The 55,355-nt window shown below is 69.8% G+C and carries 56 protein-coding genes and 1 pseudogene (2 of these 57 running past the window's edge); 32 read left to right on the top strand and 25 right to left on the bottom strand.

All coding sequences use genetic code 11. The features are described from left to right. From ACGGCP_RS22075 to ACGGCP_RS22055, 5 genes are all read left to right on the top strand, one after another. Positions 1-727: the 3' portion of a hypothetical protein gene (locus ACGGCP_RS22075; protein ID WP_392969163.1), read on the top strand. It extends 140 nt beyond the left edge of the window; 727 of the gene's 867 nt are visible here — the last part of the coding sequence; its start codon lies beyond the left edge, outside the window; the stop codon is at positions 725-727. Between the two features lie 511 nt (positions 728-1,238). Then, on the top strand, positions 1,239-1,676 hold the full coding sequence (locus tag ACGGCP_RS22070) for a hypothetical protein (protein WP_392969160.1): 438 nt from the start codon (positions 1,239-1,241) through the stop codon (positions 1,674-1,676). Between the two features lie 33 nt (positions 1,677-1,709). Next, on the top strand, positions 1,710-2,300 hold the full coding sequence (locus ACGGCP_RS22065) for a DUF1707 domain-containing protein (protein WP_392969157.1): 591 nt from the start codon (positions 1,710-1,712) through the stop codon (positions 2,298-2,300). Between the two features lie 229 nt (positions 2,301-2,529). Then, complete coding sequence (locus tag ACGGCP_RS22060; RefSeq protein ID WP_392969154.1) at positions 2,530-5,574, top strand: S8 family serine peptidase; 3,045 nt, start codon at positions 2,530-2,532, stop codon at positions 5,572-5,574. Between the two features lie 287 nt (positions 5,575-5,861). After that, positions 5,862-6,926, top strand: a complete 1,065-nt coding sequence (locus ACGGCP_RS22055) for an arabinan endo-1,5-alpha-L-arabinosidase (protein ID WP_392969151.1) — start codon at positions 5,862-5,864, stop codon at positions 6,924-6,926. 373 nt (positions 6,927-7,299) lie between these two features. Here the strand turns inward: ACGGCP_RS22055 and ACGGCP_RS22050 are convergent, their stop codons facing one another. The 3 genes from ACGGCP_RS22050 to ACGGCP_RS22040 form a co-directional block, all read right to left on the bottom strand. Next, the gene (locus tag ACGGCP_RS22050) at positions 7,300-9,174 is read right to left on the bottom strand and encodes a hypothetical protein (protein ID WP_392969148.1); all 1,875 of its coding nucleotides are present in this window, start codon (positions 9,172-9,174) and stop codon (positions 7,300-7,302) included. A 5-nt stretch (positions 9,175-9,179) separates the two neighbouring features. After that, positions 9,180-9,497, bottom strand: a complete 318-nt coding sequence (locus ACGGCP_RS22045; protein WP_392969145.1) for a hypothetical protein — start codon at positions 9,495-9,497, stop codon at positions 9,180-9,182. 297 nt (positions 9,498-9,794) lie between these two features. Next, on the bottom strand, positions 9,795-10,517 hold the full coding sequence (locus ACGGCP_RS22040) for a winged-helix domain-containing protein (RefSeq protein WP_392969143.1): 723 nt from the start codon (positions 10,515-10,517) through the stop codon (positions 9,795-9,797). A 452-nt stretch (positions 10,518-10,969) separates the two neighbouring features. Here ACGGCP_RS22040 and ACGGCP_RS22035 point away from each other — a divergent pair, with 452 nt between their 5' ends. The 4 genes from ACGGCP_RS22035 to ACGGCP_RS22020 all read left to right on the top strand — a co-directional run bounded on the left by ACGGCP_RS22035 (position 10,970) and on the right by ACGGCP_RS22020 (position 14,507). Then, positions 10,970-12,025: a hypothetical protein gene (locus tag ACGGCP_RS22035; RefSeq protein ID WP_392969140.1), complete on the top strand. Its 1,056-nt coding sequence runs from the start codon at positions 10,970-10,972 to the stop codon at positions 12,023-12,025. Positions 12,026-12,082: 57 nt separating this feature from the next. Beyond that, the gene (locus tag ACGGCP_RS22030; RefSeq protein ID WP_392969137.1) at positions 12,083-12,805 is read left to right on the top strand and encodes a DUF2993 domain-containing protein; all 723 of its coding nucleotides are present in this window, start codon (positions 12,083-12,085) and stop codon (positions 12,803-12,805) included. Positions 12,806-13,314: 509 nt separating this feature from the next. Continuing rightward, positions 13,315-14,166, top strand: a complete 852-nt coding sequence (locus tag ACGGCP_RS22025; RefSeq protein WP_392969134.1) for a sulfurtransferase — start codon at positions 13,315-13,317, stop codon at positions 14,164-14,166. A gap of 29 nt (positions 14,167-14,195) precedes the next feature. Beyond that, a complete protein-coding gene (locus ACGGCP_RS22020) occupies positions 14,196-14,507 on the top strand; it encodes a DUF1416 domain-containing protein (RefSeq protein ID WP_392969131.1) in 312 nt (103 codons plus the stop codon). A 133-nt stretch (positions 14,508-14,640) separates the two neighbouring features. On the opposite strand, the gene ACGGCP_RS22015 is transcribed toward ACGGCP_RS22020, so the two are convergent. After that, positions 14,641-15,084 carry a carboxymuconolactone decarboxylase family protein gene (locus ACGGCP_RS22015; protein ID WP_392969564.1) on the bottom strand — a complete coding sequence of 148 codons (444 nt, stop codon included), beginning with the start codon at positions 15,082-15,084 and terminating at the stop codon, positions 14,641-14,643. A 69-nt stretch (positions 15,085-15,153) separates the two neighbouring features. Then, positions 15,154-16,077 (bottom strand): RNA polymerase sigma factor SigJ, encoded by a 924-nt coding sequence (gene sigJ / locus ACGGCP_RS22010; protein ID WP_392969128.1) that lies wholly within the window; start codon positions 16,075-16,077, stop codon positions 15,154-15,156. A gap of 90 nt (positions 16,078-16,167) precedes the next feature. Here sigJ and ACGGCP_RS22005 point away from each other — a divergent pair, with 90 nt between their 5' ends. Both ACGGCP_RS22005 and ACGGCP_RS22000 read left to right on the top strand, forming a co-directional pair. Continuing rightward, positions 16,168-16,815 carry a hypothetical protein gene (locus ACGGCP_RS22005; protein ID WP_392969125.1) on the top strand — a complete coding sequence of 216 codons (648 nt, stop codon included), beginning with the start codon at positions 16,168-16,170 and terminating at the stop codon, positions 16,813-16,815. 174 nt (positions 16,816-16,989) lie between these two features. Beyond that, positions 16,990-17,289 (top strand): hypothetical protein, encoded by a 300-nt coding sequence (locus tag ACGGCP_RS22000; RefSeq protein WP_392969122.1) that lies wholly within the window; start codon positions 16,990-16,992, stop codon positions 17,287-17,289. 7 nt (positions 17,290-17,296) lie between these two features. Here the strand turns inward: ACGGCP_RS22000 and ACGGCP_RS21995 are convergent, their stop codons facing one another. Continuing rightward, positions 17,297-18,382: an NADH-quinone oxidoreductase subunit D gene (locus ACGGCP_RS21995; RefSeq protein ID WP_392969561.1), complete on the bottom strand. Its 1,086-nt coding sequence runs from the start codon at positions 18,380-18,382 to the stop codon at positions 17,297-17,299. 189 nt (positions 18,383-18,571) lie between these two features. On the opposite strand from ACGGCP_RS21995, the gene ACGGCP_RS21990 reads away from it, so the two are divergent. The 8 genes from ACGGCP_RS21990 (at position 18,572) to ACGGCP_RS21955 (ending at position 22,929) form a co-directional block, all read left to right on the top strand. Then, entirely contained in the window at positions 18,572-19,012 is a 441-nt protein-coding gene (locus ACGGCP_RS21990; RefSeq protein ID WP_392969119.1) for a DUF1707 domain-containing protein, read from the top strand. A 24-nt stretch (positions 19,013-19,036) separates the two neighbouring features. Then, positions 19,037-19,570 (top strand): SUKH-4 family immunity protein, encoded by a 534-nt coding sequence (locus ACGGCP_RS21985; protein ID WP_392969116.1) that lies wholly within the window; start codon positions 19,037-19,039, stop codon positions 19,568-19,570. 184 nt (positions 19,571-19,754) lie between these two features. Beyond that, positions 19,755-20,153: a YbaB/EbfC family nucleoid-associated protein gene (locus ACGGCP_RS21980; RefSeq protein WP_392969113.1), complete on the top strand. Its 399-nt coding sequence runs from the start codon at positions 19,755-19,757 to the stop codon at positions 20,151-20,153. Between the two features lies 1 nt (position 20,154). Further along, entirely contained in the window at positions 20,155-20,469 is a 315-nt protein-coding gene (locus ACGGCP_RS21975; RefSeq protein ID WP_392969110.1) for a type VII secretion target, read from the top strand. Between the two features lie 11 nt (positions 20,470-20,480). Then, on the top strand, positions 20,481-21,194 hold the full coding sequence (locus ACGGCP_RS21970; protein ID WP_392969107.1) for a hypothetical protein: 714 nt from the start codon (positions 20,481-20,483) through the stop codon (positions 21,192-21,194). 14 nt (positions 21,195-21,208) lie between these two features. After that, complete coding sequence (locus ACGGCP_RS21965) at positions 21,209-21,913, top strand: hypothetical protein (RefSeq protein WP_392969104.1); 705 nt, start codon at positions 21,209-21,211, stop codon at positions 21,911-21,913. A gap of 14 nt (positions 21,914-21,927) precedes the next feature. Further along, positions 21,928-22,413 carry a hypothetical protein gene (locus tag ACGGCP_RS21960; protein WP_392969101.1) on the top strand — a complete coding sequence of 162 codons (486 nt, stop codon included), beginning with the start codon at positions 21,928-21,930 and terminating at the stop codon, positions 22,411-22,413. 138 nt (positions 22,414-22,551) lie between these two features. Further along, on the top strand, positions 22,552-22,929 hold the full coding sequence (locus ACGGCP_RS21955; protein ID WP_392969098.1) for a hypothetical protein: 378 nt from the start codon (positions 22,552-22,554) through the stop codon (positions 22,927-22,929). Positions 22,930-22,951: 22 nt separating this feature from the next. Here the strand turns inward: ACGGCP_RS21955 and ACGGCP_RS21950 are convergent, their stop codons facing one another. The 8 genes from ACGGCP_RS21950 to ACGGCP_RS21915 all read right to left on the bottom strand — a co-directional run bounded on the left by ACGGCP_RS21950 (position 22,952) and on the right by ACGGCP_RS21915 (position 28,081). Beyond that, positions 22,952-23,821, bottom strand: coding sequence for a hypothetical protein (locus ACGGCP_RS21950; RefSeq protein WP_392969095.1), 870 nt, complete (start codon positions 23,819-23,821; stop codon positions 22,952-22,954). Between the two features lie 139 nt (positions 23,822-23,960). After that, positions 23,961-24,482, bottom strand: coding sequence for an SUKH-4 family immunity protein (locus tag ACGGCP_RS21945; protein ID WP_392969092.1), 522 nt, complete (start codon positions 24,480-24,482; stop codon positions 23,961-23,963). A 43-nt stretch (positions 24,483-24,525) separates the two neighbouring features. After that, positions 24,526-25,053 (bottom strand): hypothetical protein, encoded by a 528-nt coding sequence (locus tag ACGGCP_RS21940; RefSeq protein WP_392969089.1) that lies wholly within the window; start codon positions 25,051-25,053, stop codon positions 24,526-24,528. Between the two features lie 14 nt (positions 25,054-25,067). After that, positions 25,068-25,613, bottom strand: a complete 546-nt coding sequence (locus ACGGCP_RS21935; protein ID WP_392969086.1) for a hypothetical protein — start codon at positions 25,611-25,613, stop codon at positions 25,068-25,070. Beyond that, positions 25,606-26,094: a hypothetical protein gene (locus ACGGCP_RS21930; RefSeq protein ID WP_392969558.1), complete on the bottom strand. Its 489-nt coding sequence runs from the start codon at positions 26,092-26,094 to the stop codon at positions 25,606-25,608. Before ACGGCP_RS21930 ends, ACGGCP_RS21935 begins: the two co-directional genes overlap by 8 nt. A gap of 87 nt (positions 26,095-26,181) precedes the next feature. After that, positions 26,182-26,505, bottom strand: coding sequence for a hypothetical protein (locus ACGGCP_RS21925; protein WP_392969084.1), 324 nt, complete (start codon positions 26,503-26,505; stop codon positions 26,182-26,184). A 1-nt stretch (position 26,506) separates the two neighbouring features. Continuing rightward, positions 26,507-26,911, bottom strand: coding sequence for a YbaB/EbfC family nucleoid-associated protein (locus ACGGCP_RS21920; RefSeq protein WP_392969081.1), 405 nt, complete (start codon positions 26,909-26,911; stop codon positions 26,507-26,509). A gap of 219 nt (positions 26,912-27,130) precedes the next feature. Next, positions 27,131-28,081, bottom strand: a complete 951-nt coding sequence (locus ACGGCP_RS21915; protein ID WP_392969078.1) for a family 43 glycosylhydrolase — start codon at positions 28,079-28,081, stop codon at positions 27,131-27,133. A 186-nt stretch (positions 28,082-28,267) separates the two neighbouring features. On the opposite strand from ACGGCP_RS21915, the gene ACGGCP_RS21910 reads away from it, so the two are divergent. The 3 genes from ACGGCP_RS21910 to ACGGCP_RS21900 are packed head-to-tail and all read left to right on the top strand — an operon-like array spanning position 28,268 to position 30,539. Next, entirely contained in the window at positions 28,268-29,011 is a 744-nt protein-coding gene (locus ACGGCP_RS21910; protein ID WP_392969075.1) for a LamB/YcsF family protein, read from the top strand. Beyond that, positions 29,008-29,655 carry an allophanate hydrolase subunit 1 gene (locus tag ACGGCP_RS21905; protein ID WP_392969072.1) on the top strand — a complete coding sequence of 216 codons (648 nt, stop codon included), beginning with the start codon at positions 29,008-29,010 and terminating at the stop codon, positions 29,653-29,655. Before ACGGCP_RS21910 ends, ACGGCP_RS21905 begins: the two co-directional genes overlap by 4 nt. Continuing rightward, positions 29,652-30,539, top strand: coding sequence for a biotin-dependent carboxyltransferase family protein (locus tag ACGGCP_RS21900; RefSeq protein WP_392969069.1), 888 nt, complete (start codon positions 29,652-29,654; stop codon positions 30,537-30,539). Before ACGGCP_RS21905 ends, ACGGCP_RS21900 begins: the two co-directional genes overlap by 4 nt. A gap of 675 nt (positions 30,540-31,214) precedes the next feature. Here ACGGCP_RS21900 and ACGGCP_RS21895 read toward each other — a convergent pair. Both ACGGCP_RS21895 and ACGGCP_RS21890 read right to left on the bottom strand, forming a co-directional pair. Continuing rightward, on the bottom strand, positions 31,215-32,375 hold the full coding sequence (locus ACGGCP_RS21895) for a trans-sulfuration enzyme family protein (RefSeq protein WP_392969066.1): 1,161 nt from the start codon (positions 32,373-32,375) through the stop codon (positions 31,215-31,217). A 77-nt stretch (positions 32,376-32,452) separates the two neighbouring features. Beyond that, a complete protein-coding gene (locus ACGGCP_RS21890; protein WP_392969064.1) occupies positions 32,453-34,504 on the bottom strand; it encodes a cytochrome c oxidase assembly protein in 2,052 nt (683 codons plus the stop codon). 238 nt (positions 34,505-34,742) lie between these two features. Here ACGGCP_RS21890 and ACGGCP_RS21885 point away from each other — a divergent pair, with 238 nt between their 5' ends. After that, positions 34,743-35,900 carry a DUF5925 domain-containing protein gene (locus ACGGCP_RS21885; protein ID WP_392969061.1) on the top strand — a complete coding sequence of 386 codons (1,158 nt, stop codon included), beginning with the start codon at positions 34,743-34,745 and terminating at the stop codon, positions 35,898-35,900. A gap of 134 nt (positions 35,901-36,034) precedes the next feature. Here the strand turns inward: ACGGCP_RS21885 and ACGGCP_RS21880 are convergent, their stop codons facing one another. Then, positions 36,035-36,430 (bottom strand): carboxymuconolactone decarboxylase family protein, encoded by a 396-nt coding sequence (locus ACGGCP_RS21880; protein ID WP_392969058.1) that lies wholly within the window; start codon positions 36,428-36,430, stop codon positions 36,035-36,037. Positions 36,431-36,668: 238 nt separating this feature from the next. On the opposite strand from ACGGCP_RS21880, the gene ACGGCP_RS21875 reads away from it, so the two are divergent. Together ACGGCP_RS21875 and ACGGCP_RS21870 are read left to right on the top strand one after the other, a co-directional pair. Further along, positions 36,669-37,994: a collagen-binding domain-containing protein gene (locus ACGGCP_RS21875; RefSeq protein WP_392969055.1), complete on the top strand. Its 1,326-nt coding sequence runs from the start codon at positions 36,669-36,671 to the stop codon at positions 37,992-37,994. A 349-nt stretch (positions 37,995-38,343) separates the two neighbouring features. After that, positions 38,344-39,009: a YoaK family protein gene (locus ACGGCP_RS21870; protein WP_392969052.1), complete on the top strand. Its 666-nt coding sequence runs from the start codon at positions 38,344-38,346 to the stop codon at positions 39,007-39,009. A gap of 4 nt (positions 39,010-39,013) precedes the next feature. Here ACGGCP_RS21870 and ACGGCP_RS21865 read toward each other — a convergent pair. Further along, positions 39,014-40,020, bottom strand: a pseudogene (locus ACGGCP_RS21865) (TIGR01777 family oxidoreductase). A gap of 167 nt (positions 40,021-40,187) precedes the next feature. Between ACGGCP_RS21865 and ACGGCP_RS21860 the strand changes: the two are divergent. Both ACGGCP_RS21860 and ACGGCP_RS21855 read left to right on the top strand, forming a co-directional pair. Further along, on the top strand, positions 40,188-41,081 hold the full coding sequence (locus ACGGCP_RS21860; RefSeq protein WP_392969049.1) for a transglycosylase SLT domain-containing protein: 894 nt from the start codon (positions 40,188-40,190) through the stop codon (positions 41,079-41,081). A 471-nt stretch (positions 41,082-41,552) separates the two neighbouring features. Next, positions 41,553-42,215: a pentapeptide repeat-containing protein gene (locus ACGGCP_RS21855; protein ID WP_392969046.1), complete on the top strand. Its 663-nt coding sequence runs from the start codon at positions 41,553-41,555 to the stop codon at positions 42,213-42,215. Between the two features lie 196 nt (positions 42,216-42,411). On the opposite strand, the gene ACGGCP_RS21850 is transcribed toward ACGGCP_RS21855, so the two are convergent. Together ACGGCP_RS21850 and ACGGCP_RS21845 are read right to left on the bottom strand one after the other, a co-directional pair. After that, the gene (locus ACGGCP_RS21850) at positions 42,412-42,738 is read right to left on the bottom strand and encodes a hypothetical protein (protein WP_392969043.1); all 327 of its coding nucleotides are present in this window, start codon (positions 42,736-42,738) and stop codon (positions 42,412-42,414) included. A gap of 126 nt (positions 42,739-42,864) precedes the next feature. Beyond that, positions 42,865-43,644: a hypothetical protein gene (locus tag ACGGCP_RS21845; RefSeq protein WP_392969040.1), complete on the bottom strand. Its 780-nt coding sequence runs from the start codon at positions 43,642-43,644 to the stop codon at positions 42,865-42,867. Positions 43,645-43,894: 250 nt separating this feature from the next. On the opposite strand from ACGGCP_RS21845, the gene ACGGCP_RS21840 reads away from it, so the two are divergent. Then, on the top strand, positions 43,895-45,274 hold the full coding sequence (locus ACGGCP_RS21840; RefSeq protein ID WP_392969037.1) for a serine hydrolase domain-containing protein: 1,380 nt from the start codon (positions 43,895-43,897) through the stop codon (positions 45,272-45,274). Between the two features lie 143 nt (positions 45,275-45,417). Beyond that, entirely contained in the window at positions 45,418-48,711 is a 3,294-nt protein-coding gene (locus ACGGCP_RS21835) for a BTAD domain-containing putative transcriptional regulator (protein ID WP_392969035.1), read from the top strand. Positions 48,712-48,961: 250 nt separating this feature from the next. On the opposite strand, the gene ACGGCP_RS21830 is transcribed toward ACGGCP_RS21835, so the two are convergent. The 5 genes from ACGGCP_RS21830 to ACGGCP_RS21810 form a co-directional block, all read right to left on the bottom strand. Beyond that, the gene (locus tag ACGGCP_RS21830) at positions 48,962-49,285 is read right to left on the bottom strand and encodes a DUF952 domain-containing protein (protein WP_392969032.1); all 324 of its coding nucleotides are present in this window, start codon (positions 49,283-49,285) and stop codon (positions 48,962-48,964) included. A gap of 69 nt (positions 49,286-49,354) precedes the next feature. Further along, positions 49,355-49,927, bottom strand: coding sequence for a hypothetical protein (locus ACGGCP_RS21825; protein WP_392969030.1), 573 nt, complete (start codon positions 49,925-49,927; stop codon positions 49,355-49,357). 185 nt (positions 49,928-50,112) lie between these two features. Continuing rightward, positions 50,113-50,913: a DUF4097 family beta strand repeat-containing protein gene (locus tag ACGGCP_RS21820; protein WP_392969027.1), complete on the bottom strand. Its 801-nt coding sequence runs from the start codon at positions 50,911-50,913 to the stop codon at positions 50,113-50,115. Beyond that, positions 50,910-51,569, bottom strand: a complete 660-nt coding sequence (locus ACGGCP_RS21815; protein ID WP_392969024.1) for a response regulator — start codon at positions 51,567-51,569, stop codon at positions 50,910-50,912. The genes ACGGCP_RS21820 and ACGGCP_RS21815 overlap by 4 nt, the downstream gene beginning before the upstream one ends. After that, on the bottom strand, positions 51,557-52,816 hold the full coding sequence (locus ACGGCP_RS21810) for a sensor histidine kinase (protein WP_392969021.1): 1,260 nt from the start codon (positions 52,814-52,816) through the stop codon (positions 51,557-51,559). The genes ACGGCP_RS21815 and ACGGCP_RS21810 overlap by 13 nt, the downstream gene beginning before the upstream one ends. A 197-nt stretch (positions 52,817-53,013) precedes the next feature. Between ACGGCP_RS21810 and ACGGCP_RS21805 the strand changes: the two genes are divergently transcribed. The 3 genes from ACGGCP_RS21805 to ACGGCP_RS21795 all read left to right on the top strand — a co-directional run. Beyond that, a complete protein-coding gene (locus ACGGCP_RS21805; protein WP_392969018.1) occupies positions 53,014-53,391 on the top strand; it encodes an SHOCT domain-containing protein in 378 nt (125 codons plus the stop codon). Between the two features lie 343 nt (positions 53,392-53,734). Beyond that, entirely contained in the window at positions 53,735-55,207 is a 1,473-nt protein-coding gene (locus ACGGCP_RS21800) for a tyrosine-type recombinase/integrase (protein ID WP_392969016.1), read from the top strand. Further along, positions 55,204-55,355, top strand: the beginning of a protein-coding gene (locus ACGGCP_RS21795) for a hypothetical protein (RefSeq protein WP_392969014.1). The gene runs 511 nt beyond the window's last position; only the first 152 of its 663 coding nucleotides appear in the window; it begins with the start codon at positions 55,204-55,206; its stop codon lies off the right edge, out of view. Before ACGGCP_RS21800 ends, ACGGCP_RS21795 begins: the two co-directional genes overlap by 4 nt.

The raw sequence follows: 55,355 nt of genomic DNA, 5'->3' as shown, positions 1-55,355 counted from the left end.
CTTCAGCCTGGTGGCGACGGGCCGGACCGCGGCCTGGATCCACGGCTTCGACGTCCTGCCGCCGGGGGCCGATCAGCGCGAGTGGCCGATCGAGTGCTCCTCCGATCCGCCGCTGGCGGATATCGCTGTGGTCGACGGCCTGCCGGTGACCTGCCTGGCGCGCACCCTGGTCGACTGCGCGGCGGACCTGCCGCGACTGGAGGCCGTGGCCGCCGCCGACCAGATGCTGCGGGCGGGCATCGACGCCGGGAGCCTCTCGGCCGCGCTCGAACCGCTGCACGGCGACCGGCTCAGACGGGCGAACGCGACCCTGATCGCGGCCGATCCGCGGTCGGAGTCGCCGATGAAGTCCTGGACCCGCTGCCTCATCGGCGACGCCGGCCTCCCGGCGGCGATCCCGCAACTGCGGGTCCGCACGCCGAACGGGCGCTCCAAGTTCCTCGACCTCGGCTGGGAGCAGTGGCGGGTCGGGGTCGAGTACGACGGCCTCGGCACCCACCTCGGCCTGGCGGCCGAGACCGCCGACCGGCGCCGCCACCAGGTGCTCCGGAACCTCGGCTGGGAGATCCTGGTCCTCACCGCCTCCGATGTCATGAAGCATCCGCGGCCCTGGCTGGTCCGGCTCCGCGAAATGCTCCTCGACCGGGGCTGGGACCCGGACCCGAACCAGCTGCGCGACATCAACGAGCGCATCGAGGCGGTGCACATGGCAGTGGGCCGAGCCTGACCGGCCGCCTGGCCGGTGGGCAGGGAAGGCGCCTCCCACCCACCGGCCCGGCGGACCGAGGCCCCGAAGGGCGCCTTCGGATCGCCGAGACCATGCGGCCAACGGCGGGCCGTCGATCGCGATCGATTGGAGGAGCTCATCGATGGCGGCCTGGGGCTTCCGCTCGTGGGCGGTCCACTCGAGCCTGAACATGTCTCCTCCTACCAGGGATGCCGGTACCAGACGCTTCACCGCCGCAGGCCATCGCGTCAAGCTCTATAGTCATCCGGCGAGTCGCTGCCATCGGCGACGGACGGCTGCGTACCTATCGCGCGCCTGCTCCGACGGGAAGGCCCCGGGGAGCGGGATCCGAGTTTCACACGCGGTCGCGGCCGCGAGCGCCTCCTCCCGCCCACCCCGAGCCCGCAGCGGCCCGGGTCCCACCGGTTGCGATCGTGGACCGGGCTCGGGGCGGGGTCGGGCTAGGATCGGTGCGAGCATCGTTCGAATCAGCAGGAGCGCGGGAGCGGCAGTGGCGGAAGGGTCCTTCAGGGGGTTCGCGCGCCCCGCCGTCCCCACTCCGCAGGAGATCCGCGACTGGGCGCTCGACCCGTACTCGACCGCGCCCGAGGGCCGCCAGTGGGACCTCACCCTCGCCACAGACGAACTCGTCGACACGTGGCTCGACCTCGCCGCCGACGCGACCTGCCCCAAGCGCTCGTTCGCGCTCCACGTGCTCTACATCTACGCCGGCGACGCCGTGCGTACCAACTTCCGCGTCCACACGCGCAAACGCGTCGACCGCCTCCTCGAGAAGGCGGTCGAATCCCGCGACCAGTACGTTGAACTCTGGGCCGCCAACACCAAAGCGCTCATCCGCCAGCCCGACCTGTTCGACTACCACGAATGGTGCAACGGCGGGCTCGTGCGCGGGCCCCGGCGGCTCAACCCAGGTCCGACGAGAAGGTAAGAGCCCGATGACCTCCGAGACAGCGAGCCCACGATGACGCACGACCCGAACATGCGCGTCTCCAACGCCGAGCGCGAGGCGATCATCGCCAAGCTCCACGCCGCCACCGAGGAGGGCCGCCTCGACCTCGACGAGTTCGCCGACCGCTCCCGCCAGGCCTACGAGGCCCGCACCTACGGCGAGGTCGAGCGCCTCCTCGCAGACCTGCCCGACACCGGCGGGACGCTCGCCGTGCCCGCCGCGAAGCGGCCCGTCCCCGAAGGCCCCGCCGAACTGCGGCTCAAGCCGACCGGGTCGTCCGTCAAGCGCGACGGCGACTGGGTCGTGCCGCGCAGGATCGTCGTCAACGCGACCGGCTCCTCGGTGAAGCTCGACTGCCGCCACGCGGTCATCCAGACCGACACGGTCGAACTCGACGTGAAGCTCCTCGGCTCCTCCCTCACCGTCGTCCTGCCCGACGGCGCCTACGCCGTGGACGACAACACCGAAGTGTTCGGCAGTTCCATGAAGAACCGCGCCACCTACAAAGGAGGCACGGCAATCCGCTTCTCCGTCTCCGGGAAGGCGACGGGCAGTTCCGTGAACTTCCGCCGGGAGCGCCGATTCCTCTGGTGGCGCTGGTGATCGCGCCCGCCGGAGCGCAGGGAATTCACTGAATATCCACCCGTCGGAACGTCCTTTGTAACGGACGCATAACAGTCACGCCTGATACCGGCATTCTCCTCATATGAGGGTTTACAGCGAACCAACCTCGCAATAGGCTCGTTTCCGTGCGCCGCGGCGCGGCGATCTCCACAGTCCGCGCCGGAGCACTCACCCACGGCGCACGTCCCCCTTGAGAGGAGCTCATCGCATGGGATCTCCGTCCCCCCGCAGGCAAAGACGCGCATCGACGCGCGCCCGAGCCAGAACCAGAGCCGTACTGGCGGCCGCGGCCGTCCCGCTGGTGGCCGTCGCGCTGACCACCAGCGCCGCCCCGGTCCAGGCCGAGCCCCCCACGCTCCCTGAGGTCACACCCGAATACCTCAAAGAGGGTGCGGCGCTGCCGATCGACTACAAGGACGGCAACTACATCGTCCAGCTCGCCTCCGACCCGATCGCCACCCACGAGGCCACCGCGCCCGCCGAGGGCGAGACGATCGACTTCGAGGCCGCCGCGGTCGAGGAGTACCGCGGCGCCCTCGCCGAGGAGCGCGAAGCGGTCATCGCCGAGTACGACGTCGACACGACCGCCGAGTACGACACGGTCCTCAACGGCTTCGCCGCGAACCTCACCGCCGCCGAAGCCGAAGCGCTCGCGGCCAGCGACGACGTCGCCGCGGTCGTCCCCGAGACGATCTACCAGCCCACGGGTGCGGTGGACACCACCGGCTTCCTCGGCCTCTCCGGCGACAACGGCTCCTGGGACGAGGAGTTCAGCGGCCCGAAGGACGCCGGCGAAGGCGTCATCGTCGGTGTGCTCGACACGGGCATCTGGCCCGAGAACCCGGCCCTCGCTCCGCTCTCCGAGCCGCGCCCCGACCAGGCGATCATCGACGCCAAGTGGAACGGCGAGTGCGTCACCGGCGTCGACGAGGACCCGGCGAACAACGTCGAGTGCAACAACAAGCTCATCGGCGCCCGCTACTTCGACACCTGGGGTTACGCCGAGGACGGCTTCGCGTCGCCGCGCGACCAGGACGGCCACGGCACCCACACCGCCACGACCGCCGCGGGCAACTACAAGACGAAGGTCGAGATCGACGGCGAGAAGGTCGGCACGGTCTCCGGTCTGGCCCCGGCCGCGCGCGTCGCGGCGTACAAGGTCTGCTGGGGCGGCTGCCCCGGCGCCGACCTCGTCGCCGGTATCGAAGCGGCCGTGAACGACGGCGTCGACGTCATCAACTTCTCGATCGGCTCCACGGGCACCCCCGAGTTCATCGACTCGGTGTCGCTCGCGTTCTTCAACGCGGCCGCCGCCGGCGTCTTCGTGGCCGCCAGCGCGGGCAACGACGGCCCGACCTCCACTGTGGACCACCAGGAACCGTGGGTGACCACGGTCGGCGCGTCCACGCACGACCAGACGTTCCGCACCGAGGTCGAGTTCGGCCGCGAGGAGATCCCGGCGGCCGCCCTGGTCGGCGAGGCGAAGTGGTACGTGAAGAACGCGGTCGACGCGGCGTACGACGGGACCGACGCGGAGGCCGCGGCGCGCTGCGACGCGGGCACGCTGGACCCGGCGAAGGCCGAGGGCTTCGCGATCATCTGCGTGCGCGGGAACCTGTTCAGCGCGAACGCGGAGCAGGTCGCCGCGGTCGGCGGCACGGCGCTGATCGTGCGCGACCAGTACGAGCGCGGGGCGGCGACGACGGTGACGTCGCAGGCGGTCCCGGTCGTCCACGTGAGCTACGAGGACGGTCTGGCGCTGGCCGAGTGGGTCGACTCGAAGTCGAACCCGCGCATCGAGGTCGAGACGTCCGAGCTGGAGGACGTGAACGCGCCGGTCATGGCGGCGTTCTCGTCGAACGGTCCGGCGCTCGCGGCGGAGCAGAACCTGCTGAAGCCGGACATCACGGCTCCGGGCGTGGAGATCCTGGCGGGTATCACGCCGTTCAACCACGCGGGCAACGACTTCGCGAACGCGCAGGGCACGTCGATGTCGAGTCCGCACATCGCGGGCCTGGCGGCGCTGCTGAAGTCGGCGCACCCGGACTGGTCGCCGATGGCGGTCAAGTCGGCGATCATGACGACGGCGTACCAGACCGACCAGAACGGCGACCCGATCCAGCGCGGCGGCGCCGACGCGACGCCGTTCGACTACGGGGCCGGTCACGTCGACGGTCGGGCGATGTTCGACCCGGGCCTGGTGTACGAGTCGAACCCGACCGAGTGGATCCAGTACATCTGCGGGACGCCGGAGGCGTCGAAGGTGCAGTCGTACTGCGACGCACTGGGTTCGATCGACCCGTCGCAGCTGAACTACCCGTCGGTGACGGTGGCGGAGCTGACGGGCACGTACCAGGTGACGCGCACGGTGACGAACGTGTCGGACAAGAAGAGCACGTACAAGGCCGACATCACGGCTCCGGCGGGCTTCGAGGTGTCTTCGGACGTCACGCAGTTCACGCTGAAGCCGGGCGAGTCGAAGGAGTACACGCTCACCATCACGCGCACTGACGCGGCGTTCGACGAGTGGTCGTTCGGCGATGTCACGTGGGTGGAGAAGAAGGGCACCAAGGTCGTCCACGAGGTGCGTTCGCCGATCGTGGTGAAGCCGGTGCAGCTGGCCGCCGCGGACGAGGCGTCGTACACGGGCGCTTCGGGTTCGGCGACGCTGTCGGGCACGTCGGGCTTCGACGGGACCCTGGGCGCTTCGGTGTCGGGTCTGGTCGCTTCCGAGGTGAAGACGGCGACGCTGACGGACCCGGATTCGTCGTCGTTCCCGTCGGACGCCCCGGTGGAGAACTCGCACGCGGTGTCGTACGAGTTCACGACGCCTGAGGACGCGGCGCTGGTGCGGTTCGCGACGTTCGACGCGGACCACCCGGCGGGCACGGACCTCGACCTGTTCGTGTACGTGAAGGACGCCGAGGGCGCGCTGACGCTGGTCGGCAGTTCGGCTTCGGGCGGCACCAACGAGTCGGTGTCGCTGCCTGGCGGCTACACGTTCGTGGTGTTCGTGGACGAGTGGGCCGGGCCTTCGCCGCTCGAGGCGAAGCTGCACGCGTGGGTCGTGCCGGCTGGGGACGCGGGGAACCTCGCGGTCGATCCGGCCGAGCAGCCGGTCGCGATGGGCGACGAGTACTCGGTGGGTCTGACGTGGTCGGGCCTGGCCGAGGGGCAGCGGTTCCTCGGGACGGTGAACTACGCCGCCGACGGTGCCGCGATCGACTCGACGATCGTGAGCGTCACGACCTGATCATGTTGAGCCGCAAGGCTTGAGCTGATCATCGCGCCCGCCGTGGCGACCGGGGCCTTCGGGTTCCCGGTTCGCTGCGGCGGGCGCTTCGCGTTCTACCATCCACAAACCCCCACCCACCCGAGGGGACCGAGGTCCAGGGTCGATGGTTGCAGCCGGGTCCGACAATTTCCGGCCGCGAGCGCCCGGTCGCGCGCGAAGTTCACCCGAACGATTGACCCCGTCGCCATGTTCCCGTTAACATTGAGTCGTTTCAATCCATCGATTCACGGACAAGGCGGTCTTCCATGCAACGGAAGCGCACCACCCTCATAGCCGCGGCCGGCGCGATCGGCCTCGCCGCCGCAGCGCTGGCGGTCGTCGCCCCGGCGGCCCTCGCCGACCCGGGCAACGGGCAGGGCAACGCCCACGGCCACGAGCGCCAGAACTGCGACCTCGAGGCCCCCGCCGCACTCGGCGGCGACCTCGGCGCGCACGACCCGGGCCTCTTCGCGCCCTGCACCGAAGGCGACCCCTGGTACGTCTTCGCGACCGGCTGGGGCCCCCTCGGCGACGGCAACGTGACCATCCGCTCCTCCACCGACGACGGCGCCACCTGGACCTACGTCGACACCGTGTGGGACACGAAACCCCAGTGGCTCAAGGACGCCGTCCCCGGCGTCGACAACATCTGGGCGCCCGAGATCTACTTCGACGAGGAGCAGGACCGGTACTACCTGTACTACTCCGCCTCGACGTTCGGCAAGCAGCGCTCGGTCATCGCCCTCGCCACCAACGAGACCCTCGACCCCGCCGACGACGACTACGAGTGGGTCGACGAGGGCCTGGTGTGGGAGTCCAACCCGGGCGACCCCTACAACGCGATCGACCCGACGATCCTCGAAGCCGACGGCAGGCACTACATGGCCTACGGCTCCTGGTGGAACGGCATCTACATGCTCGAACTCGACTGGCCCTCAGGCCAGGTGAAGAGCGGGGCCACCGCCGTCCACGTCGCCGGGCGCGGCGGCGCGGGCATCGAGGCGCCGGTGCTGACCGAGCACGACGGCTACTACTACCTCTTCACCTCGTGGGACGTCTGCTGCGCGGGCGCCGACTCGACCTACAACATCCGCGTCGGCCGCTCCACCTCGCCGACAGGCCCCTTCACCGACGCGAGCGGCAAGGCCCTCACCGACGGCGGCGGCACCCTCGTCCTCGGCGCCCACGGCGACTACGTGGCCACCGGCGGACAGTCGATCTCCAACGGCCTCATGGCGTACCACTCCTACCACGAGGACGGCCACTTCGACCTCGGCGTGGAGGAGATCGAGTGGAACGCGCAGGGCTGGCCGGTCCTCGACGGCGTCTAGGACCGGAAGCTCGGGTTGGACACCCATAGGCCGCCTGCGGCCCGCCCGGATCGGGCCGTCGCGCGAATGGCCATCCACTAGCCCCCACCCGCCACTAGAGGGGAAAGCAAGGTACGGCCGAGCGTCGCATCCGGGTCCGACAAGAACCCGCGCGAAAGCCGGCTGGCACGCGAAACTCCACCCGAAAGAGTGAACACGGGGCCGGGATCCGATGGATCCCGGCCCCGCCCGTCGTAGAACGAGCCTTGCGCCCCTAGGCGCAAGGGTCGTCAGGCCGCGATCCCGGCCGGCCGGCAACGGCCCATTTCGCGCTCTCGCCTGAAGGATCGCCGGGCCACGAACCCGGCCGACCGGCGAAAGCCGACCTCGCGCCCTAGGCGTAAGGATCGTCGTCGATGGCGCGGATGCCCCAGATCTCCTCGTCCTCCTCGAGCCAGTCGCGGTGCTCGCCCTCGGCCGCCTGGTCGGCGCCCATGCCGCGGCCCGCGCCGCCGCCCATGCCCCCCATCATGCCGCCCATGCCCCCCATGCCGCGGCTGCCGCCCGCTCCGCCGGAACCGCCGCCTTCCATAGTGGAGGACGCCGGGCCGACCGGGAACGCACCGCCGCTGCCGAGCGTCTTCCCGCCGCTCGCGAGACCACCGCTCACCTCGCCCGGAGGCACGAGGCCACCGCCGCCGCCCGCGCCGCCACCGCCGCCGGCCCCCTCCGGGGAGGGCGGCGGGTCGCCGGGCTTGAACCCGCCCGTGCCCGCGTCCAGGCCCCCGTAGGAGTCGTCCCCGTACATGTCCGAGGCCTCCCGGAAGCTCGACGTGTTCGAGGGCTTCGCCTCCGGCGTGAACGTCACCGCCGACTCCTCGGCGTTCTCCCAGCGGTTGATGACGTCCTCGTTGGCGACCCGCGACCGCTGGTCGTAGTCCTCCATGCCGTCGGCCATGTCGCCGCTGATCTCGTTGTTCGCGTCGGCCTGCGCCCACGCCGCCGCCTGCTCCCTGGTGGGCGGCGGCTTCTCGTTCTTGAACTTGTCCATGTAGTACTGGGTCTGGTTCTCGACGTAGTTGCGCGTCTCGCGCAGGTAGTCGCTGTCGAACCCGCCGAGCTCCAGCAGCGAGCCGAGCAGCCCGCCCGCGTGCCCGCACCCGTTGGTGACGTCGCACTGGCCGTTGCGGAACGGCGGCCGCACATGCACGTACGGGTCGGTGTACATCGTCTCGTGGTCCGAGATCCAGTACAGCGGCGCGGGATACGGCAGCTCGCCGGACGAGCCGCCCTGGAGCCCGTAGAACTCGTCGGCCTTCTGCTCCAGGAGCCCGACGGCACCGGTGGTGAGGTCGCCGATGTCGTCGCAGATCGACGCGCAGTTGGCCATCACGACCTCGACCTGCTCGGCGAACGCGTCGAAGTCGGTGCCCTGCCAGTGCTCCGAGAGCGTCCGCAGGCCCGACTTGAGCATCGGCGCGATCCCGGTGGTCGGGTCGGTGTCGAAGCCGTCTTTGAACGTCTGCCAGCCGGTGCTGATGGCCCTGAGCGCGTACCTGTCCGGGTTGTCGGGACGCACCTGGGACACGAGCGACTGGATCGCCTCCTGGCTCGGCGCGGCCGTCCCGGTCGTGACTACCGTGAGGTTGCTGACCTGCCCGACCTCGGGGATCGCCGAGACCAGCTTGATCCAGGCGGGTTCGGCGGTGTTCTCGCGGTTCTGGCAGGTCGCGTGCGGGCACGGCGCGCCCGAGAGGAACACGGCGTCGGCGTCCAGGCGCTGGTACTCGAAGTCGACGGAGTTGTCGGGAGCGGCACCGCTGTCCCACTCCTCGCGCACGTACGGCTGCTTGCCGCCCTTCTCGTCGTCGTCCTGGTCGTTCTTGCCGTCGTCGTCTTCCTCTTCTTCCTCGTCGTCCTCGTCCTCGTCTTCGTCGTCCTCTTCGTCTCCGTCGCCGGAGTCGTCGTCCTCGTCGTCCTCCGAGTCGTCATCCTCTGAGTCGTCGTCCTCATCGGAGTCGTCGTCTTCGGCGTCGCCCTCGTCCTCGTAGCCGTCGTCCTCGGCGGGCTCGTCGTCTACGTCGGATTCGGCGGGTGCGTCGGCAGGGGCGTCAGCCGGAGCGTCGGCAGGTTCCTGGCCGTCGGCCGAGTCCTGTGCGGTCTCCGGTTCGAGACCGCCGTCGGGGCCGAGCTCGTCGTCGTAGTTCGGCGCGTCGCCGAGGTCCGGGTCCTGCGCCTCGGTCTGGTTCTGCTGCTGCGTGTCGGACATGGCGATCAGTCCTGCGCGCGCGACATGTCGACGGCGGAGGTCGCATCGTCGGTGACGGCGCGCTCGGCGACGCCGTCGAGCGTGGCGATGATGCCGTTCAGGTCCGCCCGCAGGTCCTGGAGGTTGGTCCAGGTCTGGCGGTGGAACTCGCTGTATGCCTCGCGCGCGGTCAACGCGCTGTCGAGCAGCCCGAATCCGGGTTCGACGCCCAGCTCGTTGCCGTTGCGCAGCTGATCGATGAGGGTTTCGAGATAGTCCAAGCGGCCCTGAGCGAGCTCACGGAACACCGCGAGGGCTTCGGGGTCGACGGAGCGATCGGACACGGGGTCACACTCCAAGAGGGAAGGTTAGGTCCAAAGCGAACTCAATTCTAACCACCGAGGGCAATAGCTTGGGTACTCAGAGTTGCGGCATTTGTCCCGATAGGACCATTCTTTAGACTGCGAAAGAATGGTAAGTTTTCCTTATTCGATCGCATTGTTCGAAGAACATTTCAGTCCCGGAATCGACCGGTCCCCCAGGAAGAGCATCCGCCACTCTGTCAACTTCGGACGCAGCGAAAAGGACGGGCCCGCACCGCGGACCCGCCCTCAACGCTATTCAGCAGCAATCAGCCCAATTCAGGCGTCGACCCTTTCGGGGACCGGCTCCGAATCGCGCAGGTTCTCCGGCGGCGGGGCCACGAACTTGTAGCCGACCTGCCGCACCGTGCCGATCATCGACTCGTACTCGCTGCCGAGCTTCGCGCGCAGGCGACGCACGTGGACGTCGACGGTGCGGGTGCCCCCGAAGTAGTCGTAGCCCCACACCTCCCGCAGCAGCTGCTCGCGCGTGAACACCCGGCCCGGGTGCTGGGCGAGGAAGCGCAGCAGCTCGAACTCCTTGTACGTGAGGTCGAGCGGCGTGCCCTTGAGCTTGGCGGCGTAGGTGTCCGGGTCCACGGTCAGGTCCCCCGCGCGGATCACGGCCGGGCCGGCGGCCGTGGCCGCGTTCGGCTTGCCCGTGGCCAGGCGCAGCCGCGCCTCGACCTCGGCGGGGCCGGACGAGGCGAGCAGGAAGTCGTCCACGCCCCAGTCGGCCTGCAGCGCGGCCAGGCCCGCCTCGGTGACGATGGCGTACAGCGGCACGGTCAGACCGGTGGCCTGCAGGACGCGGCAGGTGGCGCGGGCGTCGGCGAGGTCGGACCTCGCGTCGACCATGACCGCGTCGGGGCTCGGGCCGCTCAGCAGCGCCCGCACGTCCCGGCCGGCGTAGCGCGCGCGGTGGGGCAGCAGTTCCAGCGAGGGCAGGATCGACTCAGGGGACTCCGGAACGGGGTTGGAAGTGAGGATAAGGATTTCCACAGCAGTCCTCCGCTGGTTGGTGAGCACACGCGACTATCGCTCTTCCCGGCTTCGGCGGCGGGCGGGCTTACATGCGGTAGGTGGAGTCCTGGCCAAGTGTAAACGGTCACCACTCAAAAGACCAGCGTCACCGCCGTGAAACCTCACCATGCGGGACGCCGCCGGGAGAGGACTCGGACAACCCGCGTTCACCGGATCGTCACAGCCCGGTCACGACCCCGCCCCACACCGTTGGCCCGCAGCCGAATCCGAGGCCCGGCCGAGCCTCAGGCGTGTACCCGCGCCGAGCCCGGAGATCCGCCGGGTCCACATACCGGGACGGCACGGCTCCGGACGGCACGTGCGGCGCGTCCACGGACGCGACGGCATCCGGCGCACCCGGCGTCCGTCCGCAAGGGTGACTCATGGCGAAGGTCGCGAGCCGGGATTTCCTGCTGCCGTAGGCTGTGGACGTGTCGTACAGCCGACCCGACGAGACCTGGGGCTACGAACCCCCCGAGGCGCCCGGAGCCGACGAGGGCCCCGCCTGGGGCGACGCCTACGCCGGAAACGCCGCCGACGGGCACCCGGACGCGCCCCCCAGCCGCACCGAGCGCCGCCGCGCCGCCGCCCGCTCCGGCGAGACCGGGGCGCACCCCACCGGCTCCTACCGGACCACCGGCGCCGACGGCAAGGAGGACCACACCCTCCCGCCGCCCAGCCCCGCACTCCTGCACCGCCTTCCCGCCATCGCCGTCACCATCGTCATCAGCGCCGGACTCGTCCTCGGCGCCCAGATGGAACGCCCCGTCTACGCCGCCGGGATCGCCGTCCTCCAGCTCGCCACCGTGGGCCTCGTGACCTGGGTGCGGAAGATCGAAGGCGCCTGGGTGCCCCTCGCGGTCGCCTCAGCCCTCGCGATCGCCGCCGACGCGGCCGCCGTCGCCTGGACGCCCGTGTCGCTCGTGCCGATCACCTGGCTCCTCGCGCTGGCCTTCGGGGCCGCTGTCGCCGCGCAGCTCATCCGCCGCACCCACGTCGGCGTCACCGAGAACCTCGGGTTCACGATGCTCCTGGGCGTCGCCGTGTGCGGCTACGCCTGCTACATCGCGATGTCGCGGCTCGGCTCCGCGCCGCCCGCCATGTACTCCGCGGTCGTCGCCGCCGGGACGGCGATCCTCGCCGCGCGCGCCGTCGACCTCGTCATGCCCGACCCGCGCATCAACCGGCAGGTGACGCGCGGCGCGTTCGGCATCGTCATCGGCACCATGTGCGGCACCGCGTCCGCCGCGTACGCCGGGCTCGTCATCGAAGGCCCCGAACCGTCCCACGCCGCGATCGGGGGGCTCCTCATCGCGCTCACCGCGGTCCTCGCCGACCTCGCATGCGGGTACATGGCCGCCTCCAGGCGCATCGACGGCGCGGGCGCGGCCCCGAACCCGGTGGTCAGCGCCGCCGGGCCGCTCCTCGCGTTCGCCGTCACCGGCCCCGTCGTATACCTGTTGTCGGCCTATTACATGATCGACTGACGCACCCCGTCCGCCGACTGGCGACCCTCCGCCAGGTCAAGCACAGGAGCCACCCTGGTGAAGATCCTCCGCCGCCTCCTCATCGCCCTCGTCATCGTCGTCGCGGTCGTCGCCCTCGGCGACCGGGTCGCCAATGCGCTCGTCGAAAGGCGCATCGCAACGGAGGTGGCGAACACCGCCGCCGAGCACGGCGCGTACTCCGACAGGGAACCCGACGTGAAGGTTCACGGCTGGCCGTTCCTCACCCAGGCCTGGACCGGCGACTTCGAGCAGATCGACATCACCCTCGAAGACGTCGGCTCGAACGGCCTCACCTTCCCGACGCTCGCGCTCGTCGCCCACGACGTCGAGGCGGACTGGCGCGAACTCAGCGACGGCGGCGACGCCGTCGCGAGCACCCTCGACGTCAGCGGCTCGGTCTCGGTCGACTCGATCGAGGCGATCATGGCCGAGCAGACCGGCTACGACCTGCAGATCAACGAGGACGGCACCGCGTCGCTCATCGGCTCGCAGGATCTCATGGGCGTCGAGGTCGAGATCGAGGCCACCGGCCGGTTCGAGTTCGGCCAGAACGAGCTCACCTTCACGCCCGACGCCGTCGAAGCCCTCACCGAGGGCCTGCCCGCGCAGGTGCAGCCGATGGTCGAGCAGGCCGCCTCCGAGTTCGCGTCCACCGTCGCCCTGCCCGAACTGCCATATGGGATCCAGCTGTCCGAGATCGAGTTCGACGGCGACGTCGTCACCGTCTCCGGCACCGCCCAGGACGTCGTCCTCACCTGATCTGCCTGCGTTTTCGGGGCCCGTCCGCCGCACGCGCGGGCGGGCACCCGGCGGCACCGACCCGTAGCTCTGGGTCTGCATCACAGTCCGCATCGCGAGAACGGGTATGGCCCCGGGCCGGGAAGTCTGCTAGCGTTCCTGCCATGCGCAAGCCGATGCTCACCAAGCGGCGCGCGATCGACTACTGCACGATCGCGGCCACGCTCTGTCGAATGCCTTAGGCGACTCGCCCGGCCCCCGAGGCCCGGAGGCAGTCGCCGCATTGCGGCCCAGCGTGCGCGAATTACAGAGCAAGGCTTGCGAACCACATAATCCCGACTCCCGCTCGCGAAGAGCGGTACTGCTCGGCTGTGGCGTCGAATCGGCTTGAATCCCGGACCGTTCCGTCCGGAACCACCCTGCTCAGCTGCGAATCGCAGCGTTCCGCCCCCGCTCGCTCCACGTACTGGGCTCGCTCTCGAACTCGAAAGCTCGAACTCGTTTCATTTACGTTCAGGAGAGAACAAGCCATGGCTCGTGAAGACGTGCTGGTCACCGCCGAATGGGCGGAAGAGAACCTCGACACCCCCGGAGTCGTGTTCGTCGAGGTCGACGAAGACGCCTCCGCCTACGACTACGGCCACATCAAGGGCGCGGTGAAGATCGACTGGAAGGACGACCTCCAGGACCCGGTCCGCCGCGACTTCGTCAACCAGGAGCAGTTCTCGCAGCTCCTTTCCGAGCGCGGGATCGCGAACGACGACACCGTCGTCCTCTACGGCGGCAACAACAACTGGTTCGCGGCCTACGCGTACTGGTACTTCAAGCTGTACGGCCACGAGGACGTCAAGCTCCTCGACGGCGGCCGCAAGAAGTGGGAGCTCGACGCCCGCGACGTGACCGCCGAGGTCGTCAAGCGCGAGCCCACCAACTACGTCGCCAAGCCGCTCGACTGGGACCTGCGCGCCAAGCGCGACGAGGTCGAGGCCGCCATCGGCGTCAAGAACCTCATCGACGTGCGCTCCCCCGACGAGTACGCCGGCCGCCTCCTGGCCCCGGCCCACCTCCCGCAGGAGCAGTCGCAGCGCGCCGGCCACATCCCGACCGCGCTCAGCGTGCCGTGGAGCAAGGCCGCCAACGAGGACGGGACCTTCAAGTCCGAGGCCGAGCTGCGCGAGCTCTACGTCGGCGAGGCCGGCCTGGACGAGTCCAAGTCGACGATCGCCTACTGCCGCATCGGCGAGCGCTCCAGCCACACCTGGTTCGCGCTCCGCGAGCTCCTCGGCTACACCGATGTGAAGAACTACGACGGCTCCTGGACCGAGTACGGCTCGCTGGTCGGCGTGCCGATCGCCCTCGGCGACGAGCCCGGCACCAAGTAACACCGGCGACGGTACTGAAAGGAACAACCATGTCTGACAGCTGCGCTGCACCCGACCAGGACGCGGCCCTGCCGGCGTCGGTCGACATCGAGAAGGAGACCGTGCTCACGGGCACCGTCGTGAACGGCGAGGGCGAACTCGTGCAGGGCGCCTACGTGCGCCTGCTCGACGGCTCCGGCGAGTTCACCGCCGAGGTCGTCACCGGTGAGGGCGGGCAGTTCCGCTTCTTCGCCGCCCCCGGCAAGTGGACGCTCCGCGCGCTCTCGCGCTACGGCGACGCCACCGGCGAGGTCGAGGCCGACCGCGGTCTCAATGAGACCAAGCTCGCCGTGAGCCGCTAGACGCTCACCCCAGACCGACCGGGGCGATTCAGCTCGTATCCCAGTCTGGAAGGCGGGGCCGCTTTTCGCGGCCCCGCCTTTTGCGTACCCGCCAAGCGGATTCGACGCTCCGGGGCTTCCGCCGACCGCTTCGCTACTGGTCCTGCATGTCCTTGTACCTGGCGGTCTTGGTGACCGGGTCGTAGAAGCCCGCCGGGGTGCGGAGGGCAACGTTGATGCGGTTCCAGGCGTTGATCTGGGCGCACATCGCCACGAGGGCCGCGATCTGCTCGTCGTCGTAGTGCTTGCGCACCAGCTGCCAGGTCTCCTCGCTGACGCCGTGTGGGTTGTCCGCGATGCGGGCCGACTCCTCGGCCAGCGCGAGCGCGGCGCGTTCGGGTTCGGTGAAGGCCGGGGCTTCGCGCCAGACGGTGACGAGGTTGAGGCGCTCGGGGTCTTCTCCGGCGTGGACGGCGTCCTTGTAGTGCATGTCGACGCAGTAGCCGCAGCCGTTGATCTGGCTGACGCGGAGTTTGAGCAGTTCCATGATGGCGTGGGGGATCGGGCCGGTGTGGAAGAGCTTCTCGTTGGCGAGCATGTTCTTGTAGTAGTGCTTGGCGAACTCGGTCTCGGTGAAGGCGAGTCGGGGTTCCATGGTGGTTCCTTCCTACTGTTCGGCCTGGGTGGTGCGCAGGCCGGCGAATTTCTGCGGGTTGCGGAGGTAGTCGACGGTGGTGATGCGGCCGTCTTCGATGCCGAGGGCGATGACGCCGTCGACGATGCCGCCGCCCACGGTGATGAGGGCGGGGCTGCCGTTGATGACGATGGGCCGGTGGTCGCGGTCGGCGTATTTGTGGGAGAGGCCGACGAGGAAGCGGGCGACCTTGTCGGCGCCGTGGATCGGGTTGCGGGCGGCTCTGACGAGGCCGCCGCCGTCTGAGGTGAGGACCGCTTCGGGGTCGAGGAGTTCGAGGAGGCCGTCGAGGTCGCCGGAGCGGGTGGCCTGGGAGAAGGCTTGGACGACGGCGCGGTGGGCTTCGGGGTCGACATCGAAGCGGGGTTTGCGCTGTTCGACGTGTTCGCGGGCGCGGCTGGCGAGTTTGCGGCAGGCGGATGGGGTGCGGCCGAGGGCGGTGCCGACTTCGTCGAAGGTGAGGCCGAAGACGTCGTGGAGGACGAACGCGGCGCGTTCGGCCGGGCTGAGGGTCTCGAGGACGACGAGCATGGCCCAGGACATGGAGTCGGCGAGGCTGACGGAGTCGGCGGGGTCTGGTGCGGTCTCGACTGGTTCGGGGAGCCAGGGGCCGACGTAGGCCTCGCGGCGGGTGCGTGCGGCGCGGAGGACGTCGAGGGCGAGGCGGGAGGTGGTGGTGACGAGCCAGCCGGTGAGGTCGTCGATCTGGTCGGGGTCGTTGCGCTGGAGGCGGATCCAGGCGTCTTGGACGACGTCTTCGGCTTCGGCGACGGAGCCGAGGAGGCCGTAGGCGACGCCGAAGAGGCGGGGCCGGAGTGCTTCGAACTGTGCGAGGGCGGTGCTCGCGGGAGGCGCCTGGGCGGGTGCCTCGGGGTGGTGCGCTTCCTGTCGGTTCATGTGAGGAGGACGGGGCATGGTTCAAGAGTGTGACATCAGATCGCAGATTGTGATGGCGATCTCACTGAAGCGGTAGGGCAGACTGGTGTCGTGTTCTCGAACCTCTCGGCGCGTTGGCGCCGCCGCCTGCGTGTCGCGGTGGTCGTGTGGGCGGTGCTGCTGGTCGCGGTCGCGTTCGCAGGGTCGCGTGCGACGGTGCGCGAGCAGGTCGACGCGGTCGGTGCGCGTGCGGTGCTCGACGGCGTGGTCGGCGAGGCGGCGTCGGTGTTCACCGGTGCGGCGGTGCTCGCGGTAGGGCCGTTGACCTGGGAGGAGTGCGAGGTGACGCCGGTGCGGCCGGGCCTGTCGCTGGAGCGGACTCTGCAGGTCTCGGGTGCGACGGTGGCGGATGTCGAGGCGCTGGCCGAGCGGTTCGGGTTGCGCGTCTTGGCGGACGGCCCCGACGGGGCCTCATGGTCGGGCGAGACCGCGGATTTCGTCGGGGTGCGCGTGACCGCTCCTGCGGCGGACCCGCCGGGCGGGCGCTGGGCGGAGCCCGTTGCGGTGCAGGCGGTCAGCGGATGCAGACCGTCGGAGGCCCCGGTGGGCGCATTCGCGCCCGAGCCTCCGGCGGAGGCGACGGCGGACTGGGCGTACGGCTCGGTCGGCTGCCCGGGCGGGGAGACGCTGTCGAGCTGGACGGAGGCGGTGGAGGCGCAGCCGATGCGGGTCCACGAGACCACCGGCGGGTGCGCCTGACGCGGGGGCCGGAGGCCTCGGGGCGTCTCGCTGAGCCGTTCGCTCGCGTCCTGACCGTCCACTCCGGGGAGTGTTCCGCGGCGAAGGCGTCGCCGGCCCCGCCGGGATGGAGCGGGTCGAGCGCGCTGCGTTAGAGTGATCGGGCCTTCACGCCATCCCTCGAAGGAGACCCCCGTGACCTACCAGCAGCCGCAATGGCAGCCCGGCCAGCAGCAGTTCCAGCAGCAGGCCCCGTACGCGCAGCAGCCGCCTCAGGCCCCGCCTTCCTATGCGCCCCAGGCGTACCAGCAACCGCCGCAGCCCTACGCGCAGCACCCCCGGCAACCGCAGGTCTACACCGGACCGCTGCCCGGCGGCGACCCGAAGGCGCAGGCGTGGAAGAACTACGGCCTGCAGTGGCTGCTCGGCCTGGGCTTTCTCGCGGTCATCGGGATCTTCGCGGTGATCTACAACTTCGCCACCGGCGCGTGGTGACGCCCGCTCACTTGTCGATGTCGCCGACCACGAAGAACATCGAGCCGAGGATCGCGATCATGTCCGGGATCAGGCATCCGGTCATGAGGGTCGCCAGGGCCTGCACGTTCGCGTAGGACGCGGTGCGCAGCTTCAGCCGCCACGGCGTCTTCTCGCCCCGGCTCACCAGGTAGTAGCCGTTGGCGCCCAGCGGGTTCTCGGTCCACACGTATGTCTCGCCCGCGGGCGGCTTGAAGATCTTCGGCTGCTTCGTGTTCACCGGCCCGCCCGTCAGGGACGCCTGCTCCAGGCACTGACGCGCCAGGTCGATCGAGACCTGGACCTGGTCGAGCATGCAGATGAACCGGGCGTGGCAGTCGCCCTCGTTCCGCAGCACGACCGGGACGTCCAGCTGGTCGTACGCGAGGTACGGCTCGTCACGGCGCAGGTCGAAGTCGAGGCCGCTCGCCCGCGCTACCGGCCCGGTCACGCCGTACGCGGCCGCCGTCGCCGCGTCCAGCACCCCGACGCCCTTGGTGCGCGCCGCGAAGATCTCGTTGTGCCGCAGCAGCTTGTCGAGCCTGACCATGCCGGTCTCGACCTCGTCGAGCGCGCGGTGCGCCCGCCCCTCCCACCCCGAGGGCACGTCGGCTTTCAGGCCGCCCACGCAGTTGTACATGTAGTGGATGCGGCCCCCGCTGGCCTCCTCGAAGACGTGCTGCAGCCGTTCGCGTTCGGTGAACGCGTAGAACATCGGGGTGATCGCGCCGATCTCCAGCGGGTACGAGCCGAGGAACATGAGGTGGTTGAGCACGCGGTTCATCTCCGCCAGCGCCATGCGCAGCCACACCGCGCGCTCGGGCACCTCGACGCCCGCGAGGCGTTCGGCGGCGAGGGCGACGCCGAGCTCGGAGGAGAACGCCGAGAGCCAGTCGTGGCGGTTGGCCAGGAGCATGATCTGGCGGAAGTCGCGCACTTCGTAGAGCTTCTCGGCGCCGCGGTGCATGTAGCCGACGATCGGCTCGCATTCGGTGACGCGTTCGCCGTCGACGCGCAGCCGCAGGCGCAGCACCCCGTGCGTGGACGGGTGCTGCGGGCCGATGTTGAGCACCATGTCGGCGGCTTCGGTGCCCGCTCCGACGCCGACGATCACTTGCTCCCGCTCGCTCACGGTCCCATCGTCGCAGCTTCGGGGCGTCCGGGGAAGGGTCGCCACGGCGAAGTTCGGGAGCCGTAGGTTTGTATGGCGTCGGTGGCGGGCTGCTGGCATCCTTGAGGAGCCCGACGATGGAGGTGTCGCCGAATGGACCGCGATCAGATGCGTGCGTCAGAGTCCGACCGCCAGGTCGTGATGGAGCGGCTGCGGCAGGCGGTCGAGGAAGGCCGCCTCGACGTGCCCGAGTACCAGGAGCGCATCGACGCGGCCATGCAGGCGAAGGTGTACTCCGAGCTCGACATCCTGCTGGCGGACCTACAGCAGCTGCCGCCCCCGGGTTTCGACGCGGCTGTGGAGCCGACGACGGTGATGCCGGCGGCGTCGTTGTCGAAGGCGAACCAGCAGTTGCGCGACAGTGCGGACGAAGGCTCGCGGAAGTGGAAGATCGCGGGCGTCGCGGTGGCGATCGCGGCCGTCCTGGCGCTGATCATGTTCGCGATCGCGCCGGAGATCTTCCTGTACATCGCGATCGGCGTGCTGGTCATCCTGGTCCTGTTCGTGGTCGCGGCCGTCGCCGGACTCTTCTGATCCCCCTCCCTGTAAGGAAGCACCGTGACCGACGCCGACGCCTATCGCAAGGCCTGGGAACCCGACAACACGATCCCCTATCCGCGTGCCGAGTGGCTCGCGCACTACACCGCGCCCGCCGCGACGTTCCCGGCGATCGACTTCCTGCCCATCGACATGTCGGTGGTGTACACGGCCTATCTCGAGGACGCACAGTTCGACCTGTACTCGCGGATCGACCTCGACATGGGCCGGGACGGGAAGCTGCGGCTGGCTGTGGTCGGCGCGGTGCCCGAGGACAAGGACGACATGCTGTTCTGCCTCGACCTCGACAGCGGACAGGTCCTGCTGCTCGGCGTGGGCGACGGGACGCTGGAGCTGGTGAACTCGACTTTCAAGGCGCTCGCCGAGTTCCTGTACGAGTTCGCGCTGTTCATCGACGCCGACACGGGCGGGGCCGGGCGGGCGCAGCGGGCGAAGGCGTTGCGCGCGAAGCTGAACGCGATCGACGCGGGGGCGCTGGCCGACCGCGAGTCGTGGTGGTCGGTTGCGCTCATGCAGTTGGGCGCGAAGGGCTGAGGGCCCGCTGTTCCCCGATTCGTGCCAGATCGTTCACCAATTCGTCACCACTGGTAACCCTGAGTCACATTGATTACCAGAGGTAGCATCGCCGTACCCAAAAGTGAGCAGTCTTTTCATATAGTCCGGAGTTGAACCTACCGACGGGCCCTTCCCCTTGGCCCTCAATCGGAACGGAGCGACGATGGACAACCCCTTTGCGAACATCCGCGGGCCTGAGGACGCACGGGCCGCTCTGGCCGACTGGAAGGAACGGGCCGACAAGCGGGCGGCAGAAGCGATCGCCGCATCTGAAGCGGTGCAGGCGGTCACCGCGGTCGGCGCGGACGACAACGGCATCGTCAACGTCAAGCTCGACTCCAGCGGCGCGATCGTCGCGGTCGCCTTCTCCCCCGAGGTGCGGCGTATCCAGCCGATCCATCTCGAGCGGCAGTTCATGCAGGCGTACAACAATGCTGGCCAGGCGCTGCTCGAAGCCGCGAAAGCCGCTGCGCAGGAACGGCTCTCGCCCGAGTCGCCGACGGCCAAGGCCCTGGTCGACAGCATCAAGATGCGCTTCCCCGAACGCGAAGCGGAGGCCTGACATGGGCGGCTACATCGAAGTCGTGACCGAAGACCTCGTCACCCACGCTTCCCACATCGACTCTCTTCGCGAACGGTTCGGCGCGATCTTGTCTGCAATGGACTCTGTCGAGCAGGACAACGAGGCGTACGGCATCATCTGCCAGTTCCTGCCACCCATCCTGGCCGGCCGCCAAGCCGATCAGAAAGAACTGGTCGAAATGGCGCAGGAGAACTTCGAAATGCTCGCACAGGCACTGCGTGACACCGCAGATGCCTATGACGCGGCGGACGAGGCGACTGCTCAGGAGCACAAACAGCTCCAGGACGAACTCTAGGAGGAATTCCTATGAGTGATCTCGTCGCCACCGAATCCGACGTCCCCCCGCAACCTGGCGCTGCTGTCTCGGGCGCGGGCATCGTAGAGTCCTATACCGGCCTGGCCCAGGCGATCGGCTCCGGTTCCTGGATCGACGCCTCCGTTGCCGGAATCGGCGTCGCACTGGAAACCGTCGGCGCCGTGGTCGATCCGATCGGCACCCTCGCATCAGCAGGCGTGGGTTGGCTTATAGAGCATGTAGAGCCGCTGACTGAAGCGCTGGACATGCTCGCTGGGAATCCCGATCTCGTTGAAGCCCATGCTATGACATGGGACAACATCGCGAACGAGTGCTTCGCGATGTCCGAGGAGATGGCCGCTTTCATCGATGCGGACGTCGAATCCTGGGACGGCGCGGCCGCCGACGCCTACCGTGGCAAGGGCGACGCTAACGCCGACGTCCTCGGATGCCTCGGCGGCACTGCCCTCTCGCTCGGAACCGCCACCAGAGGAGCCGGACAACTCGTGACGATGGTCCGAGAGTTCGTGCGGGACTTCGTGGCCGAGTGCATCGGATCGCTGATTGCCTGGGCCGCCGAGGTTGCCTTCACTGTCGGTGTCGGCGCCGCATGGGTGATCCCGAAAGCCGTCATGAAGATCACCGAGTGGGCCGGCAAGATCTTCGGCTGGATCACCGGCCTCATCGACTCCATCTCTGCCCTGCGCGATCTCCTCTTCGGCTGAAAGCACCCCCTGCCATGAGACTACTCAAACACGCCATCATCCCCTTCCTGATCCTCGCGCTGGGCTTGCACGGCCGCAAGACGAAACCGCACACGCACGCCACCCTCACCCGCGATGGACAGGTGAGCGCCCAGAAGGAAACGCGAGATCGCATCATCGGCGCCAAGGTCTACGTGCAGAACCTCGACCCCGACAACGCTGGAAACCAGATCGACGTGGCCGTCGAGCCCAGCCCAAACAACGACATCCCCCATAAGACAGACGAAGAATTGCGAGCGGACGCCAAAGAACTCGAGGCTCTGCAAGCCTCGTTCGAAAACAACCCAGAGGAATACAAGGGCCAGTACACGTTCGTGACCGTGCAGGACGCGAACGGCAACCTGTACTACACGACGAACGGCAAACAAGGGTGGACGCCTGACGCGGTCGTACGCCTGCGTGCCGAGGAGATGGGGTATAACCGGATCCACGGCGCGGAAATCCGCGGCGAGAACTCCAACCATGCCGAACAGCAGCTCTACAACGCACTCGACGCGAAGCAGCGGGCGATCGACAACGGCGAAGGAGACACGGAGCCCTATCGATCGCTGCCTGAGAAACCGCTACGGTTGTCACCGAGCAAGATGCCTTGCGACCAGCGCAACCCGAACAGCCCGACGAGCCAAGGCTGCGGAAGTCGCGGCGAGAGCATCGACGGCGTGTCCGTTGTCGGCTACTAGGAAGGTCTTGAGCTATGTCGAGCGCACGGGAGCAATTCGCCCTTCTCGAAGCACAGTACGCGAGCATCTCACCGCCGCAGCGGCTCTCCATGGCTGCGGAACTCCTTGAGTGGACCGTCGCGAACTTCGACACACCGATCAATGACCGCACCGTCGCGGACCTCGTCAGCCGTGCCCAAATCGCGATTAACGCAGCCGTCGACGCAGGGTTGTCAGCGGCACCCGCTGACCCCGCGCTCACCGACCAGCTGTTCTCCGTAGCCGAGGACACGAACGAACCCGGGGCGTTCAATCTGCTCGGCGCCTTCCGACTTTGCTTCGACCACATCGAACCGGAGATCACACCACAACGTCTCCTTGGCATCTTCGATAGGTGCTATCAGGCGGACTATGTCCGATACACCGAGCCGGCGATCGCGGTCGGGGAAGGCGATCCCTCAGCCCGGGGCCAGCGAATCTTCGCCCGCCAGGCCGAACTCCGCCAACGTTATCTCCCATAGACCTCGCTCACCGCATGGTGTAGCTACAACACCCCCGATCGCCGGCCCCGCCGTCAGCGACGTCGCTGCGCGAGCATACGGAAGCCCGCCGCTTTCAGTTCGGAGACGGCCCTTGGCGGTGCGTGATTGGATGGGCGGATGGCGAAGAAGAAGAAACGCGGGCCTGACACCATGAGCTTCCTCGTGCTGGCGCGCACGGAGTCCGGGGCGTATCCGCATCCTGTCGAGGTGGCGTTGTACCCGGACGGCGCGAACTCGATCGCCGCGATCTCGATCGGCCCGCATGCGGCGAACGCCGGCGGGCTGGTGCACCTGTCGGGGCTGATCGACCAGGCGCGGGGCGAGCTGAACCCGGCCCACAAGGCCGAGTTCGACGCGGCGGAGCTGCACTGGCTGGTGCCGTTCCTGGTCCGGCTGCAGGCCGGGGAGGACGTTACGAAGGAGATCGTCGCGGCTTACCGGGAGCGGCACGGTTCGCAGCCCGAGACCATGCTCCTGGCCAGAACCCGCTCCTGAGCCGCGCCGAAGGGGGCAGGGGTCAGAGCTCGGTCCCGATCCACTCCTGCGGCGTCGGGTCTGGATGGAAGGCGACGAAGACGAGGTCCTCGTCGTCCGGCCGCCGCGGGTCGAACAGGACCTCGGCAGGGCCTGCGGCCGGGATCGCGGCGCGGCCGCGGCTGAAGCGGGTCACCCACCTGTCAGCGCCCTGGGCATCGGTGAACCTCACCGTGACTTCGGAGCCGGCGACTGAACGCTGTCCCTGGTCGTTCGTGGTGATGCGCAGCGTCACGGCGGTGACGGCGCCCTTGGCGCGGGGGCCCTCCGCTAGCAGGCGGTCCCGGTCAGCGATCTGGCGGCGCAGACGGCGGTAGTGTCGGATCGCATGGGCGACAACGAGTCCGGCGATGGCGACGCTCAGGACGGGCAGCCATAGGTCGGCGTAGTAGGCGATCCAGCCGAAGACGCTCCAGGAGGTGTCCTCGTGGAACACCGGGTCCAGTCTGATCCCGACCGCGAGCGGGTTGAGCCAGGTCGGCGCGTCGACCACGATGGCGACGGCCGCCGCGCAGGACGCGAGGGCCGCGAGGATCCGGGGCTGGGGGCCACCGCCCCGATACGCGTCGATCAGCCACGACGCCACAATGGACCCGACGAGCGTCCCGATCATGCCGAGGCTCCAGAGGTAGCCGAGCGTTCCGACGCCCCAGAACGTCGGGATCGACTCCCGGTCGTCGAAGACGCTGTCGATCACAGAGTGCCGCAGCATGTCAGCGGTCGTAGCGATGGCCAGGCCGAGCAGGACCGAGCATGCGGTCATGGCCGCCGCGACGGCGATCACCCAGGCGAGGAAGCGCCCGTCCCCGGCGCGCTGCCGCAGTTTCGCCCGTCGTGCCGATGCAGAGTCCATTGTGCTTATTGTCGGCCTTCTCGAGGACGGGCGGGCCGGTGACGGCGCTCGCGTGGGCCCCGGCCGCGGTGCGCGGGGCATCGCAAGCGTCGCGCGCCGCGATGCCCTACCGGTCACAGCTTTCGGGTGCCGCCAGCGGTCAGGCGGTGAGCTGGTCGAAGACCAGGGGCCACCAGGCTCCTTGGGTGAAGGCGTTGGGGTCCAGACGGATGAGGATCTCGCGGAGGCTCGTGGCGCGGGCGGCGCGGCCCTGCTTTCCTTCGTCGGCGTTGACGAACTGGGCGAAGTGGTAGAGGAACTCGACGAAGAGGCGGTAGTTGGAGTTCACGGCCTGGACGTCGCGCGGGTTGGCCTGGTCGAGCTGGAGGATCTCGCCGGTGGCGGGGTCGAGCACGTACAGGAGGTTCTTGTCGTCCTCGACCGCGCCGACCACGATGAGCCGCAGGTCGACCGCGCCGTCCTCGGTGCCGAGGCTGACCGTGTCGTAGATGCCGGGGCTGCCGGGGAGGTAGGCGGTGTAGACGACCTCGACGTCGAGCGGAACCTCGTCGCCCTCGGGGAGGGCGGCGGCCGGGAAGCCGTCGGCGAGCCAGTCCTCGCGCGGGTACGGGAGCAGCTCGTCTTCGGTCCACAGTGCTTGGTACTTCGCCGCGGCGGGCATGCGGTCCTCCTCAGGGGTGCGTTCTGGTTGCGGGAAAAGGGGATCAGGAGAGGCCGAGGTCGTCGAGGAGGAGACGCCATTCATCCTCCTCCTCGTCCTCGGGGAGCGGGTAGCCGCCGACGAGATCGATGAGCTCGCGGTAGCGGGGGCCGAACAGGTACTCGTCGGCGAACTCGACCGGGCTGGGCGCCAACACCTTGGTCTCCAGCGGTCCGCCCGCCTTCACCGCGTTGATGTGCAAGTCGGCGTTGAGCAGGTGCACCGCGCCCGTGGTCGTGTCGACGCACACCGCGTCGCCGTAGCCGACGGTGCCGAACTGGACCAGGCCCGGGACGGGGTCGTGCAGGTCCCCCTCGCCTTTCTTCTCCAGTTCCGCAAGGGCCCCTTCGGCGTCGAAGATGTCGACGAAGCCCATGCGGGTGGCGAGGCCGTCGAAGACCCGGTACAGCTCCGCCAGCGCGGGCGGCAGCCCCGCGGCGTCGGCGGGTTCGCCGAGCTCGTAGTCCCAGCCGTAGCGGACGAGCTCCCCCATGCGGGGGCGGACGAGCGCCACTTTCGCCGCGAGTTCCATCCTGTGGTGACCTTTCAGTATCCGAGGACTCTGATGACGACGGGCGTGCCGTCGGGTACGCCTCTGAGCTGGCTCGCGATCTGCGAGCCGATGGTGCGGTTGGTGTAGGCGTCCATCCAGCGGAGGTTATCAGCGTGGTCCCGCCCGCCCAGCTGCAATTCGTGCACGTGGTCGGGGTCGAGTCCGTCACCGGCGCGGTTGGCGGAGGTGCGGCCCGAGAACTTCTGGGCGATGCGCCGCTGCTCGGCCCGGTTGCCGCGGTGGCGTCCGGTGAGCTTGCGGATGGTCGCGCCCCGGTAGTTGCGGGTGATCTGCGGGTCGCGTTTGACCGGGGTCTTGCGGAGCTTGCCCTCGCGGGAGAGCCGCACGAGGGAGTCCGCCTTGGTGCGGAAGTCCTTCTTGCTCATCTTGGGGTCGAACCTGATGGTGACGACCTTCGGCTTGACCTTCAGCGCGCCCTTCCCGGCGCGGAAGAAGCGCGGGTTGTCGATGAGGCCCGCGATGATCTTGGCGCCCTTGGAGACGGTCTTGCGGGCGGCCCGCGTGCGTGCCCTAGCCATTGAGCACCGCCTCGATCGCCATGTTGAGCAGCTGCTCGATGAGCATGGAGGTGATCATCTTGAAGATGGGGATCTCCAGGAGCGAGGCGCCGAACGTGGCCACGGCGGTGGCGATGGCCTGCGCGATCTGGATGGCGAGGGTGACGAGCTGGACGATCATCTGCATCTTGAGGGCGAGGACGACGCCGGAGGCGATCATGAGGCCGATGCTGACGATGTTGGAGGGCTCGTTGATGTCGGCGATGTTGCGCACCGCGGACTCGCCGTCCTCCCATTCGGAGCGGAACGCGTCGATGTCCTTGCTGACGTTGCCGTCGATGACGCCGCGGGCGGCGTCCTCGAGCTGGTCGATCGCGCCGGAGATCTTGTCGGACAGGTTCGTCCAGTTGTTGCCGAGGTCGAAGAGCTTGGTCTCGTCCGATTCGGGCCAGTCGTAGCCGAGCATGGAGAGCAGGCTCGTGAGTTCGGAGGGCAGTGACATACCCACTGGGGGTCTCCTTCGTAAGGGGAGGAACGCGGAGGGTGACGGGTGCGGGCGCGGGCGGGCGCCTGCGGCGGGGAGCGGCGGCTAGAGGCCGAGTTCGGCGAGGAGCTCGCGGAAGATGCGGGCGGCCTCGGAGTCGGCGTTCTCGTGGTTGTCGGCCATCTCGCGGAGGTTGACGGCGTAGTCGAGGAGGTCCTCGATGTTCGTCTCGATGCACTCCATGAGCGCCTCCATGACCACTTGGTGCGCGAGGTCGAGGAGGGAGCCGATCATGTCGCCGCCGAAGCAGTCGGCGAGGCCTTCGACGGCGGACTTGAACTCGTCGAAGACGCCCTGGACCATGTCGGTGGCGGCGTCGAGCGCGTCGGCGCCTTCGCGGATGGAGTCGAGGTCGAGCTGGACCACCATGTCAGGACCCTCCCTGGAGCTTCTTCATGACGGCGCTGATCTGGGTGGTCATGGCGCGCATCTGGGCGAGGCCCTGGTCCTGGATCTTGGCGACGGCTTCGCCGATGGCCTCCAGGTCGGGGGCGGCCATGTCGGCGTTCAGGGTCTCGGCGCGGGCGTCGAGGGCGGCGTTGACGGCGTTGCGCAGCTCCTCTTCGAGGAATTCGGTGCCCTCCTTGAGGACGCGCACTTCGAGGAACTCGAAGCGCTCGACGCGGCCGTTCGCGCCGAGGGTGACCTTGATGCGTCCGTCGGCCGCTTCGGCGGTGACGGGCGGGACCTGGTGGTCCTGTTGCGTTTGCCTGACGACGTCCAGTTGCGAGCGGGCTTCCGCCAGCTGCTGGGCGATGGCGTCCTCACCGAACATGCCGCCTCCGAGGGGCTCATTGGACTCGATACGAGTCTCAGCATAGTCCCGGAGTGCAAGTTTCGGGTCCCCTGAATTCGCCTGTCTACCAGGGGTTTTGGCAACTCTGTTTACCGAGTGTCACGATGTCGACTCTGTCCATATTGGTACGGATTCGAGGATGCACTCGGGTCACACTGGAGCGCTCCAGAAACAGGGCCGCCCCGGAGGGCGGCGTGCCTAGGCCGTGCCGCCGCGCAGCGCCGGGGTCTTGGCGGGGTCGGGGCGGTAGTCGAAGGGCTCGTCGCGGTCGCAGCGCAGCCAGCCGTCGCGGACGTAGAGGCGCGCGACCTGGACGGTGGAGCGCCGCCCGCCGCCTGGGTGGGTGAAGTAGTAGAGGAAGCCCTCGTCGGGGCCTTGGGTGAGGGCCATGGCGTGGTGGCCGAGGGCCTCGTCGTACGCGCGGCGGCCGGGCCCGGCGAGAAGCGGGACGGGCTGGCGGTGCCAGTGCTCGAGGTCGGTGGAGCGGTGGACGAGGAGGCCGGACCAGCCGTCGGTGACCATCCAGTAGACGCCGCCGAGCGGGAAGACCGTGGGGCCCTCCTGGGCCTGGTCGGTGACGGCGGGACCGGCAGGGGCCCAGGTGAAGAGGTCGTCGGAGTCGGCGGTGTAGATGCGGCTCTCGCGGGTCTCGTCCTTGAACCACATGCGCCACTTGCCGTCCGGGAGCCGGTGGACGGTGGCGTCGATGGCGCGCTCGGCGTCGAGGCCGAGGGTGGACTGGTAGGTCCACTCATCGAGGTCTGCGGAGGTGTAGTGGCGGATCTCGGCGGGGCCGGTCCAGTCCTCGCGCACGCCTTCGAGGTAGGTGGCGTACATGTGCCATTTGCCGTCGTGGCGGAGGAGCTCGGGGGCCCACCAGGTGTCGCCCGGCTTCGCGTCCGGGAGGGCGACGGTGCCCGCGTACGTCCATTCGCGACCGTCGGGGCTGGTGGCGCGGCCGATCTCGGTGCCGTGCACCCAGGCGACGCCCGCGTCGGCGGCGTTGGCGCGGCGCTGGGTGTAGAGCAGGTGCCACAGGCCGGTGCCGGGGTCGTGGACGACGGTGGGGTCGGTGGGGCCGTCGAAGACCGGGTCGGCGAAGAGCGGGGCGGGGGCGGCGTGCGGAGGCGGGGTAGGACCGGTCGTCATGGTTCCTCCTTGAGGTCGGCGGCCGGGAGGCGGCCCCGAGGGTGTGTAAGAAACGTAGCGGAAGAAAGCGCTTGCCGCAAGTTCGGACCCTAGCGTACGTGATGGCACAGCCCGTGCTTCCGGGGTAGGGTTTCTCCCCCCGTTCCCGAAGCGCCCGAATCCCTCGCGCTCCGGTACCGTTTACGTATGGACCTCAACGCGGACCTGGGGGAGGGTTTCGGTCGCTGGGTGCTCACGGACGACGACGCGCTGCTGCGGATCGTCACGAGCGCCAATGTCGCGTGCGGTTTCCACGGAGGGGACCCGGTCACGCTGCGCCGCGTCACCGCCCTGGCCGCCGCCGACGGCGTGCGCATCGGCGCCCAGGTGTCCTACTGGGACCTCGCCGGGTTCGGGCGGCGCGAGATCGACGTCCCCCCGCAAGAGCTGGCCGCCGAGGTGGCCTACCAGATCGGCGCGCTGCGCGTCTTCGCCGAGGCCGCCGGAACCGAGGTCGCGTACGTGAAACCCCATGGGGCGCTGTACCACCGGACCGGACGTGACCCGGTGCAGGCCGCCGCGGTCGTCGAAGGGGCGCAGCTGGCCGGGGTGGGCACCGTCCTCACCCAGCGCGGCAGCGTGCTCGACCGAGTGGCGTCGGAGGCCGGGCTCACCGTCGTGGGCGAGGCCTTCGCCGACCGGGCGTACACCTCCGACGGCCGCCTGGTCCCGCGCGACCGGCCCGGCGCGCTGCTCTCCCCGGTCGCCGCGCTCGCGCAGGCCGTGTCGCTCGCCGAGAAGGGGGTCGTGACCGCCGTCGACGGCACCGTCACTCCCGTTGCGGCCGAGTCGATCTGCGTGCACGGCGACGGTCCCGACGCGGTGGCGGTCGCCGCGTCCATCAGGTCCGCATTGGACGAACGAGGCATCGACGTGGAGGCTTTCTCGTGAGCACCCTACCCACCGCCAGGCGACTGCGGCCGCTCCCGGCCGGGCCGCGAGGCATCCTGATCGACTGCGGCACCACCGAACTCGCCCGCGCCTGCTACCGCTCGCTGCAGGCCCGGCGCATGTCGGGGCTGCTGGAGGCCTCCGACCTGGTGCCCGGCGCGACCACGGTGCTCGTCGACGGCATCGACGAACCCGAGCTGCTGGCAGCCGAACTCCCAGGCTGGCCGCTCACCGAGGAACCCGAGTCGGTCGGCGAGGCCGTCGAGATCCCCGTCTGCTACGACGGTCCCGACTTGGAAGCCGTTGCGCGGCAGTGGGGTGTGAGCACCGACGCGGTCGCCGACATCCACTCCGGCATCGAGTACGAGGCGGCGTTCTGCGGGTTCTCCCCCGGGTTCGCGTACCTCGAGGGCTTGCCCGAGGAGTACCACGTGCCGCGCCGCGAGACCCCCCGGACCTCGGTCCCGGCCGGGTCCGTGGCGATCGCCGGGCCCTACACGGGCGTGTACCCGCGTTCGAGTCCCGGCGGGTGGCAGCTCATCGCGACGATGACGAACCCCGGGCGGCTGTGGAACGAGCACCGCGAGCCCGCGGCGCTCCTGGTGCCCGGCACCAAGGTCCGGTTCGCGGCGGTGCGGGTATGAGCCACATCGAGATCCTGCGCGCGGGCGTCCTCACCACTTGCCAGGACGCCGGGCGGCCCGGCTGGGGCCACCTCGCGGTCCCGCCCTCGGGCGCGGCCGACCGGCCTTCGTGGCGGCTCGCGAACCAGTTGGCGGGCAACCCGACCGGGGCCTGTGCCCTGGAGACGACCCTGAACGGCGCCACCGTGAAGGCGCACCGGAACGTCACCGTGGTCGTGGGCGGCGCGCCCTGCCCGGTCACCGTCGACGGGCGACCCGAGGCGTGGGGCCAGCCGGTGAAGCTCAAGGCCGGCTCGGTGCTCGATGCCGGGCCCGCCGAAGTCGGCGTGCGCTCGTACCTGGCGTTCTCCGGTGGGCTGCACCCGAAGTCGAGCCTCGGTTCGCACTCGACGTGCCTGCTCTCCGGGCTCGGCCCAGCGCCGCTGGCCGACGGCGACACGATCCCGCTCGGGCCCAGCCCCGCGCACCCGCCGCTGCCGACGCAGTGGCCCGCGCCGTGGGCCGGGGTGAGCGAGGAGCTCGTCCTGAAGCTCCACCTGGGGCCGCGACTGGAGTGGTTCCGGCCCGAGGCGGTCGCCGAGCTCGCTCGCGGCGTGTGGACGGTCTCGGAGCACTCCAACCGGATCGGGCTGCGCCTCGACGGGCCCGCGTTGCGCCGCATCGACACCGCCGAGCTGCCGAGCGAGGGCATCGTCGCCGGCGCGCTCCAGGTGCCGCCGAACGGGCAGCCGATCCTCTTCGGCGCCGACCACCCGACCACCGGTGGCTACCCCGTCATTGGCGTCGTCGGCCCTGAAGCCCAGGCCGCCGCCGCCCAGGCAAGGCCCGGCACGAAGATCAGGTTCGCCCCGATCCCCATGCCCCACTGGAGCAGACGCGCCTGATCCGATTCCGAGCACGACTGCGGACAGTCCGGACCGCGTCATCCCGCAGAAGCGGCCGCCGCGAAGGTGCTGCACACCGCACACCGCACACCGCACACCGCACACCGCACACCGCACACCGCACACCGCAACTGCCAGCAAACACCCCCGCAGAGCGCGTCATCGGTTCGGCGAGCAGCGTCGTTTGGACACGGACCGCGGTTCACTGCGGAGCATGGCCGCCGCAACCTCGACCCGCAACGCGGCGGGCTAGCGGGCGAGCTCGCCGCCGGGCAGGCGGGCAGGCGGGCCAACAGCGTCTCTGCTGCGGTGCCTTGCGCCGCAGCGGCAAGCGCGGCCGGGAAGTGCGCCGTCCACTGCGGCCGTTTCGCCGCCGCAGGGTCGGAGCGGACGTACAGTCAGCTGCGACGTCCCGCCGCCTCGGCCCGAGCGGATCCCGCGGCCGCCTCCGGTGCGGTGCGTTGCCCGCCGGACCGGGTGACCGTCGACTGCGGCCTTCTCGCAACCGCAAGGTCGGAGCGGACCGTTCCTCATGGCCGCGTCGCCGCTTGCGGTTCGGTGTGAGGCGTTCGTCGTGGCCGCGTCGCCGCTTGCGGTTCGGTGTGGGGCGTTCGTCGTGGCCGCGTCGCCGCCTGCGGATTGGGTCAGACGTTCGCCGTGACCGCCTCGTCTTCGTTATCGATCCATAGGCGCCTCCTCGCCCGCGAGGGCCTGGGTGAAGTCGGCGATGAGGTCGTCGGCGGCCTCGATGCCGGTGGAGAAGCGGATGAGGTCGTCGCCGATGCCCGCAGCCGCCCGCTCCTCGGCGGTCATCTTCGCGTGGCTGCTGATCGCCGGGCGCGTCACCAGGGACTCAACGCCGCCGAGGCTCGCTGCCGCGTAAGGGATCTCGAGCGACTTGAGCAACCGCTCAGCTGCCTCCAGGCCCCCGGCGGGGCGGAACGCCAGCATCGAGCCGAACCCGCGGAACAGCTCGGCCGCCCGGGTGTGGTCAGGGTGCGACTCGAGCCCCGGGTAGTGCACCTCGGCGATCGCCTCGTGCCCCTCCAGGAACCGGGCCAGCGCGAGCGCGTTCTCCCCCTGGGCCTTCACGCGGATCGCGAGGGTCTTGAGGCCGCGGGAGAGCAGGAACGCGGTGTGCGGGTCGAGGACGCCGCCGGTGAGCATGAGGTGGTGGCGGACCCGCTCGATGCGTTCGGCGGAGCCGGTGACGACGCCGGCGACGAGGTCGGAGTGGCCGTTCAGGCCCTTGGTCGCGGAGTGGCACACCAGGTCGTAGCCGATGCTGTGCGGCTGGAACAGCATCGGTGTGGGGAAGGTGTTGTCGATGACGGAGGTGAGGCCGTGCTCGCGACTGAAGCGTGCGAGCCCGGCGAGGTCGCCGACCCTGACGAGCGGGTTGGTGATCGACTCGACGTACAACGCCTTCGTCTCTGGGGTGAGGGCGGCGGCCCAGGCGGCGGGGTCGTCGGCGTCGACGATGTCGACGCCCCAGCCGATGCGGCGGGCCTCCTCGGCGAGGAGGGCGTGGGTGCCGCCGTAGATGTTCCCGGCGACGATGATGCGGTCGCCCGCAGCGAGGACGCTGGCGAGCGCGGTGCTGATCGCGGCCATGCCGGAGGAGGTGACGACGGCGGCTTCGGCGCCTTCGAGGGCGGCGAGCTTGTCCTGCAGGTAGTTCTGGGTGGGCGTGTTGGAGTACCGGATGTAGTCGACGCCGCCGCCGGGTTCGATCTCGTAGACCGTGCCCTGGTAGATGGGAAAGACGACGGAACGGTCGCGGGCGGGCCGGGGTTCGCCGGCGTGGACTGCGAGTGTCTCGAAGCGTTCGCTCATGTGACCACGGTACGGCTGTGGTGGGGCGGGCCGCATCTGTCGAACGACCGGTTTGACCCCTGACGAAAGTCAGGGGTTCAGCGGCGTTCCTGGTCGAGGCTGGCGAGGTAGGCGTTGTAGACCTCGTGCGGGTCGTCCTCGGGGCGGCCGGAGGCGGCGGCGCGCTCGGCGATGCGGTCGAGGCGGCGGCCTTCGCGTTCCTCCGAGCGCGTCCACTGTGCGATGAGGACGACGATGATGATGAGGCTGGGGATCTCGCCGAAGGCCCAGGCGATGCCGCCTCCGGCGCGCTGGTCGGCGAGGAGGTCGCCCGCCCATGGGATCGCGATCTGGGTGTAGAAGTCGGCGGCGATGATGTTGGTGCCCATCATGAGCGTGAGTCCGAAGATGGCGTGGAAGACGATCGACACGAAGTACAGCAGGACCTTCGCGGGGTAGGAGAGCGGCCGCGGTTTCGGGTCGGGGCCGATGACGACCCAGAAGAAGAGGCTACCGGCGGCGAGGAAGTGCGCCGTCATGAACAGGTGCCCGAAGTGCGAGCGCATCGCCCACTCGAACATGCCGGTGAAGTACATGAGGTACAGGCTCGTCAGGTAGATGAACAGTGCGACGAGCGGGCGCGAGACGAACCGCGACCAGCGGCTGTGGATCGCGGCGAGCAGCCATTCGCGCGGGCCGCCGGCTCGGTCGGGCCGGAGGGCGCGCAGCGCGAGGGTGACGGGCGCGGCGAGGACGAGGAGGATCGGGGCGAGCATGTTCAACGCCATGTGCTGCACCATGTGCGCGCTGAACAGGACCATCCCGTACTTGCTCAGCCCGGAGGACGTGGTGACGACGACGACGGCCCATCCGGCGATCCACAGGGCGGTCCGGTACCAGGGCCAGGCGTCGCCGCGGCGGCGCAGGCGCACGACCCCGGCGACGTACGCGCCGACGAGCGCGAGGGCGGCCGTGCAGAACAGGACCGACGGGTACCAGTCGAGGGCGATCGCCGAGACGCTCATCGGGCCGGGCGTGGGGAAGCCGAGGAGGGCCGTGTTCGGGTCGGGCAGCTCGCCGGAAGGCGGGGGCGTCACGGACAGGGACGAGGCGAGGCCGAACGCGATCGCCATGAGCCCCAGTTCGACCGCGGCGAGGCGGGTGAACGCGCTCCGGTCGCCTTCGGCGACCCGCGGGAGGGTGGCGCGACGGTGGGCCCAGCCGAAGACGCCGCCGATCGCGAGCACGGCGAGCTTGGCGAGGGCGATGCGTCCGTAGGCGGACGTCCACAGGTCGGTGATGTTCACATTGGCGCAGAACACGATGAGGCCCGAGAAGCCGATCGCGGCGTACGCGAACACGGCGGCGGCCGAGTACCTGCGGGCCGCGACCGCGGGGTCGCGGCGGGCGATGAACAGGGCGAACAGGCCGCCCGCCCAGAACGCGGCGGCGACGACGTGGATGAGGAGGCCGTCGACGGCGATCTGGTGGTTGCCGTTCGACGCCGAGTGCCCGGTGAACACGGGCGGGACGGCGGCGGCGACGGCGAGCGCGGCCGCGGCGACCGCGCCGGGGATCGTGAACGCGCGGGCCGCGACCACGGCGGCGGCGGTCGCGAGCAGCGCGGTCAGGCCGAGCGCCTGCCCCTGCTCATACTGGCCCACGTACGACCACAGGCCGAGGGCGGTGACGCCGCCGAGCGGCCGGGCGAACGAGTTCGCGAAGTCGACGGGGAGGCTGACGAGGGCGATCAGTGCCCAGATCCCGGAGGCGGCGGCGCCGACGCGCAGCCACCGCCACGACTGGCCGGTGAGCCGGGCGCGGTCGCCCTGGCGCCCGGGGAGGAAGCACGCGGCGGCGATCATGCAGCCGACCGCGGCGAGCATCGCCAGGTCGTACCCGTACTTGAGGAGGCCTGCGGCCCAGGTGACGGCGGGGTCGGCGGTCGACAGGCCCGGCAGTTCGGCCACGTCCACGGCCCCGCCGAGGTCGAGCGCGATCACCGCCACGGCGAGCCCGGCGAGGACCGCCGCGGCCACGGCCAGCGCACGCAGTCCCCTGCGGGGCGCGCGCGGCCCGCTTCGGGACCCCGTGCCGCCGCCAGGTATGGTAGCGGCGGTGTTTTGGCTGGTCTCGGTCGATGCGGTCACGTAACCCAGCATGGCTGATTGTTCCAGCTCACGCCCCACCGGGTGGGGTCCAGTTATCTCCGGCAACTCCAGGGTGAACCCTGCGGGCGCGTGTCAGCCGTGTCGGGGGTGTAAGGCACAGTCATAGGGCACGGTCACAGGACACGTTTCAAAACACAGTCACAGGGCGCGGTTCGCGGAGCCGCGATGCCAGTCACGGCGGCGAGAGCGTCGCCGTAGTTTTCTATGGTGGATCGCGATGGGAATCATCGAAAGACGCGGTGAGATCATGAACCTGCTTCACGGCAGCGGTGGTGTGCTCGGCAACATGCACTTCACGCTCGACGGGTCGGACGACCCGTCGAACGTGCTCAACCTGATGGCCCTGGACGCCTACGTCTCCGGCGCGCAGCCCCACGCGGTAGTGCGGCCGCTCGACATGGTCGCCGACGACGTGGACCTCATACCCGAGGGCGGTTCACTCGTCCGGTCGATTTCCGGGGCCTCTTTTCTGCAATTGGTGACCGGCGACGGGTGGACGCTGCGGACGCAGCGCTGGCGCGACGGCTCCGGGCAGGCGGTCGTGACGGCCGTGACGCGCGAGCGGGCCGAGGAGATCGCGGCGTACCTGACCGACCGGACCGGCTCGGTCGAGGAGGTCGGTGAGGACAAGGTCGACATGGGGTTCTGGTACCGGTCGGCGCGCGGGCCGTTCCGTTCGACGCGGTCGATCAGCGCACCGCGCTGGCCGGAGATCGAGCGGAACTACTCGTCGAACGCGGGGTCGGCGCTGGGCAAACTCATGGCGACGCAGGCTTCGGACGTGACGGGGCGGCTCGTGCTGTTCCACGGCCCGCCGGGGACGGGGAAGACGACGGCGCTGCGGGCGCTGGCGCGCGAGTGGGCGCCGTGGTGCCAGGTGGACACGGTGCTCGACCCGGAGGCGTTCTTCGCGGACCCGTCCTACCTGATGGAGGTCATCATCGGGTCGGAGATGGACCTGGTGCTGGACGCCGACCTGAACCCGGACGAGCCGCGGCGCGGGCACTGGCGGCTCATGGTCCTGGAGGACTGCGACGAGCTCATCCGCGGTGAGGCGAAGGAGGCGTCGGGCCAGTCGCTGGCGCGGCTGCTGAACCTGACGGACGGCCTGCTCGGGCAGGGCCGGGAGATCATGGTCGCGATCACCACGAACGAGCGGCTCGACCGGCTGCACCCGGCGGTGGTGCGTCCCGGGCGGTGCCTGGCGCAGATCGAGGTGGGGGCGCTCTCGGCGCTGGAGTCGAGCGACTGGCTCGGCGGCGACGCGGTGCGCGAGCCGATGACGCTCGCGGAGCTGTACGCGCGGCGCGGCGGCACGGACCCGACGACGACGGAGCCGCCGATCCCGCAGCAGCAGATCGGGCAGTACCTGTAGGCAGATGCCGCATCTCCGGCATCAGCCTTCAAATCGGACACCCGGGGACCCCCCGATTCAATACTCCCTGACGGGTACGACATGCCGGTGGGGCGCAGCGCATCCGCGCTGCGCCCCACCGGGCGTTTCGCGAATCAGGTTCGGCTTCCGGCGTCGCGGGCGGCGAAGACCTCCCTGGCGGCCTCGACGGCGTTGATGGCGGCGGGGAAGCCCGCGTAGACGGCGATCTGGACGAGCGCTTCGATGACCTCGGCCCTCGTGCACCCGGCGTTGAGGGCGCCGTTGATGTGGAAGCGCAGCTGCGGGGCGGCATTGCCCAGCGCCGCGAGGGCGCCGATCGTGACGAGCTCGCGGTCGCGCAGGTCGAGTTCGGGACGGGTGAGGACGTCCCCGTAGGCGAATTCGGCGATGAACCGGCCCAGTTCGGGGGCGATGTCGGCCAGCGAGGAGACCACGGTCGGCTCGGCTTCGCCCGAGAGGTGCTGCAGGGTCTTCAATCCGCGCTCGTGGCGCTCATTGGGATGCTCCATGGGGAATCCTCCGTTCAGGTGAGGGTTGGATTCGCTTGCCCCACAACGCCAATCCTCCATTAGGTGCGCATCAGCCGCAACCTCCGCACCATTCGGCGCGGGGCGTCGCGGGCCGCAGCGACGGCGAACTCCGTCCAATCCGGGCGTTTCACCCCACCCGACCCGTGCCGCCGTTGTTACGCTCAGTCGCGGCTCCCCCCACCAGCCGCCGACCACCGTCCACTCCAGGGGGAACCGCATGCCGCACACCACTCAGCAACCGAACCGCCAGGCGGGCCGCCTCGCGCTCGCGGGGGCCGCCACGGCTTCAGTCGCCGTCGCGATCGCCGTCGCGGGGACGATGCCCGCCGCGCAGGCGGACGTCGCCGATCCGCTCGCGCCCGCGCTCGGCTTCAACTCGTTCGTCGAGAACGAGACGGTCCTCGCCTCGACCGAGTCCGAAGGCGGGATCGCGACCGGCGGGAACCTCGCCGTCGCCGGGTCATACAACGTGAACATCCACGACGCGAGCACGTTCACCGCCCCCGGCGACTCCGTGCCGAGCGCCCTGGTCGTGGGCGGGCAGGTCGACTTCACACAGTTCCCGGGCAGCCATGTCGTCCAGGTCCACGACTACATGAAGGTCGGCGACCTCACCGGCGTCGAGGCGCGCAACACCGACTTCAACAGCGCGTCGGTCAACACGCACCTGGTCGTCGACGGCGCTGCCTACGAGTCGGTGCCGCGGATCGAGCTGAACACCCAGCAGCCGCTCGACTCGGTCGGCCCGGCCTCGCCGATCGACTTCGCCGCGGCCTTCACCGAGCTGCGCGCCAACGCCGCCGACCTGTACGCGTGCGAGGGGCACGAGGTCGAAATGAAGGACAACCAGGGGACGGTCGTCCCGAAGGGACAGGTCGCGCAGGGCCAGCAGATCCGGATCGAGCTGGCGACCGGGCAGACGAACGTCCTCAACGTGACCGGCGAGGACCTGAACAACATGGCCGACCTCGTCTTCCTCAACAAGCCGACCGCCGACACGCCCATCCTGATCAACGTCGACACGTCCGGCACCGGCGGCGAGCTCGACTGGGACGTCAAGAACCAGGCCAACGCGGGCGGCGACACCGCGCCGTACATGCTGTGGAACTTCCGCGACACCACCCTGCTGCGCCTGACCGGCGCGACGGTCGAGGGCTCGATCCTCGCGCCCGACGCCGACTACTTCGACGACAGCTCCTCCAACGTCGAGGGCCAGGTCATCGCGAAGAACGCCCACCACGGCAACGTCGGGGTGAACGGCGGCGAGATCCACCACTTCCCGTTCGACGCGTCGTTCGAGTGCATCGATGTCGACCCCAGCATCGACGGCTCCACCGACGCGCCGACGACCGACGACGCGACCACTTCGGACGGCGACGACGGGACGACCGGGTACGACGGGACGACCGGCGCGGGAGGCGAGGGCCTGGCGACCACCGGTCAGGGCGTCGGAGGGTTCGTCGTCGCGGCCGCCGTGCTCATGGGCGGCGGCGCAGCCGCGCTGATCGCCATGCGGCGCAGGCGGGCAGACGCGGCGGAGTAACGGGGCCCGGCGGCGGCCTCCGCAGCGGCACGCCGGAGCGACCCGGTGCAGGCGGGCGGACTTGACGGAACAGCGGGACGCAGCGGCGGCCTCCGCACCGGCACGCCGGAGCGGCCCGACTCGACCCGGCGCGGCCCGGCAGGGCCGGCGCCGGGGCGCCGTTCGGCGCGCGCCGACTGGGGCGTAGGCGACTCGAGCGCTGTCGCGACCAGGAGCCGAGCGCGGGCGCGGTCGGCGGGTCGTCCTGGAGGCGGTTCCTCATCGGCGTTAGCCTGGGGCGCATGTGGCACCGCCTCGACCCTTCCGCTCCAGCACGGCCGCAGCGAGACGGCCGAGACGGCATCGCCGGATGAAGCCCGCGACGCCCACGCCCGCGCACGCCTGGACCGCGCTCGTACTGACCGCGATCGCCGGGGCCGTCGACGGCGCGGGGTTCCTCAGCCTCAGCCAGCAGTTCGTCGCGAACCAGACCGGGAACGCGGTCCTGCTCGCGGTCGCCGTGTCCGGCGAGCTGACCGGCCGCGACGACGGGCTCTCCCCCGTCGGTCCCCTGTGGTCGCTCCTCGGCTTCTCGGTGGGCGCGGTCCTCGCGTCGTTCGCCACGCGCCGCCACGTGCTCACCAGCTTCGGCGTGCCGCTGCTCCTCGTCGTCGAAGTGGTCATGCTCGCCCTGGCCGGGCTAGCGCACAGCTTCGAGCTGGCGATCGCGCTGGCGGCGTTCGCGATGGGCGTGCAGAGCATCCACGCGGCGCGGATCGGCCTTTCCGGCGTGTCGACCACAGTCCTGACCGGGACGCTCATCGCGCTGTTCGTCAACCTCTCGGGCGGGCGCCGGGGCCTGCGGTCGGCGCGGCTGCAGGCCGGGGTGTGGGCGGTGTACCTGGTCGCGGCCGGGCTCGGTTCGGTGCTCGCGCACGCGGTGTCGTTCGGCGCGGTGTGCTGGACCGCGGCGGCGGTGGCCGCCGCGATGGCGGTGGCCGCGTACGTCGAGGCGCATCGGGGCTCGCTCGTGTGAGGGCTCAGCTGCCGGTGAGGGCCCTTACGGCTTTGAGCCCGGGGCGGCGCACGAGCGGCCACTTCCGGGCGGCGGCGGTGCGTCGGGCGAGGTCGTCGGCGGCGGATTCCCAAGCGGGGTAAGAGAACGCGAACCCGGCGTCCTCGAGTCGGCCGGGGATGACGCGGCGGCTCTTGAGCAGCAGCTCGGTGTCGCTGCGGAGCGCGAACGCGCCGATCTCGGCCATCCACTTCGTCGCGGGCAGGCCGAAGTGGCCGCCCCAGGCGCGCCGGATCGTGCGCATGAGGTCCTTCTGGCGCAGCGGATGCGGCGCGGCGAGGTTGACCGGGCCAGCGAGGTGCTCGTGGTCGATGAGGAACTGCACGGCCCTGACGAAGTCGGCTTCGTGGATCCACGACACGAACTGGCGTCCGCCCGCGACGGGTCCGCCGATGCCGAGCAGGGTCATGCGGGAGAGCATGTCGAAGACCGAGCCGCGGTCGGTGCTCATCACCATCGCGGAGCGGAGCGGAGCGCGACCTTGCGGGTGTGCGGGGTGTCGGCCTCGTCGAGGGTCCGCTCCCAGGCCTGCGCGATGTCGATGCTCTTGCGCCAGTATGCGGGGACGTCGGGTTCACTGCCGCCGATAACGCCGGTGGCCTCGTCGTTCGGGCGGTCGAAGGTGTGGGCGTAGATCGTGGCGGTGCTCATCTGGAGCCACACGGCCGGGGGCCGGTCCGCCGCGGCGATCGCCTCGCCGACGACGCGGGTGGAGTCGACGCGGGAGTCCATCATGGCGGCGAGGTTCTCGGGGGTGTAGCGGCAGCTGACGCTGCGCCCGGCGAGGTTGACCACGACGTCCGCGCCGTCGACGGCGTCGGCCCAGGGGCCGAGGGTGCGGCCGTCCCAGTGGACGTGGTGGGGACGGGAGGGGTTGCGGGTGAGCACGACGAGGCGGTGGCCTGCGGCGAGGAGGCCGCGTTCGAGGACGGCGCCGACATGGCCGGTGCCTCCGGGGATGACGATCTTCATGGGATTCCTCCTTCCCCGCCAAGCCTACCGTGGTTCTTGAACACGTTCAAATACTTTGCGCCGTCGCGGAGCGAGACGGTCCGCACACTGGGACCGGTGATCGCCGGGCCCCACACTGGACACCGGCTCGGTACGCTACGCACAGTGAACCCCTGAAGGACCCCACGATGACCGACATCCCCCTCGACAACGACCACGACCACGACTTCGACGAAGACGACGAGCGCACGCCCCGCACCTGGATCGTGATGTTCGTGCTGCTCTTCGTCACCGTCGGGATCCTCGCTTACGTGCTGCTGCCCTCCGGCGGCGACGACGGCGGGTCCTCGGCGTCCGCCACGACCTCGCCGGCGGCCGAGACCGAGTCCGAGAGCCCCCGGCCGACGCCGAGCCCGAGCGAGGCGACGCTGACCGAGCCCGAGCCGACTCCTGAGGCGACGACCACCAGCGCGGCCGAGACCACGGGCGCGGCGCTGCCGACCGTGCCGGCCTCGGCGCACCCGCCGTGCACCTCGTACCTCGACGGCGGACCGGCTTCGGCCTCGGAAGTCGAAGCGGCGCTTGAGGACGCGGCCGACACCCAGTTCTGGACGAACTCGAGCGTCGACGTCCCGCACGACCTCGTCAAGGCGGTGGCGTGGATGGAGAGCGGCTGGCAGTCGGACATCGTCGCGTGCGACGCGGGGACGGGCCTCATGCAGATCCAGCCGGAGACCGAGTCGTTCATCAACGACCGGTTCGAACTCGACCTCGACCGCACCGGGGTCGAGGAGAACGCGATGCTCGGCAGCGCGCAGCTGCAGTGGCTCGCGAAGTACTTCTCGGTCAACTACTTCGACGGTTCGGACCCGGGCAGCTATTCGCTCGAGGACGACTGCGGCCGCGACGATTCGGTGCCCGACCATCTGGAGCGGTGCCTGCTCAACGCGGTGATCTCGGCGTATCAGGCGGGCTTCGGCACCGTCGAGGCCGTGCTGGACGCGGGCGGGGACCCCGACTACACGAACCCGCAGTACATCGAGACGGTCAGGGCGCTGCTCGAGCTGCGTCCTTGGGAGTGACCGGGGCGATCCCGGAATGCGGGTGTCTCCTGACTGCCGCTGCCACTACTGTCGACCGGGCCGTCTCCGGCGCGGCTGACTCTGCGCGCGACGGTGCGAGCCCTGGCAATCGCGGCCCTACCGGGTGCAGCGGCCTCACCATCCGCCGATGCGGCCTCTGGCGAGCGACCCCGTATCGGGTCGCGGGTGCCTCTCGTGCCTCTCACTGCCACTGCATCCCGCTCGGCAATGGGGCCCTACCGGGTGCGGCTGCCTTTCGCCCGCCGGTGCGGCCGTTCGGGAACCAGGTCCTGTCGGCCGCGGTTGCCCCGCCGTCGATGCGCTCCGCTCGGCGACCAGGGCCGCGGTTGCCCCCGCCCGCCCGATGCGGTGGTTCGGGTGCGACGCACGCCACTTTTCGCGCGCTCGCGGGCGCGAAATTGTCGGCGTGGTCGCGTAGCCTGCCGGGGTCACGATGACCTTGGAGGCTCGGTGAAGTTCAGGAAGATCGACGACAAGCGATCCATGCGCAGGCCGCTGTGGGAGGCCGAGCGGCTGCGACCGCTCGACGAGGCGCCCGAGCCCGACTTCGAGCTGACCGAGCGCCTTGTCGACGGCCTGCGGTGGATCGAGGGGCAGGGCGACGGCAGCCTGGACCAGTCGCTGCTGCGCGGTGTCGACTTCTCGGGAACGGTGCTGTCGCCGTTCGAGGTCGTCGATGTGACGGTCGAGCGTTCGGTGCTGGCGAACGGCCGCTGGGAGCGGGCGACCGCGCGGCGGCTGGAGATCACCGACAGCCAGCTGGTGGGCTGGCAGGCGCAGTTCTCGCTGGCGCAGGACGTCTACATCGCCGACTGCCGGGCGGACTTCGCGGGCATCTCGATCGGCACGGCCAAGGGCCCGGTGGTCTTCGAGCGGTGCCGGTTCATGAACGCGACGTTCCTAGGCGACCTGTCGAAGGCCGTGTTCGTCGACTGCGCGTTCCCGGGCGCGGACTTCTCGCGAGTCGCGAACGCGAAGGGCTGCGACCTGCGGCGGGCCGAGCTGTCGGGCATCAACGGCCTGATGAGCCTGCGCGGCGCGCTGATCACCGCGGACCAAGCGGTCGAGATAGCGGGCGAACTGGCGACCGCGGCAGGCTTCAAGCTGGCGTAGCCGTAGCGCCGTAGCGCCGTAGCGCCGTAGCGCCATAGCGCCATAGCGCCATAGCGCCGTAGCGCCGTAGCGCCGTAGCGCCGTAGCGCCGTAGCGCCGTAGCGCCGTAGCGCCGACCGATCCTGACCATCGGCCTCCGCTTTCTGCCACTGAGTTCGTGGATTCACGGAACCCCCGGCGACCGATTTCTAACCTCTTACTTCACCTCCTCGAACTTTCCACCGTGCACTTCACCGGTCCTGCCACCACCCTCGTCCATCGACCAGAACGCGGTGATCCTCTTGGCCTTGAAATCCATCAGATGCGTCACGACCATCCCCGAGACCTCGTTCCAGCCCACCAGGTACATCCGCGGTGCGACCTCGGCGACGTGCAGCTCCACCTCCTCCGAGGCGCCTTCCGCAGCACCGTCGATCCGCTCGTAGACCATCTTGTTGCCTTCGGCGGCATACGTGTTGTGGAAGACGACCCCGTTGTCCAAGTGGATGTCGAAGGCCTTCCCCGCGAACTCGAAATCGGTCATGACCGTCTCCTTCGTCGACTGCGCCTATGGTCCGCATCTGCGCGGACCGTCCTGGCCGCCTTCCAACCTAGGAGATCAACGGGATCGGCACCGGCGATTCGTCGAGCCTGGCATGGTCGAAACCGGTCAACGACCTCCCTCGGATTCGATGGCCGCCCGCGCCGTCTCCAGTCTGGTCCTGAAGTCCGGGTCGTCGGTCTGGGCCAACTTGTCAAGCGTGGTCCCCCGCCGCCGCAACGACCCTTCGAGCCAGTTCCGCCAGTCCGGCGTAGCCTCCGCCGTCGCGATGGTCGCGGGCCGCCACACCTGCATCGGTGCGCCGGTGGCCGAGAATCGCGGGTTCGGTTTCAGCCCTTCGGGTTGCGGAAGGAACTTGCGGACGGCCGCATCGGTCCAGCCTCGTGAGCGCAGGATCGGCTTGGTCACCCAGACCGTGTCGTCGCCCTGCCGCACGAACTGCGGCCTTGGTGGCGCGGGCGGTCCCTGCCACTCGAGGAGCGGCAGCAGGTCGGGCTCGAGCGCTTCGCAGCCGGGTGGACCGCTTTCGAGCAGATCGCTTTTGAGCGGCTCAGCTTCTGGTGGCTCGTTCTCTGGCTGCTCGTCTGCGGGCGGATCGCCGAGCGGCGCCGATTCGAGCAGGGGCACCGCGGCGGTGCGAATCGGCTTGGATGCCGGTGCAGCCCTGGCGCTTTGCGTCGTGCCAGATTTCAGGGGGATCGCCTGTGGCGGTGTCTCGGGTTCGACGCTCGGGAATGGACCGAGCCGGTCGGCCGTCACCAGGAAATCGAGGAGCCACCGGGCGAAATGCGCTCGCAGCGGCTCGTCGGGAATGGTTTCGAACGGCAGCGCCCGGGTGATGACTCCGAGGTCTGCCTGGTGCCGTGAACTGTCTGATGGTTTCGCCATCGCATCGTCCAATCGGTTCTCGCGCCCCGCCCGTCGGGCGTTGCGCGCGCTATTCAGTTGCCTCCGTAACCGTAGGAGGCGGGTACGACAATTCCCGCCTTCTTCTCGCCCATCGGTGACCAGGCTCACTGAGCGTTGTATCCCGGCGACGTCGTCAGCGGCCTGTCAGCGCCGCGTCAGCGGCGGTGGCGATGGTTCTCCCAGTCACCGACACCGGGAAGCACCCGGTACAGCCGCGAAGGGAACCATCATGAGCGCCACCGAACTTCACGAGATCGTCGCCAAGTCGGCCGCCGAGTACGCGGTGCCCGGCGTCGCCGTAGGGATCTGGCACGGAGGCCGCGAGATCTACGCGTCTCACGGCGTCACGAGCGTCGCGAACCCGCTGCCGGTCGACGAAGACACGATCTTCACGCTCGGCTCGACCTCCAAGAGCTTCACCGCGACCGCCCTCGTCATCCTCGCCGAACAGGGCAAAGTGGACTTCGACGCGCCCGTGCGCCGCTACCTTCCCGACCTCCGACTCGCCGACGAGCGGGCCGCCGCCACGATCTCGGTCGGCAACCTGCTCAACCACACCGCGGGCTTCGACACCTGGATGCTCCGCGATACCGGCGACGGCGACGACGCCCTCGCGACCTACGTCGACCACCTCGACGAGCTCACGCTCATCGCCGAGCCCGGCGAGCGGGCCTCCTACAGCCAGGCCGCGTACAACCTCCTCGGCCGCGTCATCGAGGTCGTCACCGGCAAGACCTACGAGCAGGCCGTAAGGGACCTCCTGTTCGAGCCGCTCGGCCTCGAGAACACCACGTTCTTCGCCGCCGAGGCGATGACCCGCAAGTTCTCGCTCGGCCACAGCATCGACGCCGAGGGCCCCAAGGTCTCCCCCACCTGGAAGGTCCACCGCGCCCAGAACCCGGGCGGCGGCGGTGCCTCGTCCGCCCGCGACCTGGTTCGCTGGGCCCGGTTCCATCTCGGCGACGGCCGCGCCGAGTCGGGCGAGCGGATCGTCTCCGCCGAAGCGCTGCAGGCGATGCGGCGCCAGACCGTCGAACTGCGCGGCAGTTCCCTCGGGGACGGGTTCGGCATCTGCTGGTTCCTGCGCGAGATCGACGGCGCGGCGACCTTCGCGCACGGCGGCTCATCGGTCGGCCAGTTCGCGGACTTCATCGCCGTGCCCGAGCACGACTTCGCGATCGCAGTGACCACGAACGCCGAACCCGGCGGCACCCCGTGCAACCTCGCGATCATCCGCTGGGCGCTGGAGCACTACCTCGGCCTGGTCGACCGCGACCCCGAGCCGGTCGCGTTCGACGCGGCCCGCGCCGCCGAGATCACCGGCGAGTACGAGGTCGACATGATGATCGTGAGCGTGGTCGACGAAGGCGACCACCTGAGCCTCGCGGCGCGGATCCGCCCCGAGCTGCGCGCCGCCGCGCCGGACGACATGCCCGCCGACTGCGAGCCCGCGCACATGGGCTTCCTCGGTGAGGACGGGGACGACTACATCGTCACCGAAGGGCCGCTGCAGGGCCAGCGCGGATATTTCGCGCGGGACGAGCACGGCGCGGTCACCGCGATCGATCTCGCCGGACGCCAGTTCCGGCGGGTGAAGAGCGCGGGCTGAAGTCGAAGGCGTAGTCCCTGAGTCCGCCGCCCAAGCCGGGCGGCGGACCGCGCGGCGTCTGAGGGGCGGGGTGAGGCGAGCGGGGCGTGGCTCGTCGGGCTCCGCTTGCTTCTCCGATACCAGTCCCGGGCACACTTGCTCTCATGCGCGTACTCCTGCTCGGTCCCTTCGAGATCCGCGATGCCGATGACCAGCCCATCGACCTCGCCGGGGCGCGGTTGCGCGCGCTCGTGGCGCGGCTCGCGCTCGAACCGGGGCGCGAGGTCACCGCTGACGCGCTGCTCGACGCCATCTGGGAGGACGACGCGCCTTCAGCGAATGCGCTGCAGGCCTTGGTGTCCCGCGTCCGCCGCGCGATCGGCGCGGAGAACCTCACGCGCGGCGCCGCCGGGTACCGCCTCGCCGTCGAGCCGGGGGACGTGGACGTCGTCCGGTTCGAACGCCTCTCGGAGACCGGCCGCCGCAGCGGCGAGCTCGGCGCGCTCCGCGAAGCCGAGTCCCTCTGGCGCGGAACGGCCCTCGCCGACCTGCGGCAGCTGCGGTTCGCCGACAACGAAGCGATCCGCTTGGAGCGCTTGCGGAACGAGACCACCCGCGAACGCCTCGCACTCGAAGTCGCCACCGGCACCGACGTCCTCGGCGAACTCGAGCCGTTCGCCGAGGCGAACCCGCTCGACGAACGCTGGCAGGCGCTCCTCATGCGCGCCCTCTACGCCACCGGCCGCCCGGCCGAGGCCCTCGACGCCTACGAGCGCGCCCGCGAGCGCCTCGCCGGCGAGCTCGGCGCCGACCCCTCCCCCGAGCTCGCAGAGCTCCACCTGCAGATCCTCCGCCAGAGCGCGGCCCCGCCCGCCCGCGTCGAGAAGCGCAGCAACCTCAAGTCGCAGCTCACCAGCTTCGTGGGACGCGAAGCCGACCTCGCCGCCCTGGCCGAAGCGGTCGCCGCGTCCCGCCTGGTCACCGTCACCGGATCGGGAGGCGCGGGCAAGACCCGCCTCGCGGTCGAGGCCGCCGCGAAGATGGCTGCGATCGCGCCGCAAGGCGTCTGGCTGGTCGAGCTGGCCGCGGTCGGGGACGACGCCGACGTCGCGCCCGCGGTCCTGCGCGCCATCGGCGCCCGCGAGTCCGGTCTGCTCGAGCCGTCCGCGCACGACGCAGCGTCCCGCCTCGAGGAGTACTTCGCCGATCAGGACGCGCTCATCGTCCTCGACAACTGCGAACACCGCATCGACGCCGCCGCCCGGCTCGCCGCACGACTGCTCGGCGCCTGCCCCGGCCTGCGCCTCCTCGCGACCAGCCGTGAAGCCCTCGCTATCGGCGGCGAGCGCTTGTTCCCGATCCCGCCGCTGCCGATCGACGGCGCGACGAGCCCGGCGGTGCGACTGTTCTGCGAGCGGGCCTCCGCCGTGCGCCCGGACTTCAAGCTCGACGCGACGAACACCGAAGCGGTCGTGGAGATCTGCCGACGCTTGGACGGACTGCCGCTGGCGGTCGAGCTCGCCGCCGCCCGCATGCGGGCGCTCGACGCGCCGCAGATCGCGGCCCGCCTGGACGACCGGTTCGCGCTGCTCGCCGGTTCCGACCGCACCGCGCCCGAGCGGCACCGGACCCTGGAGGGCGTCATCGCCTGGAGCTGGGACCTGCTCTCGGATGCCGAACGGGCCCTTGCCATGCGCATGTCCGTCTACCCCGGCGGCGTCGGCCTGGACCGGGTCGGCGACCTCGACGCATTGGCCGGTCTCGTCGACAAGTCCCTAGTGGAACGTTCTGGTGAGCGGTACCGGATGCTGGAGACGATCCGCTCCTACGCTGCGGCGCAACTCGATCCGGAGACGGCCGAGACCGAGCGGGACGCCATGGCGCGCTTCTGCGTCGACCTGGCCGAGCGCGCCGACGACGAGATCCGCTCGGCCGCACAGATCGAGGCGATGTCGCGAATGGACGTCGAGCACGACAACCTCCAGGCGGTGCTCACACGCTCGGTCGCCATCGGCGACAAGGAGACCGGGCTGCGGCTCATCGCTACCTCGTTCTGGTACTGGCACCTGCGCGGGTTCCGCAGCCAGCTCCAGCACTGGTTCCCGGCCGTCCTCGCGGTCCCGGGCGAGATCCCCGCCCCGCTCGTGCCCGCCGTCCTGCTCATCACGGGCATGGGCCAGACCGAGCTGGGCGACCCTGAGGCCGGGGCGCGGTCCATCGCAGAGGGCATCGAGCTGGGCCGCAACGCGAACGGCCCCATCGCGGGCCGGTCGCTCCTGGCGATCGCCCCCGCGTTCCTCTCCGACCCGGCCGTAGCTGCGGATCCCGACGCGGCCCACGGCTGGGAGCTGGGCATCATCCTGCTCACCGCCGCCGCCGTCGGCGAGGGCGCGAGCGGGCTCGCGGGTCTGGACCAGATCGACCGCGCCGAAGCCGAGTTCGCGAAGCTCGGCGAACGCTTCGGCCGCGCCTCGGCCCTGCGGATGCGCGCCGAGATCTGGGCGCGACAAGGCGACCACGACGCGGCCTCGGACGCGCTCGCGCAGGCCGCCGGCCTGTTCGACGAGCTCGGCACCGCCGCCGACGCCGCCGAGACCTACGCCGAACTGGCGCTCGTCATGGCGTTGCGTGGTGTTGTCCAAGGCGCTGCCGGTCGTGCCGGAGTGCCGAGCCAGCGCGGCCTAGTCAAAGGCGGTGCCAATGGAACCGGGGAGCCGGTGCAGCGCAGCAAGGTCGGGGGCGCCGTCCACCAGGCCGGGGTACCTGTGCAGCAAAGCGAGGTCCGAGACACCACCGGCAGAGCCGGGGACCCGGCAGTGCACAGCGAGGTCCGAGGCGCCGCCGGTCAGGCCGTCGAGCCCTTGCAGCGCAGCGGGGTTCGGAGCGCCATCGACCAAGCCGAGGAGGCGTTGCAGTGCGCCCTGGACCGCGCCGACGCCGACCGGGACCCGCACACCACGGCGTACGTGCGTCTCTGCCGCGCCCAAGTCCTCCTGCACGCGGGCGAGCGTGAGGCCGGGCTGACCGAGCTCGCCGCCGCCGAAGCGGTCTTCAGCCGCACTGCCATGGACTCGCGCGTGCAGGTGTGGGGCATCGCGCTGCGCGCACTGGTCGCGCTCGCCGAAGGCGACGCGGCGCTGGCACGGCGTCGGCTCGAGGCGCTCACTCCCGAGCAGGTGCAGATCGCCGTCGGTCCGAACCTGGCGGTGGCCGCTCGTGTCGGCGCGGCGATCGCCATCGAGGAAGGGGATGCGGCTCGCGCGGCGGTCCTTCTCGGAGCCTCCACCTCCCTCCTCGGGATCGAGGACCGGCGCGGCTACGACGCGTCGCTGCGGACTCCGGAGCGGGCACGGGAGTCGCTGGGCGACGTGGCGTTCGAGAAAGCGTACGACGAGGGTGTGACATTGAGCCGAGACGCGGCGATCGCCCTGCTCACAGCGAAGGCATTGCGAGGCTGAAATTCAGAACCGGGCGGTCACGAGATCGCCCGGAGCCGACCCGGCGACCCGGACGGGCCGACGGGCCGACGGGCCGACGGGCCGACGGGCCGACGACGATGTCAGCGGGGTCGGCGGTCCGAGCGGGCGGCCCGCAGAAGATCAGCGCATCAGGGACCTCACGGACCCGGGCACTGCCCCATCCCAACCATCGCGTCCGGATCACCGGCGGCCCGCGCGGCCAGCCCCACCGCGCCGCCAAGCCCGGACCTCACCCACCCGGCCACGGCCGCACCTCCACCACCGCGCTCGTCGGCAGCGGACCGTACAGGTGCGGGTATTCGGGGAGGCCCGGGCCGGGCGCTTCGTACCGGATCGGCACGTCGACCAAGTCGGGGTCGATGACCAGCACCACCAGCGGCCCGGCATACCCGCCATAGACGAACCCGGCGACCGCCTCGACCTGCTCGGGCAGCGAGCAGTGGATGAACCCCACCTCGGCAAGGGTCTTCCCGCGCGTCGACATCTCGTACTTCCCGGCGGCGAGCGCGGCCTCCCACAGGGCCGGTTCGGTCAGGTGCAGCAGCTCGGTCATGCCCGCACGCTACAACCGCGCAAACGAGTGCGACCCCGCGCATCACACGCGGGGCCGCACTCGTCGCATCTAGCTCTTGCGGAAGTACGCACGGGCCGGGCGCAGGGCCAGCAGGACCACGCCGAGGACGCATCCGGCGATGACCACCGCGAGGCGGACGCCTTCGAGGGCCGGGAGCCAGGCCGGGTACGCGGCGAACGCGGCGTCCAGGATCGCGGCGGCGTCGAGGGAGCGGACGGCCGCGTCGTCGGAGGCGTCGAAGAGAGCCTGGACCTTGGCGGCGGCGGTCGCGTTACTGGCCATGATGAGCGCGTTCCCGGCGAGCACGAGCGGCAGCACGATGAACGAGAGGACGCGGCCGAACCGCTTACCCGCCACCAGGACGAACCCGAGGGCCGCGATCGCGGCGGCGATGGTGAACGGCGCCCAGATGGCGACACCGTGCTCGTCGAACGCGAGTCCGTTGGCGGCCAGCAGGTCCGGGTCCTGCCCTTGGCGGGCGACTTCGGCTTCGGCGGCGGCCTGCACGTCGGCGCCGTAAACGAGGCCGATGAGCGGGATGGAGGCGAACGCGAGGGCGATCGCGAAGTGGAGGATCGCGGCGAGGGTGACGGTGGCGGGGCGGTTCTGCTTGGCGGACATCGGAGTCTCCTTGTCTTGAGGGGCTTCGGGCTGGTCGCCCGTGCTCATGCGAATACCTTCGCGGCCTGCGCTGACACCGCGTTGACACCCGGCTGACAGGCGCGAAGACGCCTTGCGCGGCAAGGAGAGACGCCGCTGTCCGCGACCGGAAGCCGGTCGCGGACAGCGGAATGCGTGGTGCGGGTCTAGCCGGCGTAGCGGACGGTGAGGTCGCCGACGCCGGTGTTCACGGTGATCACGTAGTCGGCGCTGCGAGACGGGTCGGTCGCGATCTGGATGTCCTCGCTGCCCACGCCCGAGGCGAACACCACGTCGAAGGTGGTGCCGTCGTCGGGGACGACGATCTCGACGTCACCGGTGCTGGTGGTGACGTCGATGCCGCCGCGCACCTCCGCGAACTCCAGGTAGACCGAGCCGACACTCGATTCAGCCACGGTCTCGGTGGCGCGCAGGTTCTCGCCCTCGATGTCGCCGACGCTGGTCTCGACGTCGATCGTCCCGTCGAGCCCGTCCATGGTGACGTCGCCGACCGAGTTCTCGGCCTTCGCGGCGGCCCCGGCGGGCAGCGCGAGCGTGTAGTTCACCTCGCACTCGTCGCCGTCCCAGAAGACGACGAGGCGGTCGTCGCACTCGCCGACGGCGGCGAACGTGTCGCCGTGCCAAGTCTCGGTGGGCTCGGGTTCTTCACCGCGCCAACGGGTCTCGCGGTCGACCACGAGCGTGGAGTCGGCGGAGGCGCTGAGGTCGATGTGACCGACCTCGGTCGCGACGTCGACGCCGGCGACGGCCTGGTCGTACGTCTCGGTGCGGGTCTCGGACTTCTCGGGCGAGGCGACGGACCAGATCCAGACGCCGGTGGCGGCCAGGGCGAGCAGGAGCACGGTGCCGGTGACGGCGGCGCCGACGATCCACCAGACGGTGCGGGAGGTGCGCTGGGCTTCGGGTGACGGGGCTTCGGTGGTCTGCTTCTCGGGGGTGTCGATCATGACCGGTCCTTCGGGTTGCCTTGCAGGAACTTGAGAATGGCGAGCACGCGGCGGTTGCCGCTGTCGGTGGGCGGGAGCCCGAGCTTCGTGAAGATCGAGTTGATGTGCTTGCTGACGGCGCCTTCGCTGAGGACGAGGACCCCGGCGATCCCGGCGTTCGAGCGGCCTTCTGCCATGTGCGACAGGACTTCCCGTTCGCGCGGGGTGAGCCGGTCGAGTTCGCTGCCGTTGCGGCGCACCAGGAGCTGCGAGATCACCTCGGGGTCGAGGGCGGTGCCGCCGTCGGCGACGCGGCGCAGCGAGTCGAGGAACTCGGCGACGTCGGCGACCCGGTCCTTGAGGAGGTAGCCGATGCCGCGCATCTGCCCGGTGAGCAGTTCGACCGCGTACCGCTCCTCGACGTACTGGGAGAGCATGAGGATCGCGAGGTCCGGGTACTGGCGGCGCAGGACGAGCGCGGCCCTGACGCCTTCGTCGCTCTGGTCGGGCGGCATCCGCACGTCGGCCACGACGAGGTCGGGGCAGTCGCGCTCGACCGAGCGCAGGAGCGCTTCGGCGTCGCCGACGGTGTCGATCACTTCGATGCCGCTGATCTCCATGAGGCGGGCGAGGCCCTCCCGCAGCAGGACCGAGTCTTCGGCGATCACGACTCGCATGGCAGCTCCGCTTCGATAACCGTGGGGCCCCCGAGGGGGCTGCTGATGTGGAAGGCGCCGTCGACCGAGCGGACCCGGTCGCGCAGGCCCTGGAGTCCGGTGCCGCCCTGGGGGTCGGCGCCGCCGCGGCCGTCGTCGGCGATGCGCAGCCGCAGCTGGCCGTCCTCTAGGGAGACCTCGACGGCGGCGTGCGCGGCCTCGGAGTGTCTGGCCACATTGGTCAGCGCTTCGGAGACGACGAAGTAGGCGACGGCCTCGACGTCGCGGGCGACGCGCCGGTCCATGTCGACCCGCACCCGCACCGGGACCGGCGAGCGGGCGGCGACCGCTGACAGCGCCGCGTCCAGGCCGCGGTCCTCAAGCACTGCGGGGTGAAGGCCGCGCACGAGGTCGCGCAGGTCGGTGAGGACCTGCTTAGCCTCCTCGTGCGCCTCGGCGATGGCGCGGGCGCCCTCCTCAGGCATGTCGCTGAGGGTGGCGCGGGCGATCCCGAGGTTCATGGCGAGGGAGGTCAGGCGCTGCTGCGCGCCGTCGTGGAGGTCGCGTTCGATGCGGCGGCGCTCCGCGTCGGCGGCATCCACAGTGGAGTTCCGGCTCGCGGCGAGGTCGGTCACCCGCGCCTCCAGGGCTTCGGTCCGGCTGTTGCCCAGCAGGATCCGGGCCAGGAGCCCGTCGAGCGCCGCGAGGCCCTGGGTGATCCAAGGTGCCGCGAACGTCACGACTATGCCTACGCCGCAGAGGATCCAATGCCGCGCTTCGAGTCCGGACCGCTGGCCGAAGAGCGGTGCGAAGGCCATCGCGGGGCCCATCGTCCACGCGGAGACGGCGACCGCCGCCACCAGGAAGGCGGAGCACCCGGCGATCACGTGGTAGGAGAACTGCCGCCATGTCTTGGGGCTCTTCACGATCGCCCAGAGCTCGCGCGGCGCGAATGTCACCGGCTGCGCGGACGGCCCTGGGGGCCACTCGGCGTCGAGGAACGCGCTGTGGCGGCTGCGCTGCACCCAGGTGAGCGCGCCGCTCACGACCAGCAGCGTCCCGGCCGCGATGACCGGCAGCACGATCGTGAAGAACCCGGCGACGCCCACGACGACGAGCGCGAAGATCGCCACCCCGCCGGCGACGCCGACCACGGCGCCGGTGACCAGATGCATGAGGGAGCGCCAGGTCGACCCCGCCCAGAAGGCCCGCACCGCTGCTCGCGGGGCTCTGCGCCAGGGGATCGGCGGCGCGGCTGAAATATCCATGCCTTGAACACTAGGTTCGCTCGCGCCGCAGGACATTGCCGCTGGTGCCCGACTTCACGGTGAAGTTTTCTCCACCCCGGAGGAGTCGCCCGGAGCTCGGGGAGAGTACGCGAATCCGCTACGAGTCGGTGGAAATCTTGCGAGAGTGAGTCATCACCGGGGTGAATCGGCCTCGGTCCTGGCTCGAAGGAAGCGCCATGTCGTTTTGGGATTACTTCTGGCTGCTGCTGATCTGGCTGCCACTGATCATGATGTGGGCGTTCGCGCTGCTCGACATCTTCCGTCGGGACGACCTCAAGGGCTGGCTGAAGGCGCTGTGGGTGGTGATCGTGATCCTCCTGCCGTTCTTCGGCACGCTCATCTACCTGATCGCCCGCCCAGCCGGTGCCACCGCAGCCGAGCGGAAGGCCCTCGACGAGAGCAGCCGGGCGTTCGTCGCGAAATACGCTCCGGACAACGCCGCCGAGCAGCTGCGAGTGCTCGCCGACCTGCACGACCGCGGCAAGCTCACCGACGAGGAGTTCCAGACCGAGAAGGCTCGAGTCCTGGGGCCGCCGGCATCCCGTGAAGGATGAGGACCGGAACGTCGAAGGGCAGGGCGACACGGCCCCGCCCCTCCTGCTTCGCTGTAAACACTGCTGCAGACACAGTCAGGGCCGGAATCCCGAAGGTGGGAGACCGGCCCTGAGCTGTATCTTCATCTGTCGGGTTGACAGGATTTGAACCTGCGACCCCCTCGTCCCGAACGCGATTTGTCGTATAAACAGATCGCTCGGAAACACCCCAAAATCTGACTATCGTCCGAGGTCACACGCGAAACATGCATGACATCGCATGTCTTTTCGTGTGGCCCTCTGTCCGTGCCTGACGGCACGTCCCCCGGACAGATTTCGGACGAGACAGATGGAGGACCACCCCGTGGGTTACGCCAAGAAACGATGCCTCAAGAAGGGTATCCGCTACACCGCCGTGTTCGTCGACGCCGACGGCTACGAGCGCTCCGCCGGCACCTACGACACCAAGAAGGAAGCCGACAAGGAGTGGAAGGCCGCTGAGGCGAAGGTCAACGAAGGCCGCGGCCAGCACCTCATCCGAGGACGCGTGCTCTTCCAGACCTACGTCGAGAGGGACTGGCTTCCGAACCTGACCGTCGAGGTCAAGACGCTGGAGAACTACTTCTACCAGCTCTACTCGAAGATCATGCCCACCTTCGGGCAGATGCGGATGCTCGACATCTACCCCATCGACATCAAGCGGTGGCTCACCAAGCTCAAGAAGGGCGGGGTCTCGGCCGCCACAAGGAAGTACCTCAAGATCCTGCTGAGCACCATCATGACCAGCGCGGTCAGCGACGAGGTCCGACTGAGCAACCCGTGCCTGCTGGTCAAGACCGACCCGGTTCCCAAGAAGCCCTTGGTGATCGTCTCGCCGGAGCAGTTCGACGCCTTCTACAACTCCTTGCCGGACGACATGTCGAAGCTCCTGGTGGAAACCGACGTGGAGACGGGGATGCGGTGGGGAGAACTGACCGAGCTCCGCGTGCATGACTTCGACCAGGACACCAACGTCTTCACCGTCCAGCGGGCCGTCGTGATGGTGAACTCCCAGTTTCACCCGGAGGGGAAGCGGTTCCTCGTCAAGGAGTACCCGAAGGACAAGGAATACCGCCTCATCAAGGTCGACCCGATCCTCGGCCAGAAGTTCAAGGCCCACATCAGGAACCACAACCTGAAAAGCAACGACCTGCTGTTCTGGTACGACCCGCCGAAGCCGCCTCCCGCAACGGACCTCGTCCTCGCCAAACCAGGCGCCCTCGGCCAAACCGAACCAAACGAGAAGGGCCGCACCTATCAACACGGCACGCTGAGCGGCTACACGGCAGGGAAGTGCCGTCTCGACTGCTGCAAGGCCGCAATGGCGGACTACCGCCGCAACCGCCGCGCCGAGGGCAAGGATAGCCCCCGGCGGCCGAGGGTTTGGGACACCGACGGGCACATCCCCTCGCGGTGGTTCCGCGACCGGATCATCAAACCCGCCTTGCAAGTGGCCGGGATCAAGATCGACATCCGGATGCACCTGCTCCGCCACGCGCACGCCTCCTGGCTGCTCAACGGCGGGGCTGACCTCGTGGTCGTGAAGGAGCGGCTGGGGCACGCCAGCATCATCACCACTGAGCGCTACCTCCACACGCTCAGCAACGCAGACGAGACCGCACTGGCGGCACTGAACAAGGTCCGCAAGCAGCGCTGCGACATGCGAGACCTCTCGGCAACCGGTGTCGCCAACACGTGCCCGGAGCCGACATCGATCACGGAGGTGCTCGCCGAGATGGCCCGGCTTCAGGAAGTCCTCGGAAAACTCGCCGCACAGGAAGGAGGGCAAGCAGTATGATCGGTCCGCTCAGCCTGCTACGCAATCTCATCCGCAAGAGGCCCAGCACGGACGGCCCCGAGCAGCGTCCAACGGCCGCCGCCGAAGTCGGCGCTGGCACCGTGATCGAGTCACCGCGCATCGGCCCTGGCCTCCTGTTTCCGGACTT

It is taken from the genome of Glycomyces sp. NPDC048151 (assembly GCF_043202775.1).
GTDB lineage: Bacteria > Actinomycetota > Actinomycetes > Mycobacteriales > Micromonosporaceae > Glycomyces.
The sequence above is the reverse complement of the archived record's forward strand: the minus strand, read 5'-3'. Positions and strand labels throughout refer to the sequence as shown.

Coding starts and splice junctions, on each gene's coding strand:
- ACGGCP_RS21805 (WP_392969018.1), top strand. CDS start 53,014: ATGTCGTTTTGGGATTACTTCTGGCTGCTGCTGATCTGGCTGCCACTG.
- ACGGCP_RS21975 (WP_392969110.1), top strand. CDS start 20,155: ATGGGCGGCTACATCGAAGTCGTGACCGAAGACCTCGTCACCCACGCT.
- ACGGCP_RS21920 (WP_392969081.1), bottom strand. CDS start 26,911: ATGTTCGGTGAGGACGCCATCGCCCAGCAGCTGGCGGAAGCCCGCTCG.
- ACGGCP_RS22050 (WP_392969148.1), bottom strand. CDS start 9,174: ATGTCCGACACGCAGCAGCAGAACCAGACCGAGGCGCAGGACCCGGAC.
- ACGGCP_RS22015 (WP_392969564.1), bottom strand. CDS start 15,084: ATGCTCGCCAACGAGAAGCTCTTCCACACCGGCCCGATCCCCCACGCC.
- ACGGCP_RS21830 (WP_392969032.1), bottom strand. CDS start 49,285: ATGACCGAGCTGCTGCACCTGACCGAACCGGCCCTGTGGGAGGCCGCG.
- ACGGCP_RS21915 (WP_392969078.1), bottom strand. CDS start 28,081: ATGACGACCGGTCCTACCCCGCCTCCGCACGCCGCCCCCGCCCCGCTC.
- ACGGCP_RS21990 (WP_392969119.1), top strand. CDS start 18,572: ATGGACCGCGATCAGATGCGTGCGTCAGAGTCCGACCGCCAGGTCGTG.
- ACGGCP_RS22025 (WP_392969134.1), top strand. CDS start 13,315: ATGGCTCGTGAAGACGTGCTGGTCACCGCCGAATGGGCGGAAGAGAAC.
- ACGGCP_RS21970 (WP_392969107.1), top strand. CDS start 20,481: ATGAGTGATCTCGTCGCCACCGAATCCGACGTCCCCCCGCAACCTGGC.
- ACGGCP_RS22055 (WP_392969151.1), top strand. CDS start 5,862: ATGCAACGGAAGCGCACCACCCTCATAGCCGCGGCCGGCGCGATCGGC.
- ACGGCP_RS22020 (WP_392969131.1), top strand. CDS start 14,196: ATGTCTGACAGCTGCGCTGCACCCGACCAGGACGCGGCCCTGCCGGCG.
- ACGGCP_RS21840 (WP_392969037.1), top strand. CDS start 43,895: ATGAGCGCCACCGAACTTCACGAGATCGTCGCCAAGTCGGCCGCCGAG.
- ACGGCP_RS21850 (WP_392969043.1), bottom strand. CDS start 42,738: ATGACCGATTTCGAGTTCGCGGGGAAGGCCTTCGACATCCACTTGGAC.
- ACGGCP_RS21980 (WP_392969113.1), top strand. CDS start 19,755: ATGGACAACCCCTTTGCGAACATCCGCGGGCCTGAGGACGCACGGGCC.
- ACGGCP_RS21945 (WP_392969092.1), bottom strand. CDS start 24,482: ATGCCCGCCGCGGCGAAGTACCAAGCACTGTGGACCGAAGACGAGCTG.
- ACGGCP_RS21815 (WP_392969024.1), bottom strand. CDS start 51,569: ATGCGAGTCGTGATCGCCGAAGACTCGGTCCTGCTGCGGGAGGGCCTC.
- ACGGCP_RS21825 (WP_392969030.1), bottom strand. CDS start 49,927: ATGTCCGCCAAGCAGAACCGCCCCGCCACCGTCACCCTCGCCGCGATC.
- ACGGCP_RS21995 (WP_392969561.1), bottom strand. CDS start 18,382: ATGGTGCTCAACATCGGCCCGCAGCACCCGTCCACGCACGGGGTGCTG.
- ACGGCP_RS21910 (WP_392969075.1), top strand. CDS start 28,268: ATGGACCTCAACGCGGACCTGGGGGAGGGTTTCGGTCGCTGGGTGCTC.
- ACGGCP_RS22060 (WP_392969154.1), top strand. CDS start 2,530: ATGGGATCTCCGTCCCCCCGCAGGCAAAGACGCGCATCGACGCGCGCC.
- ACGGCP_RS21860 (WP_392969049.1), top strand. CDS start 40,188: ATGACCGACATCCCCCTCGACAACGACCACGACCACGACTTCGACGAA.
- ACGGCP_RS21960 (WP_392969101.1), top strand. CDS start 21,928: ATGTCGAGCGCACGGGAGCAATTCGCCCTTCTCGAAGCACAGTACGCG.
- ACGGCP_RS22065 (WP_392969157.1), top strand. CDS start 1,710: ATGACGCACGACCCGAACATGCGCGTCTCCAACGCCGAGCGCGAGGCG.
- ACGGCP_RS21835 (WP_392969035.1), top strand. CDS start 45,418: ATGCGCGTACTCCTGCTCGGTCCCTTCGAGATCCGCGATGCCGATGAC.
- ACGGCP_RS21900 (WP_392969069.1), top strand. CDS start 29,652: ATGAGCCACATCGAGATCCTGCGCGCGGGCGTCCTCACCACTTGCCAG.
- ACGGCP_RS21845 (WP_392969040.1), bottom strand. CDS start 43,644: ATGGCGAAACCATCAGACAGTTCACGGCACCAGGCAGACCTCGGAGTC.
- ACGGCP_RS21965 (WP_392969104.1), top strand. CDS start 21,209: ATGAGACTACTCAAACACGCCATCATCCCCTTCCTGATCCTCGCGCTG.
- ACGGCP_RS21810 (WP_392969021.1), bottom strand. CDS start 52,816: ATGGATATTTCAGCCGCGCCGCCGATCCCCTGGCGCAGAGCCCCGCGA.
- ACGGCP_RS21955 (WP_392969098.1), top strand. CDS start 22,552: ATGGCGAAGAAGAAGAAACGCGGGCCTGACACCATGAGCTTCCTCGTG.
- ACGGCP_RS21880 (WP_392969058.1), bottom strand. CDS start 36,430: ATGGAGCATCCCAATGAGCGCCACGAGCGCGGATTGAAGACCCTGCAG.
- ACGGCP_RS21935 (WP_392969086.1), bottom strand. CDS start 25,613: ATGGCTAGGGCACGCACGCGGGCCGCCCGCAAGACCGTCTCCAAGGGC.
- ACGGCP_RS21875 (WP_392969055.1), top strand. CDS start 36,669: ATGCCGCACACCACTCAGCAACCGAACCGCCAGGCGGGCCGCCTCGCG.
- ACGGCP_RS21885 (WP_392969061.1), top strand. CDS start 34,743: ATGGGAATCATCGAAAGACGCGGTGAGATCATGAACCTGCTTCACGGC.
- ACGGCP_RS21925 (WP_392969084.1), bottom strand. CDS start 26,505: ATGGTGGTCCAGCTCGACCTCGACTCCATCCGCGAAGGCGCCGACGCG.
- sigJ (WP_392969128.1), bottom strand. CDS start 16,077: ATGAACCGACAGGAAGCGCACCACCCCGAGGCACCCGCCCAGGCGCCT.
- ACGGCP_RS21930 (WP_392969558.1), bottom strand. CDS start 26,094: ATGTCACTGCCCTCCGAACTCACGAGCCTGCTCTCCATGCTCGGCTAC.
- ACGGCP_RS21950 (WP_392969095.1), bottom strand. CDS start 23,821: ATGGACTCTGCATCGGCACGACGGGCGAAACTGCGGCAGCGCGCCGGG.
- ACGGCP_RS21820 (WP_392969027.1), bottom strand. CDS start 50,913: ATGATCGACACCCCCGAGAAGCAGACCACCGAAGCCCCGTCACCCGAA.
- ACGGCP_RS21870 (WP_392969052.1), top strand. CDS start 38,344: ATGAAGCCCGCGACGCCCACGCCCGCGCACGCCTGGACCGCGCTCGTA.
- ACGGCP_RS21895 (WP_392969066.1), bottom strand. CDS start 32,375: ATGAGCGAACGCTTCGAGACACTCGCAGTCCACGCCGGCGAACCCCGG.
- ACGGCP_RS21940 (WP_392969089.1), bottom strand. CDS start 25,053: ATGGAACTCGCGGCGAAAGTGGCGCTCGTCCGCCCCCGCATGGGGGAG.